The organism is Afifella aestuarii, assembly GCF_004023665.1.
Classification (GTDB): Bacteria; Pseudomonadota; Alphaproteobacteria; order Rhizobiales; family Afifellaceae; genus Afifella; species Afifella aestuarii.
Window position 1 is genome coordinate 792,501 of the sequence record NZ_SAUF01000001.1, and the last position, 54,709, is coordinate 847,209.

Annotated in this window: 58 protein-coding genes and 1 riboswitch (2 of these 59 only partly in view); of the genes, 32 read left to right on the forward strand and 26 right to left on the reverse strand. The window is 64.9% G+C overall.

Annotation, left to right across the window (positions count from 1 at the left end; all coding sequences use genetic code 11):
- A protein-coding gene (locus EO094_RS03585; RefSeq protein WP_128290930.1) for a YiiX/YebB-like N1pC/P60 family cysteine hydrolase crosses the window boundary here: on the forward strand, positions 1-489 show its 3' portion. 243 nt of this gene lie to the left of the window's left edge; only the last 489 of its 732 coding nucleotides appear in the window; the start codon falls outside the window, past its left edge; its stop codon occupies positions 487-489.
- A 297-nt stretch (positions 490-786) separates the two neighbouring features.
- On the opposite strand, the gene EO094_RS03590 is transcribed toward EO094_RS03585, so the two are convergent.
- A complete protein-coding gene (locus tag EO094_RS03590) occupies positions 787-1,647 on the reverse strand; it encodes a LysR family transcriptional regulator (RefSeq protein ID WP_128290931.1) in 861 nt (286 codons plus the stop codon).
- 95 nt (positions 1,648-1,742) lie between these two features.
- Here EO094_RS03590 and EO094_RS03595 point away from each other — a divergent pair, with 95 nt between their 5' ends.
- Positions 1,743-2,702 carry a quinone oxidoreductase family protein gene (locus EO094_RS03595; RefSeq protein ID WP_128291799.1) on the forward strand — a complete coding sequence of 320 codons (960 nt, stop codon included), beginning with the start codon at positions 1,743-1,745 and terminating at the stop codon, positions 2,700-2,702.
- A 58-nt stretch (positions 2,703-2,760) separates the two neighbouring features.
- Here EO094_RS03595 and EO094_RS03600 read toward each other — a convergent pair whose 3' ends face one another.
- Both EO094_RS03600 and EO094_RS03605 read right to left on the reverse strand, forming a co-directional pair.
- Complete coding sequence (locus EO094_RS03600; protein ID WP_128290932.1) at positions 2,761-3,366, reverse strand: LysE family translocator; 606 nt, start codon at positions 3,364-3,366, stop codon at positions 2,761-2,763.
- A complete protein-coding gene (locus EO094_RS03605) occupies positions 3,356-4,651 on the reverse strand; it encodes an MFS transporter (protein WP_128290933.1) in 1,296 nt (431 codons plus the stop codon). Before EO094_RS03605 ends, EO094_RS03600 begins: the two co-directional genes overlap by 11 nt.
- A 258-nt stretch (positions 4,652-4,909) precedes the next feature.
- Between EO094_RS03605 and EO094_RS03610 the strand changes: the two genes are divergently transcribed.
- Complete coding sequence (locus EO094_RS03610; RefSeq protein ID WP_128290934.1) at positions 4,910-5,494, forward strand: DUF4865 family protein; 585 nt, start codon at positions 4,910-4,912, stop codon at positions 5,492-5,494.
- Between the two features lie 36 nt (positions 5,495-5,530).
- A complete protein-coding gene (locus EO094_RS03615) occupies positions 5,531-5,932 on the forward strand; it encodes a VOC family protein (protein WP_128290935.1) in 402 nt (133 codons plus the stop codon).
- A 61-nt stretch (positions 5,933-5,993) separates the two neighbouring features.
- On the opposite strand, the gene EO094_RS03620 is transcribed toward EO094_RS03615, so the two are convergent.
- From EO094_RS03620 to EO094_RS03635, 4 genes are all read right to left on the reverse strand, one after another.
- Positions 5,994-6,644, reverse strand: coding sequence for a LysE family translocator (locus EO094_RS03620; protein ID WP_128290936.1), 651 nt, complete (start codon positions 6,642-6,644; stop codon positions 5,994-5,996).
- Positions 6,641-7,528: a LysR family transcriptional regulator gene (locus EO094_RS03625; RefSeq protein WP_205649809.1), complete on the reverse strand. Its 888-nt coding sequence runs from the start codon at positions 7,526-7,528 to the stop codon at positions 6,641-6,643. Before EO094_RS03625 ends, EO094_RS03620 begins: the two co-directional genes overlap by 4 nt.
- Before the next feature lie 116 nt (positions 7,529-7,644).
- Complete coding sequence (locus EO094_RS03630; protein ID WP_246008351.1) at positions 7,645-8,787, reverse strand: YbfB/YjiJ family MFS transporter; 1,143 nt, start codon at positions 8,785-8,787, stop codon at positions 7,645-7,647.
- Positions 8,774-9,673, reverse strand: coding sequence for a LysR family transcriptional regulator (locus tag EO094_RS03635; RefSeq protein WP_128290937.1), 900 nt, complete (start codon positions 9,671-9,673; stop codon positions 8,774-8,776). The genes EO094_RS03630 and EO094_RS03635 overlap by 14 nt, the downstream gene beginning before the upstream one ends.
- 157 nt (positions 9,674-9,830) lie before the next feature.
- On the opposite strand from EO094_RS03635, the gene EO094_RS03640 reads away from it, so the two are divergent.
- Positions 9,831-11,006, forward strand: coding sequence for a winged helix-turn-helix domain-containing protein (locus EO094_RS03640; protein WP_128290938.1), 1,176 nt, complete (start codon positions 9,831-9,833; stop codon positions 11,004-11,006).
- A gap of 42 nt (positions 11,007-11,048) precedes the next feature.
- Here EO094_RS03640 and EO094_RS03645 read toward each other — a convergent pair whose 3' ends face one another.
- A complete protein-coding gene (locus tag EO094_RS03645) occupies positions 11,049-11,591 on the reverse strand; it encodes a GNAT family N-acetyltransferase (RefSeq protein ID WP_128290939.1) in 543 nt (180 codons plus the stop codon).
- A gap of 82 nt (positions 11,592-11,673) precedes the next feature.
- Complete coding sequence (locus EO094_RS03650; protein WP_128290940.1) at positions 11,674-12,771, reverse strand: N-acetylglucosamine-6-phosphate deacetylase; 1,098 nt, start codon at positions 12,769-12,771, stop codon at positions 11,674-11,676.
- 420 nt (positions 12,772-13,191) lie between these two features.
- Between EO094_RS03650 and EO094_RS03655 the strand changes: the two genes are divergently transcribed.
- The 11 genes from EO094_RS03655 to EO094_RS03710 all read left to right on the forward strand — a co-directional run bounded on the left by EO094_RS03655 (position 13,192) and on the right by EO094_RS03710 (position 23,494).
- Entirely contained in the window at positions 13,192-14,799 is a 1,608-nt protein-coding gene (locus tag EO094_RS03655) for a DEAD/DEAH box helicase (RefSeq protein ID WP_128290941.1), read from the forward strand.
- Between the two features lie 163 nt (positions 14,800-14,962).
- A riboswitch (cobalamin riboswitch) is annotated at positions 14,963-15,175 on the forward strand.
- A 159-nt stretch (positions 15,176-15,334) separates the two neighbouring features.
- Positions 15,335-16,132: a DUF4198 domain-containing protein gene (locus EO094_RS03660; protein ID WP_128290942.1), complete on the forward strand. Its 798-nt coding sequence runs from the start codon at positions 15,335-15,337 to the stop codon at positions 16,130-16,132.
- Between the two features lie 15 nt (positions 16,133-16,147).
- The gene (cbiM, locus tag EO094_RS03665) at positions 16,148-16,780 is read left to right on the forward strand and encodes a cobalt transporter CbiM (protein WP_128290943.1); all 633 of its coding nucleotides are present in this window, start codon (positions 16,148-16,150) and stop codon (positions 16,778-16,780) included.
- On the forward strand, positions 16,777-17,415 hold the full coding sequence (locus EO094_RS03670; RefSeq protein ID WP_128290944.1) for a cobalt ABC transporter permease: 639 nt from the start codon (positions 16,777-16,779) through the stop codon (positions 17,413-17,415). Before cbiM ends, EO094_RS03670 begins: the two co-directional genes overlap by 4 nt.
- A gap of 2 nt (positions 17,416-17,417) precedes the next feature.
- A complete protein-coding gene (cbiQ, locus tag EO094_RS03675; RefSeq protein WP_128290945.1) occupies positions 17,418-18,200 on the forward strand; it encodes a cobalt ECF transporter T component CbiQ in 783 nt (260 codons plus the stop codon).
- 11 nt (positions 18,201-18,211) lie between these two features.
- Positions 18,212-18,898 (forward strand): energy-coupling factor ABC transporter ATP-binding protein, encoded by a 687-nt coding sequence (locus EO094_RS03680; RefSeq protein ID WP_128290946.1) that lies wholly within the window; start codon positions 18,212-18,214, stop codon positions 18,896-18,898.
- Between the two features lie 168 nt (positions 18,899-19,066).
- Positions 19,067-19,330, forward strand: a complete 264-nt coding sequence (locus tag EO094_RS03685; RefSeq protein ID WP_092816389.1) for a metal-sensing transcriptional repressor — start codon at positions 19,067-19,069, stop codon at positions 19,328-19,330.
- A 10-nt stretch (positions 19,331-19,340) separates the two neighbouring features.
- Entirely contained in the window at positions 19,341-20,222 is an 882-nt protein-coding gene (locus EO094_RS03690; protein WP_164879549.1) for a nickel/cobalt efflux transporter, read from the forward strand.
- Between the two features lie 162 nt (positions 20,223-20,384).
- On the forward strand, positions 20,385-21,704 hold the full coding sequence (locus EO094_RS18525; RefSeq protein ID WP_205649810.1) for a threonine/serine exporter family protein: 1,320 nt from the start codon (positions 20,385-20,387) through the stop codon (positions 21,702-21,704).
- A 157-nt stretch (positions 21,705-21,861) separates the two neighbouring features.
- Entirely contained in the window at positions 21,862-23,097 is a 1,236-nt protein-coding gene (locus EO094_RS03705) for an MFS transporter (protein WP_128290948.1), read from the forward strand.
- A gap of 40 nt (positions 23,098-23,137) precedes the next feature.
- Positions 23,138-23,494 (forward strand): TraR/DksA family transcriptional regulator, encoded by a 357-nt coding sequence (locus EO094_RS03710; protein ID WP_128290949.1) that lies wholly within the window; start codon positions 23,138-23,140, stop codon positions 23,492-23,494.
- A 57-nt stretch (positions 23,495-23,551) separates the two neighbouring features.
- On the opposite strand, the gene EO094_RS03715 is transcribed toward EO094_RS03710, so the two are convergent.
- Positions 23,552-24,094 (reverse strand): cytochrome b/b6 domain-containing protein, encoded by a 543-nt coding sequence (locus EO094_RS03715; protein WP_128290950.1) that lies wholly within the window; start codon positions 24,092-24,094, stop codon positions 23,552-23,554.
- 1 nt (position 24,095) lies between these two features.
- Positions 24,096-24,380: a PepSY domain-containing protein gene (locus tag EO094_RS03720; RefSeq protein ID WP_128290951.1), complete on the reverse strand. Its 285-nt coding sequence runs from the start codon at positions 24,378-24,380 to the stop codon at positions 24,096-24,098.
- 158 nt (positions 24,381-24,538) lie between these two features.
- Between EO094_RS03720 and EO094_RS03725 the strand changes: the two genes are divergently transcribed.
- Together EO094_RS03725 and EO094_RS03730 are read left to right on the forward strand one after the other, a co-directional pair.
- Positions 24,539-25,195, forward strand: a complete 657-nt coding sequence (locus EO094_RS03725) for a response regulator (RefSeq protein ID WP_128290952.1) — start codon at positions 24,539-24,541, stop codon at positions 25,193-25,195.
- Positions 25,192-26,532 carry a sensor histidine kinase gene (locus EO094_RS03730; protein WP_205649811.1) on the forward strand — a complete coding sequence of 447 codons (1,341 nt, stop codon included), beginning with the start codon at positions 25,192-25,194 and terminating at the stop codon, positions 26,530-26,532. The genes EO094_RS03725 and EO094_RS03730 overlap by 4 nt, the downstream gene beginning before the upstream one ends.
- Positions 26,533-26,547: 15 nt before the next feature.
- Here the strand turns inward: EO094_RS03730 and EO094_RS03735 are convergent, their stop codons facing one another.
- Positions 26,548-28,074, reverse strand: a complete 1,527-nt coding sequence (locus EO094_RS03735; protein WP_128290953.1) for a UbiD family decarboxylase — start codon at positions 28,072-28,074, stop codon at positions 26,548-26,550.
- A gap of 97 nt (positions 28,075-28,171) precedes the next feature.
- Between EO094_RS03735 and ubiT the strand changes: the two genes are divergently transcribed.
- Genes ubiT through ubiV form a run of 3 tightly spaced genes read left to right on the forward strand, consistent with a single transcriptional unit; the run spans position 28,172 to position 30,679 of the window.
- A complete protein-coding gene (gene ubiT, locus EO094_RS03740; protein ID WP_246008421.1) occupies positions 28,172-28,732 on the forward strand; it encodes a ubiquinone anaerobic biosynthesis accessory factor UbiT in 561 nt (186 codons plus the stop codon).
- Complete coding sequence (ubiU, locus tag EO094_RS03745; protein WP_092816403.1) at positions 28,729-29,715, forward strand: ubiquinone anaerobic biosynthesis protein UbiU; 987 nt, start codon at positions 28,729-28,731, stop codon at positions 29,713-29,715. The genes ubiT and ubiU overlap by 4 nt, the downstream gene beginning before the upstream one ends.
- A 34-nt stretch (positions 29,716-29,749) precedes the next feature.
- A complete protein-coding gene (ubiV, locus tag EO094_RS03750) occupies positions 29,750-30,679 on the forward strand; it encodes a ubiquinone anaerobic biosynthesis protein UbiV (RefSeq protein ID WP_234629087.1) in 930 nt (309 codons plus the stop codon).
- A gap of 32 nt (positions 30,680-30,711) precedes the next feature.
- Here ubiV and EO094_RS03755 read toward each other — a convergent pair whose 3' ends face one another.
- Both EO094_RS03755 and EO094_RS03760 read right to left on the reverse strand, forming a co-directional pair.
- Complete coding sequence (locus tag EO094_RS03755) at positions 30,712-31,086, reverse strand: HigA family addiction module antitoxin (RefSeq protein WP_128290954.1); 375 nt, start codon at positions 31,084-31,086, stop codon at positions 30,712-30,714.
- A gap of 71 nt (positions 31,087-31,157) precedes the next feature.
- Positions 31,158-32,042, reverse strand: coding sequence for an HTD2 family dehydratase (locus EO094_RS03760; protein WP_128290955.1), 885 nt, complete (start codon positions 32,040-32,042; stop codon positions 31,158-31,160).
- 426 nt (positions 32,043-32,468) lie between these two features.
- Here EO094_RS03760 and EO094_RS03765 point away from each other — a divergent pair, with 426 nt between their 5' ends.
- Complete coding sequence (locus tag EO094_RS03765) at positions 32,469-33,272, forward strand: GntR family transcriptional regulator (RefSeq protein ID WP_128290956.1); 804 nt, start codon at positions 32,469-32,471, stop codon at positions 33,270-33,272.
- Between the two features lie 36 nt (positions 33,273-33,308).
- Here the strand turns inward: EO094_RS03765 and EO094_RS03770 are convergent, their stop codons facing one another.
- The 10 genes from EO094_RS03770 to tkt all read right to left on the reverse strand — a co-directional run bounded on the left by EO094_RS03770 (position 33,309) and on the right by tkt (position 44,668).
- Positions 33,309-34,139, reverse strand: a complete 831-nt coding sequence (locus EO094_RS03770; protein ID WP_128290957.1) for a tetratricopeptide repeat protein — start codon at positions 34,137-34,139, stop codon at positions 33,309-33,311.
- A gap of 62 nt (positions 34,140-34,201) precedes the next feature.
- The gene (rpsU, locus tag EO094_RS03775) at positions 34,202-34,486 is read right to left on the reverse strand and encodes a 30S ribosomal protein S21 (RefSeq protein WP_370642386.1); all 285 of its coding nucleotides are present in this window, start codon (positions 34,484-34,486) and stop codon (positions 34,202-34,204) included.
- A 98-nt stretch (positions 34,487-34,584) separates the two neighbouring features.
- On the reverse strand, positions 34,585-35,946 hold the full coding sequence (locus EO094_RS03780) for a tetratricopeptide repeat protein (RefSeq protein WP_164879550.1): 1,362 nt from the start codon (positions 35,944-35,946) through the stop codon (positions 34,585-34,587).
- On the reverse strand, positions 35,943-36,629 hold the full coding sequence (locus tag EO094_RS03785; RefSeq protein WP_128290959.1) for a thiamine phosphate synthase: 687 nt from the start codon (positions 36,627-36,629) through the stop codon (positions 35,943-35,945). Before EO094_RS03785 ends, EO094_RS03780 begins: the two co-directional genes overlap by 4 nt.
- Before the next feature lie 76 nt (positions 36,630-36,705).
- Positions 36,706-37,734: a class I fructose-bisphosphate aldolase gene (locus tag EO094_RS03790; RefSeq protein ID WP_128290960.1), complete on the reverse strand. Its 1,029-nt coding sequence runs from the start codon at positions 37,732-37,734 to the stop codon at positions 36,706-36,708.
- Between the two features lie 59 nt (positions 37,735-37,793).
- Positions 37,794-38,993: a phosphoglycerate kinase gene (locus EO094_RS03795; protein WP_128290961.1), complete on the reverse strand. Its 1,200-nt coding sequence runs from the start codon at positions 38,991-38,993 to the stop codon at positions 37,794-37,796.
- A gap of 69 nt (positions 38,994-39,062) precedes the next feature.
- Complete coding sequence (locus tag EO094_RS03800; RefSeq protein ID WP_246008352.1) at positions 39,063-41,000, reverse strand: potassium/proton antiporter; 1,938 nt, start codon at positions 40,998-41,000, stop codon at positions 39,063-39,065.
- Between the two features lie 56 nt (positions 41,001-41,056).
- Entirely contained in the window at positions 41,057-41,641 is a 585-nt protein-coding gene (locus EO094_RS03805) for a putative glycolipid-binding domain-containing protein (RefSeq protein WP_128290962.1), read from the reverse strand.
- A 12-nt stretch (positions 41,642-41,653) separates the two neighbouring features.
- Positions 41,654-42,658: a type I glyceraldehyde-3-phosphate dehydrogenase gene (gap, locus tag EO094_RS03810; RefSeq protein WP_128290963.1), complete on the reverse strand. Its 1,005-nt coding sequence runs from the start codon at positions 42,656-42,658 to the stop codon at positions 41,654-41,656.
- A gap of 9 nt (positions 42,659-42,667) precedes the next feature.
- Positions 42,668-44,668, reverse strand: a complete 2,001-nt coding sequence (tkt, locus tag EO094_RS03815) for a transketolase (protein ID WP_128290964.1) — start codon at positions 44,666-44,668, stop codon at positions 42,668-42,670.
- A 255-nt stretch (positions 44,669-44,923) separates the two neighbouring features.
- On the opposite strand from tkt, the gene EO094_RS03820 reads away from it, so the two are divergent.
- From EO094_RS03820 to EO094_RS03830, 3 genes are read left to right on the forward strand one after another with little or no spacing between them, the layout of a single operon-like run.
- Positions 44,924-45,235: a DUF4164 family protein gene (locus EO094_RS03820; RefSeq protein WP_128290965.1), complete on the forward strand. Its 312-nt coding sequence runs from the start codon at positions 44,924-44,926 to the stop codon at positions 45,233-45,235.
- 4 nt (positions 45,236-45,239) lie between these two features.
- Positions 45,240-45,635, forward strand: a complete 396-nt coding sequence (locus EO094_RS03825; protein ID WP_128290966.1) for a cell division protein ZapA — start codon at positions 45,240-45,242, stop codon at positions 45,633-45,635.
- Positions 45,636-45,671: 36 nt separating this feature from the next.
- Complete coding sequence (locus EO094_RS03830) at positions 45,672-46,442, forward strand: sulfite exporter TauE/SafE family protein (RefSeq protein ID WP_246008353.1); 771 nt, start codon at positions 45,672-45,674, stop codon at positions 46,440-46,442.
- Positions 46,443-46,465: 23 nt separating this feature from the next.
- On the opposite strand, the gene EO094_RS03835 is transcribed toward EO094_RS03830, so the two are convergent.
- Complete coding sequence (locus tag EO094_RS03835; protein ID WP_128290967.1) at positions 46,466-47,200, reverse strand: sulfite exporter TauE/SafE family protein; 735 nt, start codon at positions 47,198-47,200, stop codon at positions 46,466-46,468.
- 208 nt (positions 47,201-47,408) lie between these two features.
- Here EO094_RS03835 and EO094_RS03840 point away from each other — a divergent pair, with 208 nt between their 5' ends.
- From EO094_RS03840 to EO094_RS03850, 3 genes are all read left to right on the forward strand, one after another.
- On the forward strand, positions 47,409-49,697 hold the full coding sequence (locus EO094_RS03840; protein ID WP_128290968.1) for a putative bifunctional diguanylate cyclase/phosphodiesterase: 2,289 nt from the start codon (positions 47,409-47,411) through the stop codon (positions 49,695-49,697).
- A 189-nt stretch (positions 49,698-49,886) separates the two neighbouring features.
- Entirely contained in the window at positions 49,887-50,885 is a 999-nt protein-coding gene (locus EO094_RS03845; protein WP_128290969.1) for a crotonase/enoyl-CoA hydratase family protein, read from the forward strand.
- 9 nt (positions 50,886-50,894) lie between these two features.
- A complete protein-coding gene (locus EO094_RS03850) occupies positions 50,895-51,419 on the forward strand; it encodes a tautomerase family protein (protein ID WP_128290970.1) in 525 nt (174 codons plus the stop codon).
- Positions 51,420-51,856: 437 nt separating this feature from the next.
- Here EO094_RS03850 and EO094_RS03855 read toward each other — a convergent pair whose 3' ends face one another.
- Positions 51,857-52,039, reverse strand: coding sequence for a YdcH family protein (locus tag EO094_RS03855; RefSeq protein ID WP_128290971.1), 183 nt, complete (start codon positions 52,037-52,039; stop codon positions 51,857-51,859).
- Between the two features lie 213 nt (positions 52,040-52,252).
- Between EO094_RS03855 and EO094_RS03860 the strand changes: the two genes are divergently transcribed.
- From EO094_RS03860 to efp, 4 genes are all read left to right on the forward strand, one after another.
- Complete coding sequence (locus tag EO094_RS03860) at positions 52,253-52,480, forward strand: YdcH family protein (protein ID WP_092816487.1); 228 nt, start codon at positions 52,253-52,255, stop codon at positions 52,478-52,480.
- A 212-nt stretch (positions 52,481-52,692) separates the two neighbouring features.
- Positions 52,693-53,157 (forward strand): 5-(carboxyamino)imidazole ribonucleotide mutase, encoded by a 465-nt coding sequence (gene purE / locus EO094_RS03865; RefSeq protein WP_092816491.1) that lies wholly within the window; start codon positions 52,693-52,695, stop codon positions 53,155-53,157.
- Entirely contained in the window at positions 53,147-54,256 is a 1,110-nt protein-coding gene (locus EO094_RS03870) for a 5-(carboxyamino)imidazole ribonucleotide synthase (RefSeq protein ID WP_128290972.1), read from the forward strand. Before purE ends, EO094_RS03870 begins: the two co-directional genes overlap by 11 nt.
- 49 nt (positions 54,257-54,305) lie before the next feature.
- On the forward strand, positions 54,306-54,709 hold the 5' portion of the coding sequence (efp, locus tag EO094_RS03875) for an elongation factor P (RefSeq protein ID WP_128290973.1). Its footprint extends 160 nt past the window's final position; 404 of the gene's 564 nt are visible here — the first part of the coding sequence; its start codon is at positions 54,306-54,308; its stop codon lies beyond the right edge, outside the window.

A 54,709-nucleotide genomic window follows, 5' to 3' on the forward strand; every position in this document is an offset into this window, starting at 1 on the left:
ATTACCGGTGGAGGCCCTTATGTCATGCAATCCTCGCCGGAGACGCTGGGCGTCGACGAAATGCCTCTGGAGGACTTCATAGAGGCAGGAGTCGATCAGAAATTCGCGATCTATGTGACGAAGAAGGATTACCGTCCGGCCGGGCAGCTGAACAGTCCCGCCTCGCTCGCAGCCTATGACTATTACTACTTCCCCTACGATCATTTCTATCGGGCGGATTCGGAAGCGATTTACAGCGCGGAGCTGATTTTCAAGATCTTCAGGGATATCGGTCATCCGATCGGACATATGCGCAAGATCGCGGATCTGAACTTCGACACGGAGGCGGGTCGCCGATTTCTCCTGAACGACTGGCGTGCGCGCCCCGAGTGCCAATCGGGAGGCATGTCTCGGCAAGCGTGCTGGGAACGTATCCAAGCGGAGGCGATCGTCACGCCGAAGGATCTGGCCGAAGACGGGAAGCTGAAACTCTATCTGACGACTTTCTAGACGCCCGAGGAACGGGGGGAGAACCCGGGGGCGAGAAACGGGGCGCGGTCTCCGATCCGAACGCGGGGAGACACGCGACGGGCATGAGAGGTTTCTGCGGCGGCGCGACCGGTGGCGTTTCATGGGCCGGAGGAGCTTTCCGGCTGTGCGATGTGGCCGTCGGCAGACGCAAAACGCCCGGGCGTCCATTCCGATTGCGCCCAATGACGGGTCGTCGAGGGCCGACATGGGATCGGAGTTTCGCTTTCAAGCGTCAGTGGCGAAGGCCCCCGGAGGCGATTCTGAGAGCCTGCGACCTCAGCTGGTTCCATGCTCTTGAGTAAGCGCGGCCTTTAAAGCCTCGATCGTGACGCGGATCGTTTCCGCGGCCTTCATGTCGGAGTGAACCACCAGCCAGATGTCGCGCTGGAAGACGGGTCCATCGTCGCTCACGGCGACAAGCATCCCGTCCTCGTCAGCCATGAAATCCGGCAAGATCGCGATGCCGGCGCCGGACTTTGCTGCCGCAAGCTGGATTTCCGCGGTGCTGGCGGTGAAGGCGATGGGTCTGCCTGCGGCGATTTCGCGAAGTCTCACCTCTTGCGGCGCGGTCGCCATGGACCCGTCATAGCCAATGAACGTCCAGTCTGGCTCCGGCGTCTCCTCCAGATAGGCCGGGCTCGCATAGAGACGAAATGCCATCACGCCGAGTTTCGTGATCGTAAAATCCCCCGTCTCAGGGCGGCTCAGGCGGACGGCGATATCGGCCTCGCGTCTTTCCAGGGCGGAACTGCGGAATTCGCCGAGGAGACGGATCTCCAGTTTGGGATGGCGTTGTCGCAAAGCTGCGAGCGGCGCGGCAAGTCGGGCGGCCGCGTATGCCGGCGGGGCGCTGATGGCGACGTCTCCGCTCAATTCGGCGCGCGCTCCGGCCGCCGCGCGTGCGACCGCTTCGGCGCCCGATTCCATGGTCCGGGCGAGGGCCGCGATCCGCTCTCCGTCCGGCGTCAGTGTCAGACGCCGACCGCGCCGGTCGACCAGCTTGACGTGAAGATGCGCCTCGAGCGCGGCGATCCGGCGGGCGACCGTTGCATGCTCCACCCCGAGGATGCGCGCAGCGCCTGCGAGACTGCCATGGGTGGCAAAAACCGAATAATGGCGGAGGTTCTCCCAATCCATATGTCAATATATTCACAAGGCGAGTGCGGAAAAAGGGAATTTTCTCACGTCCTGTGAACCGCCATCATCGTGCCGAACAGATGGAGGCCCAGATGGTGGAGTTTGAGGTTCGGATTGCAGCGCCCGGCGGGCCGGAGGTGCTCGAGGTCGTAAAGGCGGAGCCCAGGGAGCCGGGTCCCGGCGGGATTTGCCTGCGCCAGCACGCCATTGGCGTCAGTTTCATCGACATCTATCACCGACGGGGGCTTTATCCGTTGCCGGCGCCAGGGATTCCCGGTGTCGAGGGCGCGGGGATCGTCGAGGCCATCGGGCCGGATGTCGAGGGACTTCGGGTCGGGGATCGTGTCGTCTATGCCGGCGCCCCCGGCGGCTACGCTTCAATGCGGCTCGTGCCCGCCTGGCGGGCCGTCCGGCTGCCGCCGGAGATCCCTTTCGAGGTTGCCGCGGCGTCGATGCTGCGGGGTCTGACCGCGCATATGTTGGTCACGGTCAGCCATCCCGTGCGGGACGGATCCGTCCTTCTCGTTCATGCCGCCGCCGGCGGCCTCGGCGTGATGCTGACCCGCTGGGCCAAAACGCTCGGGGCCGTGGTGATCGGAACCGTCAGTACGCCGGAGAAGGCGGCTTTCGCCACGGCCAATGGTGTCGATCACGTCATCGTCGGGCGCACCGCCGATGTGGTGCGCGAGGTTTCGGATCTGACGGGCGGACGGGGCGCCGATTTTGCAATCGATGGCATCGGCGGGGACATGCTGCGACAATCGCTGCGGAGCGTCCGCCCTTTTGGCGCCGTCGCCAGCATCGGTTGGGTCGCGGGCCCGGTCTCGCCGATCGGGGTCGATGAACTGGGAACGGCGACATTGGCGAAACCCAGCGTCATGGCCTATGCGGCCGATCAGGCGCGCTATCCGGAAGCCGCGAATGCGGTCATCGCGGCGTTCGGATCTGGGATCACCGCAGAGATCGGCGGGCGTTACCGACTGAACGAGGCGGCGAAAGCGCAGGCCGAGCTCGAGGCCGGGCACACGACCGGCAGCCTGGTTCTTCTGCCGTGAGGTGCGCTCCATCGGGCATGACGCGACGGCGCGACGTTGCCGGGCGCAGCGCCGGATATCATCCCTCCGAGGAAAGGAGGGCAAAACCGACGGATGCCACCAGCATGACCGCACAGACCACATTCACGGCGCGTCCGATCGCGGGGTCCGTCAAAATTCGTGAAAAGACCGCGCCAAAGGCGAGCCATGCCGTGTTGACGATGACGATGACGAGCGCGAGTGCGGCGAGCTTGTAGACGGCATCGGCCGTGAGATCGTCCGCGACGACGGTGTGGCCGGCATAGACCGCCCCGATCGCGGCAAAGGCCTTCGGATTTGCAATCGCCAGACTGAAGCCCGGCACGAAGGCCGGCGCCTCTTGCGCGCGCGGAGCGAGGGGCCCGGCGGGCGCGGTGGCGATTTTCCAGGCGAGATAGAGGATGTAGATCCCGGCGAGGATCGTCAGCGCCGTGAGCAAGACCGGCTGGGCCAGGATCAGCGTGGTCACGCCGGTTGCGATCATCAAGAGGACGCCGGCTGTACCCGTGATGATGCCGACGAGGTAGCCGAGGCTGGAGCGAAAGCCGAAGGCCATGCCGAGACCGGCAAGGCTCATCGTGGCGGGGCCGGGACTTCCCATGAGCGGAAGCGCCGCGAGCCAGAGCAGAAGAATTTCATTCGCCATAGGCGAGGCCCATGCGGGGAGCCGCGCGCTCCTGAACGAGAAGATGCGCGACGGCCGAGAGGATGCCAAGGCCGATCGCGAGATACCAGATCTGATCGTAACTTCCGTAGCGATCGAAGAACACGCCGCCGAGCCAGACCCCGGCGAAGCCGCCGAGCTGGTGGCTCAGGAACACGAAGCCGAACAGGGTTCCCATCGCGCGGGGGCCGAACATCGTTAAAACCAGCGCGCTCGTCAGCGGCACGGTCGACAGCCAGAGGCCGCCCATGACGAGTGCGAAGACCATGACCGAAGCGGGCGTCACCGGAAGCGAGATGAAGATGAGGATCGCGAGCGCCCGCAGCGCATAAATCGCGGCAAGCACATAGGGCTTCGGAAATCGCGTCCCGAGATGCGAGGCAAAGAGCGTGCCGAAGATGTTGGCGAAGCCGGCCAGGGCGAGCGCCTGGAGGCCGAGCGCCCGCAGCTCCGCCGCAGAGGCCGTCGAGACGCAGAAATTCTGCACGTAGTTCGGAAGGTGCGCGGTGATGAAGGCGAGATGGAAGCCGCAGACGAAGAACCCGGCACTGAGCAACGTATAGCTCGAATGTCCGAAGGCCTTTCGGACGGTTTGAGCGATCGACGCGCTGTCGGCATCGCCGATCCTCGGGCTGCCGTCGGTGACGTGTGCATGCAGAAACGGAATGCACAGGGCCATGGGGGCAAGCGCGAAGGTGACGACGACCAGCGTCATCCGCCAGTCGAGCCATTCGATCAACCAGGAGACGAGAAGCGGCAGGACGACCTGTCCCGTCGACCCCATGGCGGAGGTGATGCCGAGATAACGAGCGCGTTTCTCCACGGGCGCCGCCCGTCCGACCACCGCCAGGACGACGCCGAACGCCGTGCCGGAAATCCCCATACCGACGAGGAGGCCGGCGCCCAGATGCTGCGCCAGCGGCGTGGTGCCGACGACGGTCACCAGCATGCCGGCGACATAGCAGAGAAAGCCGAGCCACAGGGCGCGCCGGTCCCCGAACTTGTCGGCGATGATCCCGAAGCCCGGCTGCGCCAGGCCCCAGACGAGGTTCTGGATTGCGATCGACAGCGAGAAGACTTCGATACTGCCGCCAAAAAGGTCGCGCGACAGGGGCTCGATGATGCCGCCGAAGACCGATCGGACGCCGAAGGCCAAGGCGAGCACGACGCTGCCGGCGAGCACGATGATCAGGCTGCCGTGATCCTCAAGCCCGCGATTGTCGGTGCCGCGATTGTCATTGCCGATGGTCGGTCTGTTCGCGGTCATCTCGCGTCCGCCTTCTCACATCACCTGTCTGAACCGTGCGCGGGCAGATTGATCCCAATATCGGGATTGACCGGGAGGCTAGCAGCGCTCTAGACTTTTTAATAACGAATATTGATGAAGTGTGAATTTTGATTTCGTGAAGTATGTTCGGTCTTCCAGGTCGGCGCCAGGCGGTTGGGAAAAGCGACGTCCTGAGGGGGAGCTCCTTCACCGGAAAGCGATGCGGCAGAGGCTTCACCCGATACTAAAGACCCAGTCATGATGATCGCCCACTACTCCCACCGTTTGCCCGCCAGCTACGACATGGGCCTTATCCGCTCGCGGGTGAATGACCGCAGCGGCCAGTGGTCGGCGGTGCCGGATTTGTATTTCAAGGCTTTTCTCGTGCGGGAAATCGGCCGTCTCGGCGCCGTCGCAAACGACTATTCTTCCCTCTATCTCTGGCGCCAGGAGGACGCCTTTCGGACGTTTCTGAGCGATGGTGGGTTCGACGTCGTGACCCGTTCGTTCGGTCGTCCGTCCATAGCGACCTATGTCTCCTTGGAGGCCCGGCGCGGCGCCGGTGGGGACGCCAAGTTCCTTGCGATGAGCGAGAGCGACATTCCGGTCGATGCCGATTTGACGGCGGCTCTGGCGGGCGAAGGGGCGTGGTGCCGCGAGGCCGCTTCGGCCAGCGGCACCGTGGTGGCGACGGTGGGCGTGGACACGCGTTCGTGGCGGACCGTGCGGGTTTTGATCACGGAGGGGGAGAGTGCAGACCCGAAGGCGACGCGCTACGAGATCTGTCACCTGGCCCGCCCCCAGTTCGACACGCTGCCGCTCAGCGAAGCCGTCGGCGGGTGAGCGCCCGGTCTCGTCCGGAGCCGTGAGGATTGGTGCATGTTCAGCCACGTCACGCTCGGAACGAACGACATGGAACGGGCGGCAGCTTTTTACGACGCCTTGCTTGCGCCGCTCGGGCTGCGGCAGCGCGTTGTCGAGCCGGATGGGGGGCCTGAGGCACGTTGCTGGATTGCCGAAGGTCAGCAATTGCCGCGCTTTTATGTCTATGCCCCGTTCGACGGAGCGCCGGCGAGCGTGGGCAATGGCACGATGGTGGCTTTTGAAGCGCCATCCCACGCGGCGGTCGACAGTGCCTATGACGCGGGACTGGCTTCGGGGGGAGCGGATGCCGGGCGCCCCGGCCCGCGGCTGCATTATGGTGATGGATATTACGGCGCCTATCTCCGCGATCCGGACGGCAACAAAGTCCACGTCGTTCACAGGGGTGATCTGCGATGAGAGACATCTCCGGACGCCCTGGCGATGACCGAGGCGGCAGAGCATGGCGCCGGGCGGGCGCCTACCAGCTCGGCCGGTAGGTGAGGATCTTGACCGCGGCCGCGCCGAACAGAACGCCGAGCAGGGCATCGATCGGGCGCCGGATCGAGAGGTAGAACCGCGAGGCGGTTTGCGTGGAGAACAGATAGGCGTAGCCGACGAAGACCGTCATCGCGACGAACGCGCAAATGAGGATGACGGTCATCAGGAAGGCGGCGGGCGCCGTTTCGCCGACGCCCACCGACAAGGTCGCGAGCCAGACCAGAGGCGCCTTGGGATTTGTCAGGTGGAGCAGGAGCCCCTGCGCGAAGCAGCGCTTCAGGCTGCCTGTTCCTGCCGATTTGGGCGTGGCTGCGGGCCCCGCCGTGAAGGCCGAGCGCGCGGATCTCGCCGCGAGGAAGATCAGGTAGAGCCCCCCGGCCATTTTCAGCGCCAGGAAGAGCGTTGCCGAGGCTTTGAGCGCGGCGACAAATCCCAGTGCCGCGATCGAGGCCCAGACCATGGAGCCGAGAACCACGCCGCAGGACAGTGCGACGGCCGGGGCGCGGCCTCTCCCCATGGCCGTTCCCATGATCATCAACGTCGCCGGACCTGGGCTTGCGACGCCCACCGTGAAGATCGACAGGATGACGAGGAGGTTCGGCAGGTGCTGCCAGAGCGTATCCGTCGTCATGGGGTGGAATTCCGGTGCGGCGCCACGCGATCGATCGTTTCCCGGCGCAGCGCCTCGCAGAGATCATGCGCGGCGGGCGTCGCGTTTTGCGACCTGAGAAGCCTCAGCTCGATCGCAGGCAGCGTCGGCAATCCGAGACCGTCGTCGGCGCAAACGATGTCGTCGGGCAGACCATGCCCGGTTCTGACCGCGATCCCGAGCTTTGAGCGCAACGCACCCCAGATCCCGGGCAGGCTCGGTGTCGTCACCGACACGCGCCAGCGCCTGTCCGCCTTATCGAGTGCGGCAAGCGTCGCCTGCCGGAAGAGGCAGGGGTGATCGAACATCACCAGCGGAACCCTGTCCTGCATGCTCTGGCCGGCAACGGCTTTGTGCATGAGCCATCGCATCGGCAGACGGCCGAGAGGCTCTCCGTCGCCGCCGGCGCCTTCCGGGTAAAAGACGATCGCCCCATCGAGACGCCCGGCCCGGATTTCATCACTCAGAGTGTGGTTCGGACCGGCGCGGACTTCCACATGCGCCTCGGAATGGTCCGCCGCGAACGCGGTGAGCGTGGCCGGCATCACATCGTCGAAGAAATCCTGCGGCAAACCCAGACGCACGGTCTCCGAGGCGACCGCTGCACCCAATGTGCGCGCGGCTTCGTCATTGAGGGTGACGATCTGGCGGGCGTAGGCGGCCAGAGCCTCTCCGGCTTCGGTCGGAACCAGGCCTCTGCCCTTTCGGACGAAGAGCTGGGTGCCCGCCTGTTGCTCGAGCTTTTTGAGCTGCATGCTGATCGCCGACTGCGACCGCCCGAGCTCGACCGCCGCCCGCGCGAAACTGCGCAACTCGATGCCGGCCACCACGGCCCGCAAAGCCTCGATATCGAAGGCTGGATTCACTTACCGATTCCTGAAGTGGAAGTTCAAAGATATTCGCTATTCAAAAGCGTAGGGTGCTATCAGCCTCGGCGTCAATCCCGATGTGTGCGGATTGCGCCCGGCCAGCAGATCCCCCCTCAGCGCTTCCAAGAGATCAGGGCGGCGATGAAGAGCGCGGCGCTGGCGATCAGGAGCGACGTGTCGAAGGACTGGCTCTGGCGATAGAGCGCATTGGTGACGAGGGGGCCGACGATCTGGCCGACCCCGTAGGAGGCCGTCATCACCGCCAGGATGTTGACGCGGGCCTTGGCTGCGATCTTGCGGGCGGCGGGCATGGCGATGGTCACCGTCCCCATAAAAGTGCCGCCGACGAGAAGCGCGCTCGTGAGCGAGGCCGCCGGCATATGGATGACCGGCAGGCCGACGCCGACGGCCTGGACCAGCAGATTGGCGACGAGGCTCTTTGCGGTTCCGAGCTGCCGATGAAGGGCGTGCCAGAAAAAGCAGGACGGCACGGCGCCGAGCCCGAACACGGCCCAGATGTGCAGCGGATTGAGGTCCGCAAACGAGGTCCGCACGAGGAGCGGCAGGTAGGTCGCGGTGATGATGTAGCCGAAGCCCGCGAGCCCGTAGACGAGGACGAGGCGGGCTGCTCCGAACGGGACCGAGGCCTCGCCGTCGACCTCATGCGGCAAGGCCGGCGCCGGGGCACTGTCGACGCGGGCCTGCAGGATGATCGTGAGAACCGTGAGCGCCAGTGCCGCGGCCGCGAGAACGAGCCAGATGGCGGGGCTTTGCAGATCGAGGACATCGCCCGCCGCGACGAGTTCGGCGGAGACGAGGATGCCGAGGCCAACGCCGGCGAAGAGGGCCGGGGCGCCGTCGTGATGCCCGCGTTCATGGATCAGCCAATGGGAGGCGGCGACCATGGCGACGGCGCTGAAGATGCCGGCGAAGCCGCGCACGGCGACGATGAGCCATTCCGGCAGCGGCAGGCCGAGTGCCGCCAGTGAGGCGACGGTCGCGATGGCGGAAAAGGCGCAGAGCTTGCGGCCGGCTGCGCCCGTGACGAGGCCCAAAAGCAGCGCTCCGATGAGGTAACCGGCATAATTGGCGGATGCGGCGTAGGAACCGCCTTCGACGGAGATCTGGCCGCTCTTGACCATCAACGGATAGAGGCCGGTGAAGGCGAAGCGGCCGAAACCCATGCCGATGACGAGGATGAGGGCGGCGGCGATCCCCGCCAGCCGTTCATTGGGTGGCATCTTATTGCGGGGCATAGGGGCTCTCGGCGATGTCCGAGAAAGCACGAAGCGTCTCGCGGAATTGCAGGACAGCCGGGGTCTTAAAGCCCGGCCTTTCGGCGAAACAGGTGTCGATCTTCATCAACGGCTTGATCGTGAATTGATCGGCATCCGGCACGAGATCGAGAACGCTGCGCGGCAGCAGCGAGAAGCAGGTTCCTGCCGCGGTGAGGGCGACCATGGCGTGGTAGGATCTGACCTCCTGGAACTGAAGCCGTGCGGGCGTGGTGCCGCCATCCGTCACCCATTCCTCGGCAAGCCGGCGATAGGTGCAGCCGGGCGCGAATGCGGCAAGCGCGCGGGGCTTGATCTCCTCAGAGCGTTCGATTTCCGGGTGCCCGGGCGGCAGCAGGAGCACGAGCTCTTCGCGAAAGAGCGGCGTCGTCGCCACCTCGTCGGGGCCAAACCCCGCGTCGTCCGGCGGCAGGGCGATCAAGGCGCAGTCGATCCGATGCGCGAGCAGGGCGTCGACGAGCTGGCGGGTCGGCGCCGTGACGAGCTCGATCGTCACTTCCGGCCATTTTGCGTTGAACTCGGCCAAGGGCAGGGGCAGGCGGGCCGCGACGGTCGATTCCATCGAGCCGATGCGCAGAGTGCCGACGGGCTCTTTCGGATTGACGACCTGTTCTGCTTCCTCCGCGAGATTGAGGATGCGCTCGGCATAGTCGAGATAGGCCACGCCCTCGGCCGTGAGCGTCATGGCCTTTCTGTCGCGCTGAAACAGCGGCACGCCGATCTCGGCCTCGAGTTGCTGAATGCGCGTGGTGACGTTCGAAGGCACCCGCCCGAGGAGATGAGCCGTGCGGGTGATGCTCCCTTCCCTGGCCACGGTGCGGAAGATGGCGAGCGATGCCAGATCCAAAGAAATTCTCCAATTCAAAATATATCGGCCAGTTTGTTCATTTAATAAGAATAAGAGTCAACGGCTTTTTCCGTCCGAAGAACGTTTCCGGCCCGTGCCGGGTATGCGAGACGGTCTGCTAGGGTGTCAGGAAAGATAAGGGCGCCGCAGGAACGGAATGGATCATCTCGACAGGATCAGCATGGCCGAAGCGCGCCGGATCGCGCTCGGGGCACAGGGCTTTGGTGCCGCCCGTTCGGCCAATCCGACCTCTGCCAGTTTGCGCCGGGTTCTCGACCGGGTTCAGCTTCACCAGATCGACAGCGTCAACGTTCTGGCGCGGGCGCATTACCTTCCGGCCTTTTCCCGGCTCGGCGCCTATGACCGCGATCTTCTCGACAGGCTTGCTTGGGGACCAAAACGGCAGCGCAAATTGTTCGAATACTGGGCGCACGAAGCCTCGCTCGTGCCGTTCGAGGTGCAGCCTTTGCTGCGCTGGCGCATGGCGCAGGCCGATCGCGGCGAGGCGGGCTGGACCTCGATGCGCCGATTTGCGCGCGAGCATCGGGCGGAAGCCATGGCGGTGCTTCAGCGGATCCGTGAGGAGGGGCCGCTGTCCGTCTCCGACTTCGAGGCGCATAAGGGCCGTCCGGGCTGGTGGGAATGGAGCGGCACCAAGCGGGCGCTCGAATGGCTGTTCTGGGCAGGTCACCTGACGACGGCGACGCGACGCGGAAACTTCCAGCGGGTCTACGACCTTCCCGAGCGCGTCCTGCCCGCCTCTGTCCTCGATCAGCCGACGCCTTCTGAGGCGGATGCCCATCGCGCCTTGATCGAGCGTGCCGCACGGGCGCACGGCATCGCGACGGATCGCGAATTGCGGGATTATTTCCGGCAACCGCCGGGGCCGGCACAAGAGGCGATATCCTCGCTTGCCGAGGACGGGGTCCTGTTGCCCGTGAGCGTGCCGGGCTGGCGTCACGCCTGGCTCCACCGCGGTGCCCGCCGCCCGCGCCGGATCAACGCGACGGCGCTGCTTGCCCCGTTCGATCCGCTGGTCTGGGAAAGAGATCGCGCCGAGCGCCTCTTCGGCTTCCGCTACCGCATCGAGATCTATGTGCCGGCGGACAAGCGCCAGTACGGCTATTATGTGCTGCCGTTCCTGTTCGGCGACAATCTGGTGGCCCGCGTCGATCTCAAGGCAGACAGACCGAACACACGGCTTCTCGTGCAGTCGGTGCATTTCGAGGAGGATGCGCCGGACGAAAGCCGCGACGCGCTCTCCGGCGAACTCGAAAAGATGGCGGCGTGGCTCGGGCTCGACGAGGTGTCTTTCGCGCCCGGAAGGGCGTGACGGCGTGGCGCCGGAGCGCGGCCCGGGACTGTCCGCGGCGTGTCAGAGCCCGGCCCTGCTCTCCCATTCCTTGCGCAGGATTGCGTATTGCATGGTGTTTTCTAAGATCGGATTGCCGGCCTCGTCCTTCATGAACGAGACGTATTCGATGAAGAGGCCTTCGCGGCGCATGCCGAGCCGTTCGCAGAGGTGCTGCGAGGGATAATTGGTGTCCTCGACATAGGCATAGAGACGGCGCGCGCCTTTTGTCGTGAAGAGATGCGCGAAGAGGGCGCGGGCGGCCTCCGTCGCATATCCCGCGCCGGAGAAAGCCTTGTTGAAGTTCCAGCCAAGCGCATAGGTGTCGTCGCCTTCCAAAACGGCGAAGAGATCGCCGATCATCTCGCCCGTGTCGCGAAGGCAGACGGCGACATCGCTGTCGCTTTCGGCGCGCCTTTTCACCTCGTCTTCCGCCGCGGCGAGATCGGCGAGACGCATGGAGAAAAAGCAGCTGACCGCCGGCTCCTGCAAATAGGCGAAGAGGCTGGGCGCGTCGCGCTTCTCGAAACGCCTGAGGATCAGCCGGTCCGTCTCGATAGGCTGCATTTGTCCCTCTCTACGCGGTTGGCGCTGTGTCTCGATGAAAGCGAGGCCTGGCGCGCGATCGTGTCAGCGGTGCGGCGGCGCCTCAGATGCCGATGCGGGTCAGGTCCGTATCGAGGGCGAGGATTTCGCCGACGGGGCGGCCGGGCTCGAGGGTCGGAGGGACGAGCCGCATCGCCGCATTCGGGATGTCGGTCGCCATGGCGACGGCCTCTTCGAGGGGGAGGCCGACATGGAAGACGGCGTTCCTGAGGCAGGTGAGAAGGTCGACATGGGCGCCGGCAAGAGCGCCCGCCGCATTGACGAGGGCCCCATCGCGGACGCGAATTTCCTCGCCATAGAGGACGAAATGGTCGGGCCCGCCGACCGTCGCCATGGCGTCGGAGACGAGGAAGGTGCGGTTTCTGAGCGGACGGGCGCGGCAGGCGATCGCGACCATCGGCCAGGAGACATGATGGCCGTCGACGATGATGCCGGCATAGGCGTCGCTCGCGAGCGCCGTGCCGAGGAGGCCGGGCGCGCGCGAGGTCATGGGCGGCATGGCGTTGTAGAGATGCGTGAAGCAGGCAATGCCCGCGGCAAGGCCAGCCTCCGTCTCCGCGGCATCGGCGGCGCTGTGGCCGGCGGAGACGACGACGCCCATCGCCGCGATTTCACGGATGAGGTCCGGGGGGACGATTTCCGGCGCGAGCGTCAGCATGACCGGGATATCCGCGGCGCGAAGACGTTCCAAGATCGCCAGGGTGGCGCGATCCATCGGCCGCATATGGGTGGCGTCGTGGGTGCCCTTGCGCTCCGGGTTGAGGTGCGGGCCTTCCAGATGCAGGCCGAGGAGACCCGGCATGCCCCAGGCCTCGATCACCGCCTCGGCGGTCGCGCGCATGCGTTCGGCCGTCGTGGTGATGAGGGTCGGCATCAGGAAGCCGGTGCCGAGGCGCCGCTGGGCTGCGATGATCGTCTCGATCGCGGCGGGGCTCGCATCGGAATTGAGCATGACGCCGCCGCTGCCGTTGACCTGAAGGTCGGTGAGGGCGGGGATGAGGAGATGCGGGGTGAGATCGGGCGTCTCACGCGGGCCAAGCGGCCGGATGCGGTCGATCGCGCCCGCCTCGATCTCCACGGCAAGGCCGGTCTCAAAGCGGCCATCCTTCCAAAGACGGGTCGGAGCGATAAGGCGGGTCACGAGACGAGATCCTCTGAAAGGCCGGGGCGAAGCCGATGTGCAGCCGGCGCGGAGGCTGCGAAATGCCAAGGGTTCGGACGCTCTGTCCGGCCGGCGCGCGAATGGACCGGAGATACGCGCGCCGGCGGGTGCCGGCAAGAGAAGCGGCGGCTTCAAATGCCTCGCTCATGCAAGCTTCGGCGGCAGGGAACGCGATTGCGGTTGCCAATTGCCGCAAGGCGTGGTTCAAGGGCGTGATGACCCCGCGCGTAGAGGCGTTCGTCGCCGTCGGTGGTCACAAGCAACTTTCCGTATCGATCGTTGCCCCGAAGGCGCCCGTTGAGGCGTAAGCTCCCGGCAGCTGATCTACGCAGGCTTCCAAAACCAAGTGACACAGCTCGCGCCGGCCGTCTCAGGCTGGCCGCGACGAGAAAGCTCATATTGACACTTTTCAATGAACTCGGCCTCGCCGAGCCGATCCTTCGTGCCGTTGCCGCCGAAGGCTATACCAATCCGACTCCGATTCAGGAGCAGGTCATCCCGACCATGCTTGCCGGCCGCGATCTTCTCGGCACGGCGCAGACGGGAACCGGCAAGACGGCGTCCTTCGTGCTGCCGCTGCTCGACAAGCTCAGCCGCACCATGGTGCCGGCCGCGCCGCGCACATGCCATGCCCTCATCGTCGTGCCGACGCGCGAGCTTGCCCAGCAGGTCGCCGACAGCGTGCGCAATTATGGGCGCTTCGTGAACATGTCCTCGGCGGTCGTCATCGGCGGCGCCCGGCCCGGACCGCAGGTGAAGGCGCTGTCGCGCGGTGTCGATTTCATCATCGCGACGCCTGGCCGTCTTCTTGACCATATGCAGACCGGCGCCGTCCGTCTCGACCAGACCAACGTCGTCGTGCTCGACGAGGCCGATCAGATGCTCGACCTCGGCTTCATGCCGGCGATCCGCAAGATCCTGGCCAAGATGCCGCGCGAGCGCCAGACGGTTCTCCTCTCGGCGACGATGCCGCCGGCGATCCGCAAGCTCGCGGGCGATTTTCTCCACCAGCCGGCGGAAATCTCCGTCGCCCCGGTGTCGCGCCCGATCGAGCAGATCGCACAAAGCGTCATCAACGTGGCGAGTGCCGGCAAGCGCGACATGCTCGTCGATCTCCTCGGCGCTGCCGATATGGAGCGGGCGATCGTCTTCACGCGCACCAAGCGCGGTGCCGACAAGGTGAGCCAGCATCTCGACAAGGCGGGCCTGCGCTCGGCGGCGATCCACGGCAACAAGAGCCAGAATCAGCGTGAAAAGGCGCTCGGTGCCTTCCGCAACGGCCGTGTCGCCGTTCTGGTCGCCACCGATATCGCAGCGCGCGGCATCGACATCGACGACGTTTCGCATGTCGTCAATTTCGAGCTGCCGAACGTGCCGGAAGCGTATGTGCACCGCATCGGGCGGACCGCGCGCGCCGGCAAGAGTGGCATCGCGATCTCGCTGTGCGATCATTCCGAGCGGGGTCTTCTGCGCGATATCGAAAAGCTGATCGGCAAGAGGATCGACGCGCATGGCGCGGCCCCTCGGCGTGAGGCAGTCGCGAACCAGGCCGGGGCCGAGGTAGTCGGTGAAACCGATGAGGCGCCGTCTGCAGGCGTGCGCCAGCAGGCGGGCGAGCGGCGCGACGAAAGATCACGCCAGCCCGGCAAGCGCAATTCTCCCTCACGCAACCGCCGGCGTTCGGGCAACAAACCCGCGGCCTTCGAAGCTCGCTCCGATGGGCGCAACGAAGGGCGGAGCGAAGGGCGGAATGAAGGCCGCAACGGCGACGCCCCGAAAGGCGGCCGCAACCGCAGGCCGGAAGGTGCCGAAGGAGGCCGTTCGGCCAAGCGGGCCGAGGGCGGCGCGCCCAAGAGCCGCAAAGGTGGCTCGGATGGCCGGCGTGACGGGGCCCGCCGCGACGGCGGCCGCGGCAACGAGGGCGCCCAGGCCGGTCTGGAGCGGATGCTGCGCAAGAGCAGCAAGCCAAAAACCGGGGCGGGCGACAAGCAGGTCGCCGCGCGCTGAAGACAGCGACGCCACGCAAGTTTGAGAGGGCCGGCCGCCATGTGCGGTCGGCCTTTTTTGTGCCCTCGGGCACCCTTCGGCGTGGTCCGTTGCCGGCAAAGGAACGCCGTGTCGGGCATGGCTGCTCAACGTGCACGGCATTGACAATTATGGCCATTCGCCGGCAGATGGGGGCGTCAACGGTTTCCGGACGCAAAGCGACCGGATTAAAAGGGAACACGGTGAGGCGTACCCAGCAGGGACCAAAACCGTGGCTGCCCCCGCAACTGTGAGCGGCGAGCAGGGCTTCAACATGTCACTGGCGCATTGGCGCTGGGAAGACGAAGCCATGCTGTGACCCGCAAGCCAGGAGACCTGCCGCTGACGCGCGACGCCGGGCCACCGGTGCCGCACCGCAACGGACGCCGGGGTGAGCGTCTGGCGGTGGAACGGCGCCAGGAATCCGATTTGCGCCCAATCCTCGCCAAAACCCCGATCGTCCTTTCCGCATCACTGTCGCGGTTCGTCCGCTGCAGTCATTGGAGAGACGATACGAATGAACCTTCGTAAGTTTGCCTGTGCCGCCCTCACATCGGCGGCGTTTCTTCTTCCCGCCGCAGCCGAAGCGCATTTTCAGCTGATCTATACGCCCGAGGTGAATCTCGCCGAGCCGGGCGACGTGCCGCTGAAGCTCATCTTCTGGCATCCCTTCGAGAACGGCCATGTCATGGATATGGGCGCGCCGGAAGAGTTCTACGCCGTCTTCCGCGGCAAGAAGATCGATCTCAAGGACAGCCTGAAGCCGATCTCCTTCGAGGGGCTGGAAAACAGCGCGCAAGCCTTCGATGCCACGCTGCCGGCGAAGCGCGCCGGCGATTACACGCTCGTCGTCGTGCCTCAGCCCTATTACGAGGAGAGCGAGGACATCTACATCCAGCAGATCGCCAAGGCCTATCTGAACCGGGCGCAATTGCCGACCGATTGGGCCGAGCCCAAAGGGCTTGCGACGGAAATCGTGCCGCTCGATCGCCCGACCAACATTCTGGCCGGCTCCACCTTTACGGGCCGCGTCCTGTCGGAAGGCAAGCCGGTCGCGGGTGCCGAGATCGAAGTCGAATACATGGCGGCCGAGCCCTCCATGGACGAGAACAAGCCCACCGAACCCAAAGCCTCGCCGATGCCGGGCGGTGCCGTCATCGCGATGAGCGACGAGAACGGCTACTTCACCTTCGGCGTCCCCAAGGCCGGGTTCTGGGGCTTTGCCGCGCTCGGTTCGGGTCCGAAGACGGAGTTCGAGGGCAAAGAGCTCTCGCAGGACGCCGTCATCTGGGTGCGCGCCTACGACGTCGAATGACGGCAGGAGGGATCGATGCATATTGTCGACGGAGCTCTCGCCAATGACGTCGTCATCGGGGGAGCGGTGTTGGCGGCCGGGGGCATTGCGCTCGGCCTCAAATCGCTGACGGCGGAAAAGATGCCGGCCGCCGGGGTGTTGAGCGCGACGTTCTTCGTCGCCTCGCTCATCCATGTTCCGATCGGTCCCTCCAGCGTGCATCTCATCATGAACGGTCTGGCCGGGCTTGTGCTCGGCTGGGCCGCCTTTCCGGCGCTGTTCGTCGGGCTTCTTCTGCAAGCGGTGTTCTTCGGCTTCGGAGGGCTCACCGTGCTCGGGGTGAATACGCTCAACATCGCGCTGCCGGCAGTGATCGTCTATTATCTGTGCCGGCGGGGGATCGCCTCCAATTCGCTGACGGTCGCCGCGATTTCAGGCGCCATCGGCGGGGGGCTCGCGATCGCGCTGACGACTGCGTTCGTGGCGATCGCTCTGGCGCTGTCGGGCGACGAATTCATCCCGGCCGCCAAGCTCGTCTTCTTCGCCCATATCCCGATCATGATCATCGAAGCGCTGGTGACGGGGGCGGCCGTGGTTCTCGCCCGCCGTGTCAAGCCGGAGCTCTTCGCCACTTTCAATCGATCCGCTGCCGAGGAGGTCGCGCTATGAGAAAGCTCTGCGCAGCCCTCGTTTTCCTGGCTCTTCTGCCCGCGTCGCAGGCTCTCGCCCACAAGGTCATCGCATCCGTCTATGCGTCCGGCGATGTCGTGGAAGGCGAGGTCGGCTTTTCCAACGGCGACATGGCGAAAGATGCGACGGTCGAGGTGTTCGACGACAACGGCAACAAGCTCGGCGAGACGGTAACCGACGAGACCGGCGCCTTCACCTACAAGCCCGAAAAGGCGGTGCCGCTCGTCTTCAAGGCCAATCTCGGCGCAGGCCATGTGGCGCAGGTGCGGATGTCGGCCGAGGAGTTGCCGGAGATCGGCGGTGCGGAGGCCTCATCGCCGGCGCTGGTCGCTGCCGAAGCTGCGGCCGGTGCCGCCGAGCCGGCGTCTTCCGGCGACGGGACTGTGGGGGCGACCGCCCAAAGCTCCGGCGTCGATCTCGCCGCGCTTCTTGAAGCACAGCACGAGATGATCACCGAAGCGGTGCAGAAACAGGTGATCCCGCTCAGGCGCGATATCGACGCCTATAAGGAGAAGCACGACATGCAGAGCATCCTCGGTGGGATCGGCTATATCTTCGGCATCTTCGGCGTCGCGTTCTATATCGCGGCCCGGCGCAAGATGACGGCGGCCTGACGATGAGCCACGTTCTCTCAGCCGGACGGCGCGCGCTCACCGATACGGGCGAGGCCAAGGGCACGCTGATCGATGGCATCGACGTGCGCACCCGCATCGTCGTTGCTGTCGCCTTCGCCATCGTGATGGTGAGCCTGCAGGATCTCGCCGTTTTGGCGACCGGGCTTCTGGCGGCGTTCTTCCTGATGCTGTCGGCGCGGCTGCCGGTCGCCCGGACGCTCAAGCGCATGGCGATGATGGACAGCTTCATCATCTTCCTGATCGCCATGCTGCCCTTCACCGTGCCAGGTGATGCGATGTTCACCGTCTTCGGCTTTGCGGCGAGCTGGCAGGGGCTGCGGCAGGCGGCGGAGATCGCGCTGACGGCGAATGCCGTGATCCTCGCCTTGATGGCGCTCGTCGGCTCCACCGAGCCGGTGACGCTCGGCCATGCGCTGCGGCGTTTGATGGTGCCGGAAAAGCTCATCTATCTCCTGATGTTCACCGTGCGCTATGTCGACGTCCTGCAGCAGGAATATCAGCGTCTGCGCATGGCGATGAAGGCACGCGGATTTCGCCCCTCGAACAACCGGCACACCTATCGCTCCGTCGGCTATCTCGTCGGGATGATGCTGGTGCGGGCGATCGAGCGGTCGGAGCGCATTCTCGGCGCCATGAAATGCCGGGGCTTTACCGGCCGGATGCCGCTGTTCGACACGCTCGCCTTCACCTACCGCGATGTCGTGTTTGCGACGGGCGTGACGGTCTTCCTCGCCTGTCTCATCGGCGCGCAGGCGATCCGCTGAGGCCATGACGCATGTCTGAACTCATCGCCCTTTCAGATATCCATTTCGCCTATCCTTCGGGGCCGCCGGTCCTCAAGGGCGTCGATATGTGTCTGATGCCGGGCGAGAGGCTGTGCATCGGCGGGCATAACGGTGCGGGCAAGTCGACGCTTCTGCACATCATCGTCGGGCTGTTGCGGCCGTCGCGCGGCCGCATCACCGCCTTCGGGGCTCCGCGGCGCGAGGAGAAGGATTTCCACGAGGTGCGCTGTCGCGCGGGCTTCGTCTTCCAGGATCCCGACGATCAGCTCTTCTGCCCGACGGTCGCGGAAGATATCGCCTTCGGGCCGCTCAATCTCGGCAAGAGCCGCGACGAGGCGATGGCGATCGTCGATGAGGTTCTGGAGCGGCTCGATCTCGTCAGTTTCCGCGACCGCATCACCCACAAGCTCTCGGGCGGCGAGAAGCGGCTCGTCACGCTCGCCGCCGTTCTGGCGATGGAGCCGGAGGTTCTGCTTCTCGACGAGCCGACCAACGCGCTCGACGTCGACAACAAGGCGCGGCTGAAAGAGATTCTCCTGTCGCTGCCGCAGGCGATGATCCTCGTCTCGCACGACCACCGTTTCCGCGGCGATGTCTCGACCCGCACCGTCGTCATGTCGCATGGCCGGCTGGTGGAGCGGGACATGCATTGCACGGCAACGGACGAGGCCGGCTAGGGCTTCAGGACCGGCTCGCTCGACCGTTCGGTTGCCGGCGTCCAAAACTCCCCACACTTTCAGCCTCTTAAGCGGAAATTCCATTCCATTTGCCGGCTCACGAGCGCGGCAAACGGGGGTGAGCTATTTTGATTGTCGTATCCCCTCCGGGGGGATAGGATGATTTGCATGAAGCACGGTTCACACGGCGATGTCGTCAAGCGGCTGAAACGGGCCGAGGGGCATCTCAGGCATACGATCGAGATGATCGAGGAGGGGCGTCCCTGCCCGGACGTCGCGCAGCAGCTCCACGCCGTCTCCAAGGCGATCGAGCAGGCGAAGCGCCTCTATATCCACGACCACATCGACCACTGCCTCGACGGCAGCATCGAAGACGGGGCGGACCGCGCGAGCCTGGTCGAAGAGTTCAAGGAAATCTCGAAGTACCTGTGAGGGGATCGCCATGGATATGAGCGGGATGATCGCCGCGGGCGGCAGCAATCCGGTCCTGCTTGCGGCCATGGCGCTCGTTCTCGGCGCGCTGCACGGGTTGGAGCCCGGGCATTCGAAGACGATGATCGCCGCTTATATCGTCGCCATCCGCGGCACGGTGGGGCAGGCGGCCCTTCTCGGGGTTGCGGCGGCGCTGTCGCATTCGCTCATCGTCTGGGTTCTGGCGATCCTCGGCATGCGCTTCGGGTCCGAGTTGATCGGCGAGAAGGCAGAACCCTTCTTCGTGATGATTTCGGGCGCAATCATTCTGTCGATCGCGATGTGGATGCTGTGGCAGACGCAACGATCTGCCGGGACGGCCAGGACACATCCGCATGGGGCGCATGATCACGGGCATGACTACGTGCATGGACACGACCACGATCATGGGCACGCTCATCATCACCCGCATCCGCTCGACCACCTGCACGCTCATGATCACCCGCATGAGCATGATCATGCGGGGCTCGATGCGCATGCCGCCGCGCATGCGCGCGATCTCGAAGTGCGGATCGGGGCGGGCAAGACCTCGACCTGGCAGACGATCCTGTTCGGGCTTTCCGGCGGGCTCATTCCCTGCGCCGCGGCGATCACCGTGCTGCTTTTGTGCCTCCAGATCGGAAAATTCTGGCTCGGCATCACGCTGGTGGCCGCTTTCAGCACCGGTCTCGCCTTGATGCTCGTCGCCGTCGGGGCCGTCACCGCGCTCGGCATCGGCTTCATCTCCGCGCGCTCGTCGCGCTTCGACGCAGTGATGGCGAAGGCGCCTTATCTTTCTGCGATGCTGGTGGCGGCGATCGGCCTCTTCATGATCGTTTCCGGTTGGAGCCATGCAGACATGCACCTCCTCTGAGGGCGTTTCCGGCGCTGGCAAGCCTCGCTTGCGACGATTTCTCCGAGAAAATTTTCCGTCTTCGTCATCCGCGATCTCAATCGCGCACGATCTTGTGCTACGCGGCTGGCGTGGGAGGGCGCCTTCGGATCAATCCGCCTCGTGGCGGACACAGGAGACGAAATGACGGACAGAAACGATCCGGTCGTGATGCGCCACAGAAATTTGGAAAAGATCGCCATGACGGCGTTGGCTGTCGGGCGGACGCTCGTCGAAACCGGGGCGAAGACCGATGTCGTGCGCCAGGGGATGACGATGGTTGCCGAAGGGCTCGGCGCGGATCAGATCCACGCCCGCATCGGCTTTGCCTCGCTGTCCTTGACGGTGACGAGCGGCGACAACACCATCACCCGCATGCGCACGGTCGGGGCCCATGGCGTCAATCTGCGCCTGAACCACGGCGTGCGCCGGTTGTGCACCCGGGTGAAGCATCATGACATGACGGTCGCCTCGACCATCGAGGCGCTGACCCATCTCATCACCAAGACGCCGCGCCATCCCTGGTATCTGGTGGCGCTCGCCGTCGGGCTCGCCTGCGCCTCCTTCGGCCGGCTTTTGGGCATCGACTGGTCGGCCTTCATGCCGGTCCTCATCGGCGGCGCGCTGGGCCAGGCGGTGCGGCACTTCCTGCTCAAGGCGCACACCAACCCCTTCGTGGTGGCGGCGATCGTCGCCTGCGTCGCGGCCACCACCGCCGGCTTCGGCTCTGAGCTCCTGGCAAGCCCGATGCTGCAGACGGCGATGTTTTCCTCGGTGCTTCTCCTCGTGCCGGGCGTGCCGGTGCTCAACGCGCAGACGGACATCATGGAGGGCTATCCGACGATGGGCAGTGCCCGCGCCATGACGGTTCTGATGATCCTCGTCTTCATCACCGTCGGCGTGTGGGCCGCGCAGATGGCGCTCGGCGTCGGCGGACCCAAGGCGGCGCCGATCGTGCACGGGGTTCTGCATCAGGCCTTCTTCGGAGCGACGGCCGCCTTCGGCTTCGGCATTCTCTTCAATTTCGGCTGGCGCACCCTGTTCTGGGCGGCGCTTGCTGGCGGGCTGGCGCTCAGCGTGCGCACGGTCGGCCTCGAACTCGGCTGGAGCCTTGCCGCCGCCTCGTTCATGGCGGCGGCCGCCGTCGGCGTCGCCGTGCGCCTCCTCAACCTTCTGCCGGATCGCTTCGGGCCTGCGGGAAACGTTCTGGCCGTCGCCGGCTGCATCCCGATGGTGCCGGGAAGTGCCGCATCGCAGGGGATCATGGGGCTGATGGAATTGACCGCGCAGGCGCCGGTCGACGCCCATGCGACGCTGCTTTTCACTGTGGAATACACCTTGCGCGCCATCTTCACGATGGGCGCGATCGGCGCCGGGCTCACCATCGTGACTTCGGTGCTGCGACGGCCGGATTTTCCGGCCTGGACCGAGAAAGTCGGCCTCCGCGCGCAGCGAGAGGAATGAAACAAGGCGGCGCCGGGGGTGGCCGGGGGTTGGCTGCGGAGGAAATTGGTTTAGGTCGTTGAGTGGCGGTGGCCGGAAGCGGTCGCCGCCCGCTTAGCCTCATACCCTTCTCCTGGTATTTCCCGGTGCCCCGGGCCGCCCTCTCTTTCCGGACCTCATGCTTTCCAGACATCTGCAATTGTTTCGCGCCGAGCCGCGCATCCTCGCTTTCGGGGCCTCCTCGGCCTTTCTGTCGAGCCCTGGGCAGACCTTCTTCATCGCGCTCTTCGTGGCGCCGATCGCGGCGAGCCTCGGCTATTCGAGCGCCGAAATGGGCGGCATCTATCTCGCTGCGACGCTGACCTCTGCGAGCCTGTTGCCGGCGGTCGGGCATTGGATCGACCGGGTCGATCTCCGGCTTTACGTGACGATCGTGCTCGCCGGTCTCGCCGCCGCCTGCCTGTCCGCATCGATGGTCGAAAACGGCCTCATGCTCTTCGGCTCGTTCCTGTTTTTGCGGATGTGCGGGCAGGGGCTGATGACGCATATCCAGGCGACCTCGGTGGCGCGCTATTTCGTCAATCGCCGCGGATTGGCACTGTCGATCACGGCGATGGGGCTGCCGCTCGCCATCGCCGTCACGCCCAATCTCGCCGCCTTTCTGATCGGCGAGATCGGCTGGCGCGCGGCCTATGTGGTCGTCGGCGTCTTCCTCATCGCCGTCGCCCTGCCATGGCTTTTGTGGCTGACGCGCCACCAATCGCGCTTCACGACGCCGCTCGCGCGGGCGGCGGGTGCGCCGGCGCCGCGGGTTCTCGACGGGCTCAAGATCGTCGCCACGACGCGCTATTTCTGGCTGGCGCTGCCGATCCTCGTCTATATGCCGTTCACGGCGACCGCGCTCACCTTCCACATCGTGCCGATCGGCGAGGCGCAGGGATGGCCGGGCGGATTGATCGCGACCGGTTTCACGCTGATGGCGGTGGGCGATCTCTGCGGGCTCATCGTCTCCGGTTTCATCGTCGACCGGCTGACGGCGCGGCGCATGGTGCCGCTGATGAACCTGCCGCTGTTCGTCGGGATCGCGGTGATGGGCTCGTCGTCGAGCGTTTTTGCGCTCGTTACCTTCTTTGTCTGTCTCGGCTTGTCGTCAGGCTTGGTGCAGACGACCTTCGGCTCGGTCTGGGCGGAGGTCTACGGCATTGCCCGGCTCGGGACGGTGCGGAGTTTTGCGGCCATGCTGATGGTGGCGGGGACGGCTGCGGGGCCCGCCGTGCTCGGCCTTGCGCTCGACAGCGGCCTGTCGATCGGGGCGATCGCGACGGGCTTCGTCGCACTCGGCCTTGCCGCGGCCGTGCTGGCGGCTTTCGGTGTGTCGCAGAAAGTGGCGCTGCCGGCCGAAGACATCGTCTGAGGCGGGGTCGCAACACACAATCCAAAAACCGGGGGGAAACATGGACGATTTCGATCCCACACAGATCGCCGAATTGCGTCGGCGCATCGAAGACGAACTCGCCGAGCTTGAGGCGCTGTCGGAGGCGGGGTCGGAGGGAAGCCGGCCTGTCGAACTCGACCAGCAGAGCGTCGGACGGATTTCGCGCATGGATGCGATGCAGGTGCAGGCGATGGCGCTCGCCTCCCAGAAACGTAGGACGGCCCGCATCGACGGGCTGAAGGCTGCGCTCAGACGGCTGTCTGACGGGGAATACGGCTATTGCGCGAGCTGCGAGGAACCGATCGCCTTCGGCCGTCTGAAGGCCGATCCGATGGCGCGGCTCTGTCTTGCCTGTGCGCGGCTTGGAGAAACCTGAACACGGCGAGAGACATGAAAACGGCGCCCCGGCGAGGCCGGGGCGCCGCAACGCTCGTCAAGCGATGTCGGCGGGGCGGGGGGCACGTTTGCTGCCGCCGATCATAGCTTTGACGAGGTTTTCCTTGTGGCGGTAGCTCTCGAAGAGCACGCCGACGACATGTGCGAGCACCATGACGAGCATGATGTTGGCGAGGGCTTCATGGGTCTCTTCCACCCAGTCCACGCCCCAATAGGCATCGAGCGTCATCATCCAGCCGGTGACGGCCGTCGCGGCCATGGCGAGGATGAGAGCGAGGACCATCAAGGCGCCGAGCGGGTTGTGGCCGATGTAGCGGGGCTCATCGCCTCGCACCGCCGCCTTGAGGTAGCGGGTGACATTGCCGGGCGAGCGGACGAACTGGCCGAAGCGGGCATATTTGGGGCCGACGAGGCCCCAAAGGACGCGGAAGGCGACGAGGGCGCCGGCCGCATATCCCGCCCATTCATGCACCGACATCACGTCGTCGCCGGTGAGCCAGGCGATGGTGAAGCTCGCCACCAGGCTCCAGTGAAAGAGCCTGACGAGGGGGTCCCAGACCTTGATCGTCGGTGCGTCCATCTCAGTCGCGGTCCCCGCGGCCCTGGCGCACCATCTCAAGGGTCTTCGGGTCGAAATAGGCTTCGACGCGCTTGCCCTGATCGTCGATCGCATAGGCTTCGTAGCAGCCGTCTTCGGTCTTGATCTGGCGGACTTCCCAGCCCTTGCTCTCAAGCTGCTGCTGCAGCGCTTCGCGCGGCTGCCACTCGGCCATCGGGGCGTTGCAGCGCGCGTCGTCGCTTGCGAAAGCGGTGCCGGCGGTCATTGCGCCGAGCGTCAGAACGGTTGCGGTGATAAGCTTCTTCATCTTGCTCTCCAGTCGGATCGGCCTTTGCGCATCGGCCATGGGAGCAAGATGGGAGTGGTGCCTGAAGCCAGCCTGAAGCACGATTTTCTGGGCTTCAGGCTGGCTTCAGGTTCCCCCCGTATCGGGGGAAGTTTCGCGCATAAAGTTCGGGGGCGACGATGCGGGTTCTGCTCGTGGAAGACGATCGGCTTCTCGGCGATGCCGTGCATGAACACATCGCCGATGAGGGACATGCGATCGACTGGGTCGAGACAATTGCCGATGCGGAAGCGGCGATCCATTCCACGCCTTACGATCTATTGCTTCTCGATTTGATGCTGCCGGACGGGCCGGGGCTCGGATTGCTGCGCCGGCTGCGCAGCGGCGGAGACGTGACGCCCGTCATCATCCTGACGGCGCGCGACCAGATCTCCGACCGGATCGCCGGGCTCAATTCCGGGGCCGACGATTATCTCGTCAAACCGTTCAATCTGTCGGAGCTGTCGGCGCGGCTTGCCGCCGTGTCACGACGCTATGCCGGCAATCCCAATCCGCTCGTCACGCTCGGCGACATCGAATTCGATCTCGCCGGCCGCTCCGTCTATCGCCGCGGGCGTCCGGTGGAGGTGACGGCGCGCGAATGGGCGCTTCTCGAAGGCCTTCTCCAGCATCCCGGGACGCTCCTGTCGAAGACGCAGCTCGAAGAGCGGCTTTATCCCTTCGGGGCGGAGGTGGAGAGCAACACGATCGAGGTGCATATCAGCCGCCTGCGCAAAAAGCTCGGGCATGAGGCGATCGAGACCGTGCGCGGCATGGGCTACCGGCTGAAACGATGATGTGGCGGATCTGGACGGGTGCGCCGAGCCTGCAGCGCCGCCTGAGCCTCGGGCTGGCGGTCGGGGTCACGGCGATGTGGCTGGCGGCAGCGATCGCGGCCGGCCTCGTGATCCGCGAAGAGCTGGACGAGGCCTATGACAGCGCGCTGCAGGAGACCGCGCAACGGCTGTTGCCGCTCGCCGTGCTCGATATCGTGGAAAGGAGCGCGGGGGCGGGCGGACGCCGGGTCACGCCGATCGGCGAGCACAAGGAGTTTCTGACCTATCTCGTGCGCGATTCGAAGGGCCGGATTCTGATGCAATCGCACGATGCCGTCCCGGCGGATTTCCCCGACACGCCGGCGCATGGTTTTCGCACGACGAAGACGCATCGCATCTATGGCGAGAAGGCGGTGAGCGGCACGATCATCATGGAGGTCGCCGAAACGCTCGCCCATCGCCGCGAGGCGGCGATCGAGGCCGCGGGAACGCTGTTCCTGCCGCTCCTCGGGCTCGTCCCGGCAAGTCTTTTTGGCGTGTGGTGGTTCGTGCGCGTCAGCATCCGGCCGATCCGGTCGTTTCGCGGTGCCATCGAAGCGCGAGGCGAGGGCGATCTGTCGCCGATCGCGGACGGTGGATTGCCGGCGGAGATCGAACCGATCGCCGATGCCGTCAACCGGCTGATGGAGCGGCTGCGGCGGGCGCTCGAGGCGGAGCGGAGTTTCACGGCGAACAGCGCCCATGAGCTGCGCACCCCGATCGCGGCGGCACTCGCCCACACGCAGCGGCTCATCGCCGTCAGCAAGGACGAGGCGGTGCGCGAGCGTGGGCGCCATATCGAGGCGGGGCTGACGCGGCTGTCGTCGCTGTCGGAAAAGCTGATGCAGCTCGCACGCGCCGAAGGCGCCGGGCTGATCGCCGAGGCCGAGCAGGATCTGACGACGGTTCTTGAGCATCTCGTCGAAGAATTCCGCCGCGCCGAGCCGGAAAACGCGCGTCTTCGGCTCGTCACAAACGGCCGCCTCGTCTCGCATATGGATGCCGACGCGTTTGCGATCCTTCTGCGCAATCTCATCGAGAACGCGCTGAAGCACGGCGAGCCGAAGGGGATGATCGAGATCGAGGTGCCGAGCGACAATGTCGTGCGGGTCGTCAACGGCGGGGTCGTCGTCGGGCCGGACGAGCTGAAACGCCTGCGCGGGCGCTTTGAACGCGGGGCGACGCGCGCCAAGGGCGCCGGGCTCGGTCTCGCCATCGCGCAGGCGATCGCGGCGGGCTCGGGCGCGGAGCTCACGCTGTCCTCGCCGGCCGCGGGACGCGAAGACGGTTTCGAGGCGGTGCTCTGGCTGCCGGAGTAGAGAGGGATTCAGCCCTCAGCCAGTCTTGCGCAGGGAGCGGATCTGATCGAGGCCGGAGAGGCCGAGTTTCGGCCACATCTGATCGACGCGGGCCTTCACCTCCGGCGACATGTCGAGAACCGTGCCCCATTCGCGGTGCGTTTCCGCCCCGATCTTGTTGGTCGCATCGATGCCGAGCTTGCCGCCGAGGCCGAATTCCGGCGAGGCGAAATCGAGATAGTCGATGGGGGTCGATTCCAGCTGCACGAGATCGCGCGAAGGGTCCATGCGCGTCGACAGGGCCCAGAGGACGTCGGCGCCGTTGTGGACGTCGATGTCGTCGTCGACGACGACGATGCCCTTGGTGTAGCTGAACTGCGGCAGCATCCCCCACATGCCCATCATGACGCGGCGCGCCTGGCCCGGATAGCGCTTCTTGATGGAGACGATGGCGAGCCGGTAGGAGCAGGCGTCCGGCGGCAGCCAGACGTCGGAGATTTCCGGCATTTGCTGAATGATGAGCGGCTTGGCGAGATAGTTGAGCGCCTCGCCCATGACTGAGGGCTCGTCCGGCGGACGGCCGGTGAAGGTCGAAAGATACAAGGGATCGCGGCGATGGGTGATCGCCGTCACGCGCATCACCGGGAAGGGCTCGACGGCGTTGTAATAGCCGGTGTGGTCGCCGTAAGGCCCTTCGGGCGCCGTCTCTTCCGCTGAGACATAGCCTTCGATGACGATCTCCGCTTCCGACGGCACGGGGAGGGGAACGGTCAGCCCCTGCACCACCTTCGGTCGTTCGCCCCGGATGAGACCGGCGAAATCGAGCTCCGACAGGGTTTCGGGGATCGGCATCACGGCTGACAGGATGGTGGCGGGGTCAGCGCCGATGACGATCGCCACCGGCATGTCCTTGCCCTGTTTCGCCCAGGCGCGGTGATGGGCGGCGGCACCGCGATGCGCGAGCCAGCGGGTGATGAGATGCGTATCGTCGAGGACCTGCAATCGGTAGACGCCGACATTGAGCGAGCCGTTGTCCGGCGGTCGGGTGACGACCAGCGGCCAGGAGATGAGCGGTGCCGGTTCGCCCGGCCAGCAGGTCTGGATCGGCAGGCGGGAGAGTCTTGCGTCCGCGCCGCGCAGCACCTCCGCCTGGCAGGGGGCGTTGCGCACGCTGTCGGGGCGCGTGTTGAGCGCCGCCTTCAGCATGGGCAGATGCGCGATCGCATCGCGCAGGCCGCTCGGCGGCTGCGGCGAGCGCAGCGAGGCCATCATCTCGCCGAGCTCTCCGAGGCGCTCCTTCTTCACGCCGAAGCCGGCGGCGACACGCTCGACCGTGCCAAAGAGATTGACGACGACCGGCATCGAGGCCGGCTCGCCTGCCGCATCGCGCGCATTGTCGAGCTGCAGCGCCGGTCCGCCCGCCTTTAAGACGCGGCGGTGGATCTCCGTGACTTCGTGCACCATGGAAACCGGCGCCGAAATGTGCCGGAAGTCCCCCGCACCTTCGAGATGCCTCAGGAAGTCACGCAGATTGCGGAAATGTGGCAGGTCTCGAAAGGTCACCGGCGCCTCCTCTGTGGCTCGATGCGGCAGGGGCAGGGCGGCTGCTTTGAGCTAGATCAAGGACGTTCCCGTTTGTTTGTCGCTGGATTGGACGGTGATGCAAACTTCCCCCAATATCGTCGCAGTGCCGGCGCCCGTGCGCCTGCTCATGCGTCCTTTGCCGCTTCTGCCGTTGCGGCTCATGCTGGAGAGGCTGGTTTCCGGGCTGATTCGCCGTCGCCCGGGGCTGTTTCTGCGGCTCGATCATCATGCCGAGAAGGTGTTTTTGATCGATCCGACGGATCTGCCTTTCGTCTTTCGTCTGAAGCCCGATCCGGAGCATCCGACCGTGGAGCCGCTGCGGCGTGAACGGGCAGGCGCCTGGGACGGGCGAATCGCCGGTCCGCTCGGCGCGCTGATGGGCATGATCCACGGCACCTTCGATGGCGATGCGCTGTTCTTCTCGCGCGATATCATCATCGAGGGCGACACGGAGGCGGTGCTGGCGCTGCGCAACGCGCTCGACGATGCGGAAATCGATCTGATGGAGGAGGCGGCGATCGCCTTCGGGCCGTTCCGGCCGGCGATCGAGCCGTTTCTGCGCAACGTGACGCCCGTTGCCGCCCGCATCACCGGACTTCCCCTTTCCCGCAGCGATGAGAACGAGGCCTTTACGTGAAACCCCTTGAGCTCGTCTGCCCGGCCGGCACTCCGGCCGCGCTTCGCGCCGCCGTCGAGGCGGGCGCCGATACGGTTTATTGCGGCTTCCGCGACGAAACCAATGCGCGCAACTTCCCGGGCCTGAATTTCTCGCGGGCTGAGATGGAAGAATCGATCGACTACGCGCATCGGCGCGGCTCGAAGGTTCTCGTCGCCATCAACACCTTTCCCCGCGCCGGCGCGCCCGAACTCTGGCGGGCGGCCGTTGACGATGCGGCCCGGTTCGGCGCCGACGCGGTGATCCTTGCCGATGTCGGGCTGCTCGATTACGCGGCCAACCACCAGCCGGGGCTGCGCCGGCATCTCTCGGTGCAGGCGGCCGCCGCCAATCCCGACGCGATCAATTTCTATGCCGAGACTTTCGGCGTGCGGCGCGTGGTGCTGCCGCGCGTTTTGACCGTGCAGGAGATCGCCGCGATCAACCGCGAGATCGAATGCGAGACGGAGGTGTTCGTCTTCGGCGGGCTGTGCGTGATGGCGGAGGGACGCTGCGCGCTTTCCGCATACGCGACCGGGCGCTCGCCCAACATGAACGGCGCCTGTTCGCCGGCAAGCCACGTGCATTACAAGGAAGAGGGCAGCGAGCTCGTCTGCGGGCTCGGCGATTTCACCATCAACCGGGTGAAGAAGGACGCGCCGGCCCCTTATCCGACATTGTGCAAGGGCTGCTTCCAGGCCGGCGATTATCAGGGGCATGTGTTTGAGGATCCGGCAAGCCTCGACGCGGCGACGCTGATCACCGAATTCGCCTCCGCCGGCGTGACGGCGCTCAAGATCGAGGGCCGGCAGCGCAGCCGCTCCTATACGAAGACCGTGGTGCACACCTTCCGCAAGGCGGTGGAGGCACAGGCCAAGGGCCTGCCGATCATGGCGAACGAACTCCAGCGGCTGACGGAGGGACAGACGACGACCTCCGGCGCTTACAGCAAGACCTGGCGCTGAGCGCCGGTCTCACAAAACGATAAGAGGTGTAACTGTGGCCGGACAAGCATTGCTCACGCTCGGACCCGTCCTGTTCAACTGGCCGGTGGAGAAATGGGCGGATTTTTACGCCCGCATCGCCGACGAGGCGCCGGTCGACCGCGTCTGTCTCGGCGAAGTCGTCTGCTCCAAACGGCTGCCGTTCTACAACGACGTCATCAGCGAAGCGGTGGAGCGGCTGGAGGCGGCCGGCAAGGAGGTCGTGCTGTCGTCGCTGGCGCTCATCACGCTGCCGCGCGAGCGCAAGGCGGGCGCCGGGCTCGCCAAAGACGAGGAGCATGTGATCGAGGTCAACGACCTCACCATGCTGCGCTATCTGGAACCGGGGCGGAAGATCGCCGTCGGTCCGCTGGTCAACGTCTACAATGAGGGCACCCTGTCCTGGCTCGCCGGGCGCGGCGCCAAGCATGTCTGCCTGCCGCCGGAGCTGCCGATCGCCTCGGTGGAGAGCCTGGCAAAGGCGGGTTCTGCCCTCGATCTCGATACGGAAGTGTGGGCTTTCGGGCGCGTGCCGCTCGCCATTTCCGGGCGCTGCTATCACGCGCGCATCCACAAAGTCTCGAAGGATTCCTGCCAGTTCGTCTGTGGCCTCGATGCCGACGGGTTGCCGGTGAAGACGCTCGACGGCGGGGATTTTCTGGCCATCAACGGCGTGCAGACGCTGTCGTTCGCTTATGGCAGCGCCCTCGGCGAGCTCGACATCCTGATGCAGGCCGGCGTCAATTCCTTCCGCCTGTCGCCGCATGATTGCGACATGGTGGCGGTGGCGGAGCTCTATCGCCAGCGCCTCGACCGCAAGATCTCGGGAGACGAGGCGCAGGCGAAGCTCGCCGCGCTGTTGCCGGAAGCGGAATTCGCCAACGGCTTCCTCTTCGGCGATTACGGCGCGGAAATGGTGAAAAAGGCCGAGCGCCAGGTCGCCTGACGCATCAAAGAGCTTTTTCGGTCGGCCGCCTTTTATGCGCAGGCGGTCGATTTCGCGCGGCGTCTCTCGCGCTCGTGCCAGAGATCGTAGACCATCTGGGCGCGCAGCCAGAACTCCGGCTCATTCTTTGCCGCTTCCGCAAGCCCGAGCGCTGTGCGCGCCGTGATCGGCGCGTCGCCACGCAGGATCCGGTGCAGCATCTCGCGGGAGATGCCGGCAAGACGGGCAACGTCGACGACCTTAAGATTGCGCCGCTCCATCACCCAAATGCGGTAAAGTTCGCCCGGATGCATCGGGGTGACGTCGTCTGCCGAGCGGTAATCGGCAAGAATGTCCTCGACGTCCTGCGCCGAGATCTCTTTCAGATCGGCCTCTCGGGCAGGGCTGATGTCTGCCTCGGCCTTCATTTGATGGACACCTCCCGCAGTTGAATATTTGAGTTTACTGCGGGAGGGCGCGGTTCGGCAAACGATATTGCCTACCAGGCGGCAGTGGCCTGCATGGTGGGGGCGCCGTCTGCGGCGACCCAGAGGGAAAGGCCGTCGTCCTTCTCCGTGGCGTTGAGCGTGGCCGGAGCGCCGTCGAAGAACGGTTTGACGCCGCGGAAATCGAAGGTTTTCGGAAGCTCTCCTTTGAGCTCGGCGGCGTAATGCAGAAGCCAGGTCGCCTGCATGGGGCCGTGCACGACGAGGCCCGGATAGCCTTCCTCTTCGATGCAATAGCGGCGATCGTAATGGATGCGGTGGCCGTTGAAGGTGAGCGCCGAATAGCGGAAGAGACGCACCGCATCGGCGGTGACTGGCTTTTGCTGTTCCGCCTGCGGAGCCTCCGGCGACGGTTTTGCCGCGGCCTGCTGAGAGCGCGGTGACGCGGCCGGGCTTGTCGGGGCTGCCTCGCGATAAACGAGATCCTGGCGCTCGCGGATGGCGAGGCCGCGGCTCGTGGAGATCTCGTGGTCGACGGTCACGAAGCAGAGCTCGCCAGTGCGGCCTTCCTTGCGCACGACGTCGCGCACCACCGAGCGGCGCTCGACCTCGTCTCCGACGAGGATCGGACCTTCCAATTCGAGGCGACCGCCGGCCCACATGCGGCGCGGCAGCGGCACGGGCGGCAGAAAGCCTCCGCGGCTTGGATGTCCGTCCGGACCAAGTCCGGACATCGGCACGGTGGCTGGCGCAAGGCACCAGTGAATTGCGGCGGGGGCCTCCTCGCCCGGTTTCGGCGTGCCGGGCTCCACATCCATCGTGGCGCGGAAGGCGGCGACGAGATGCGGTGTGACGACGTCGCGCACCGTCTCGCTGCGGCCAATCCATTCGCGAAGGTGCTCAAGATCGAGCGTTCCTGCGGCAGTCGATGGGGGCATGAGAGGACCTTTCGGGCGTTTCCTTTTTATGATGAGCGCTGTCTAGCCGAAAGGGGAGACCAGATGAACGGCCTTGGCGAGTTATTCTGCGTGTGCCCGTCAGCTTAAGATTCAATCCGCCAATGGTCGCAGGCGGCAATCACTCAGGAATATTGATCCAGTCATTCAGCGGCAGTAAAAGGCTTATTGCGGCGGGACACAGCAATACAAAACGCTCCAGGGGGATATGACCTTCCTTCCAAAGAGCCGGCGCGCGTCAGCGGCTCCCGCATTCGATGGCGCGGGGCGCGTGCAGGCCTGCTTCACCGCGACATTTCATCACCTCGGACGGTGCACGGTTTTTCCTGCCGGAGTTGTCTTAAAGCAATCTGAAGAGTCGGTTGCACGACCGTGGCGGCATTTCCGTCGTGACGCGGGGGCTGCGCCATGCTGACGAAGATCGTCTCGGACGTGGCGTCTGCGACGCCGTTGCGCGCACGGCTGACGGAGCGGTTGCGCGAGGCCATTGCCTCGGGCGAGCTCCCGCCGGGTACGCCTTTGCGCGAGCGCCATCTCTGCCAGGCTCTCGGGATCAGCCGGACTTCGCTGCGCGAGGCGCTGCGCGCCCTCGAGAGCGAGGGGCTTGCCGTCTCCGTGCCGCACAAGGGCGCGATCGTGGCGCCCTGCGGTAAAAAGGAAGCTGACGACATCTACGCCACCCGGGCGGTCCTCGAAGGGCTGGTCGCCGCGCAATTCGCCGACAAGGCGAGCAAAAAGAGCCGCGCCGAGCTCCGCCACATCGCCGACGAGCTCGCCGAGATCGAGCCGCCGCTCGACGGGCCCGGCTTCTTCGAAATCGCCGGCCGTTTCAGTGCGACCATCATGGAGGGGGCGGGCAACCGGCTTGCCGCCAGCGCGCTGAGTTCAATCTATCTGCGGCAGCGGCAATTGCGCGCCGCCGGCGTCGGCGGCGAACGCTATATGGAAGAATGTCTGAGGGGGATGCGGGAAATCGCGTCCGCGATCGACCGGCACGATGCGATTGCCACGGAGGCCGCCTGCCACCGCCATTGCGCCAATCTTCTGAAGATTGCTCTTTCCTGCCTTGACGAGAAGAGCGGTAGCCGCACCGCCACGCCCCACAAGGCACGGAGGCTTTCCTCAGGGGCGCGCGACGACGCGCCAGACGGCGCCGATGTGCGCAGGGAAAAGCTGCCTGCCGGTCATTCCGATATTGATGAAGTCGCCTGAGCTCTGATCACGCAGGCGGCGGAAGGTCCCTGCGGCTCAGGTGGAGCTGGTGCGGTGCATGCCTTCTTTGGCCGGCTGATAGCGCGGGTTGAGGGTCGAGGCGCGGGCGAAGGAGTTGAACGCCTTCTTGCGGTCGCCGAGGGCTTCCAAAGCCAGACCCTGATTCGTCCAGGCGATGTAGGAATTGCGATCGCGCTTCACGGCTTCATCGAAATCGTCGAGTGCCGTCTTGAAATCGCCGATGGCCATGTAGCTCTGGCCGCGGCCATTGAAGGGCTCGGAGGCCAGCGGAGAGAGGCCGATCGCCTTGGTGAAGGATTCGATCGCGGCCGTATGGTTCCCCGACGCCTGGTAGGCGAGGCCCTGATTGTGGAAGGCCTGCGGGTCCGTGGGATCGAGGCGCACGGCCGAGCTGTAATCCGACAGAGCTTCGTTGAGGCGGCCCTGCTGGCGATAGATCGTCCCGCGCCCGACATAGGCCGTGGCGTAGTTCGGGTCGGCCTGGATCGCCCGGCTGTAATCGTTGAACGCCTCCTGGGTATCCCCGCGCAGGCGGTGGATGAGACCCCGATTGGCATAGGCCGGCGCAAAATTCGGGTCGAGCTGCAAAGCGGTGTTGAAGTCATCCAACGCCCGCTTGTATTCGCCCGCCTTGCCGTACGCTGCGCCGCGCACATTGTAAGCCGCCGGATCGCGCGGATTGCGCTCGATGACCGAAGTCAAAGATCCGATATTGGCTTCCGACCCCGTATCGGGATCGACCGAGATGTTCGACAGCCCGTTATTGCCGAGCGACTGACAGCCGGCCACGGCCAGTGCAAGAGCACCGGCGGCCAGCCAAGAACGCAAAGAGGATGCTTTCGCCATAGAAGCGGTGTTCCTCAAGTCGCGAGCCCAATGCGAATAAGGGCGGATGTGTCGAGGGAAGCTTACCGGCCGCGCCGCTTGCCGGGGATGAGGCCTTCGCGCTGCGCCCGCTTGCGGGCCAGCTTGCGCGCCCGACGGATCGCCTCAGCCTTCTCGCGCGCCTTCTTTTCAGACGGCTTTTCGTAGAAGTTACGCAGCTTCATTTCACGGAAGATGCCTTCACGCTGCATCTTCTTCTTCAGCGCTTTCAGCGCCTGATCGACATTGTTGTCTCTGACGACGACTTGCACGTTGATCCCGTTCCTTTCGTCTCTTTCACTTGCCACAGAAACCCGCGGCGGAAGTATCGGGCAGGTGGCAGACCGCGTCCGCCGCCGCATACGCCCAAAGAATAACAGTTGGAGTGCCCGCTGCCGCCGTACGACCGGGCGGAGGCGATATAGCCCTATTCGCCTGGCTTGTCCACAGCAGCTCCTGTTTCCCCAGGAGAGTGCGTCACTTTCGGCGAAGGCCCCGTCGGCAGCCGGTCGGGCTCTTTGGGCCGAGGCCCATCACTCCCATTCGCAGAACCGGCGGCGGCTGCCTCGGGTTCCATTTTTCTTTGCGGGGCTGGGTCTTGAGGGGCTTGGGCGCCCTGGCGGCCTGTGGCGCCTGTTCCTGAGCTGGCAGCGGCGGGTTGCGGCGTCGGCACGCCCGGCCATGAGGCGACCCTGGCGTCGGCTTCCTTGCGGATGCCGGAGGGAAGCCCCATCAGCCAACCTTCCATGAACGGCTCCTTGAGGCCGTGGGAGCGGGCGATGAGATACCAGCGTGCGGCTTCGACCTCGTCCTTTTCCACGCCGAGCCCGTCCTTCAGGAGCTTGGCGTAGCGCAATTCGCCCACGGGATTGTCGGCAAGAGCGGCCTGGCGAAACCATTGCGCGGCCGTCTTTTCGTCTTTTCTCAGACCTTCGCCGTTGAACAGCATGATGGCGTATTCGATCTGCGAGGCGATATGGCCGTTGCGGGCCGCGGTCGCATACCAGCGGGCGGCTTCGGCGGGATTGGCAACGACGCCGACGCCCTCGCGGTAAAGGCCGGCCAAGGCGTATTGCGCATCGCTGTCTCCGGCGCGCGCGGCATTGCGCAAATGCGCAGCGGCCAGCATGGCGTTCTTCTCGACGCCCTTGCCCTGCAAGAGGAGATAGGCGAGTTCGCGCTCGGCGACCGGCTGTCCGAGATCGGCCGCGCGCTGAAAATAGGTGGCCGCCTTGGCGTCGTCCTGCTCGACGCCGCGGCCGTCGAGATAGAGCCGGCCGAGCGCGTAGAGCGCTTCGCGGTCGCCGGCCTTGGCGGCGAGCTCGTACCAGCCTGCCGCTTCCTTGTAGTCCGTCTTGACGCCGAGACCGCGGGACAGGAGTTCGCCGAGAAGTGTCTGGGCGGCCGTTCTGCCGGCTTCCGCCTGCTGCAGTGCGATCGCGAAGGCGGTCAGAAAATGCCCGCGCTGGAACGCGCCATAGGCCCGGTCGACATTGCTGTCCGGGACGAGGCCGGCATCCTTCAGAGACTGATCGATGCGGTTTTCGAGCTGCCGGCTGTCGATCTCTTCCGACGGTGTCGACGCGCCGAGGCCATCGACCGCCGGGGTTCCGGGCGCTTTCGGTGGAATGGGCGAGGGCAGCGTTGCTTTGGGGCTTCCAGGGGCCTGCCCGCCGGCCGCATCGGGCGGTGTCAGAGGCGTTCCGCTTTGGGCGGACGCAGACGATGCAAGGCCCGTCGAGATGAGCGTCGCGGCAACGACAAGGGCAGGGGCGGAGAGAAGCTTCATGCCGCCACCGGACGCTGCAGGATGATCTCGGAGACGCGCCGCATGGCTTCCGCCGGGCCGTCCGGCGCTTCCCAGACGGCGCGGCGGAGAGCCACGAATTCGGCCCCCGTCGCCACGGCCTGCGGCAGGGTCTCTAGGCTCGCGCCGGCCATGATCACGGCCGGAACCTCCATCATGCTCGCCCACCATTCGGCAAGAGCGAGTGCCTTCGGATGCGGCTCGTCGTGGCTGTCGCCGTCGGGTTCGCCGAAGAAGAGATAATCGATGTCGAGTTCGCCGGCGAGCATGGCGATGTCGCGCGTCTTGAGCTTGCCCGCCCCGACGATGCGCTGCGGGCGAAAGCTCTCCGCGGCGATGACGAGGTTCTGGTGACCGTTGGCCATATGCACGCCGTCGGCGCCGACATGGCCCGCGGCACGGGTGAAATTCTCAAGGAGCGCTGCAGCGCCGGCCGCCTGGATTACCGGGACGAGGCGGCGGGCGCGTGCCTCTGTCTCGGTCTCGCTCGGCGAGGCGGTGATGAGGACGGCCGCCACGGGGGCGGCGGCAAGGGCGGTCTCGAGGGCCTCGACGTCCTTCGTCTCGTCCCCGGAGGATGGCGCGATCAAAAAGATCTGCGGGGGGAGGGCTTCGTCTTCCGCCGGCCGGGGCGTCATCTGATCGGCATCGGTTTTCTGGGTCATCGTCCTGGCACATAAACGAAAGGAGGCGTCTCCGCCTCCTCAACGTCGCAAATTCGGCGATTGTTTGAGAGAGGCCTCAGGCGGCCTTCTTCTCCTCCGTTTCGCTCCACCGGCCCGTCGCCGCAAGCGAATTCATGCGCGCACGGTGGTTGAAGGCGCGCTGACCGGCGGCCTCGTTCTCCATCTTGCCGCCCCAGGCGTTGAGAGCAGCCGTCTGCAGAGCGCGGCCATAGGAATAGGTGAGCTTCCAGGGAAGCTGGCCCATGGCGTTCATGGCGGAGAGATGCGCCGTCGCCTGTTCGTCCGACTGACCGCCGGAGAGGAAGGCGATGCCCGGAACGGCCGGCGGCACGCAGGATTTGAGGCAACGCAGCGTCTTCTCCGCGACCTCTTCGACGCTCGCCTTCTGGCCGGAATGGTCGCCCGGGACGATCATGTTCGGCTTCAAGATCATGCCTTCCAGCATGACATTGGCGTCGTAGAGCTCGGTGAAGACCGTCTTCAAGGTCCACTCCGTGACCTCGTAGCAGCGGTCGATGTCGTGTTTGGCGCGCTCGCCATCCATCAGCACTTCCGGCTCGACGATCGGGACGATGCCGTTTTCCTGGCAGAGCGCGGCATAACGGGCGAGCGCATGGGCGTTCGCCTTGACGCAGTTCCACGACGGCAGCGGACCGTCGATGGTGATGACGGCGCGCCATTTGGCGAAACGCGCGCCGAGTTCGTAATATTCCTTGAGGCGGCCGCGCAGCCCCGTGAGGCCTTCCGTGACCTTCTCACCCGGGGCGAGCGCCATGTCCTTGGCGCCCTGATCGACCTTGATGCCGGGCACCGCGCCCGCATCCTGAATGATCTTGGAAAACGGCGTGCCGTCGCGCGCCGCCTGGCGGAGGGTTTCGTCGAAGAGAATGACGCCGGAAATGTAGTCCTTCATCGCGTCGGCGCGGAACAGCATTTCGCGGTAGTCGCGGCGCGATTCCTCCGTCGAGGTGAGGCTGATCGTATCGAAGCGCTTCTTGATGGTGCCGGTGCTTTCGTCGGCCGCAAGGATGCCCTTGCCTTCCGCCACCATCTTGTTGGCGATGTCTTCGAGGCGTTCCGTCATTCAATCCTCCGTTCCAAGTGCCCGCAGGATGCAGGCCGGTGTGGCCAATGTTGGGCCGATCAGGCCTTCTTCAAGGCCGTAACACCCGGCAGCTCCTTGCCTTCCATCCATTCCAGGAAGGCCCCGCCGGCGGTGGAGACGTAGGAAAAATCGTCCGCGACACCCGCCTGATGCAGGGCGGAGACGGTGTCGCCGCCGCCGGCGACCGAGATGAGCGAACCGGCCTTGGTGGCCTCCGCGGCATGACGGGCGCAGGCGACCGTCGCCTTGTCGAAGGGTTTTGTCTCGAAAGCGCCGAGCGGGCCGTTCCAGACGAGAGTTTCGGCCTTGTCGATCCATTCGTTGACGGCGGCGATGCTCTCAGGCCCGACGTCGAGGATCATGCCGTCGTCGGGCACCTTGTCGAGGGGAAGCGTTTCGCAGGGCGCGTTCTCCTTGAATTCCTTGGCGACTACGACGTCCTGCGGCAGCACGATGGCACAGGCGGAGGAGGCCGCCTCCGTCATGATGCGGCGGGCGGTTTCGGCAAGATCCGCCTCGCACAGCGACTTGCCGATGGCGACGCCCTTGGCATGCAGAAACGTATTCGCCATGCCGCCACCGATGACGAGCGCGTCCACCTTCTTCACGAGATTGGCGAGAAGGTCGATCTTGGTCGACACCTTGGCGCCGCCGACGATGGCGAGGACGGGACGCTTCGGGCGGCCGAGCGCCTTCTCAAGAGCCTCCAGCTCCTCCTGCATGGCACGGCCCGCATAGGCCGGCATGTGGTGGGCGAGGCCCTCGGTGGAGGCGTGGGCGCGGTGCGCGGCCGAAAAGGCGTCGTTGACGTAGATGTCGCCGTTCTTGGCGAGCTCGGCGGTGAAGTCCGCGTCGTTCTTTTCCTCGCCCGCATAGAAGCGGGTGTTCTCCAGAAGCACGATGCCGCCATTGCCGAGGCTGTCGATGGCGTGGGCCGCCTTGTCGCCGATGCAATCTTCGCAGAATTCCACGGGCTTGCCGATCACCTCGGCCACATCGCCGGCGATCTGGCCGAGCGACATCTCCGGCACGGGCTTGCCTTTCGGGCGGCCGAAATGGGCGAGGAGGGCAACGCGCGCGCCCTTGTCGGAGAGCTCGCGAATGGTGCCTGCCACCCGCTCGATGCGGGTGCGGTCGGTGACGCGCCCGTCATGGACCGGCACGTTGAGATCGACACGCAGCAGGACGCGCTTGCCGGTGATGTCACCCGCATCGTCAAGTGTGCGGAAACTGGCCATGAGTTTTCCCCCATCGTATGAATATTCGCCCGGGAACATACAGGCAGAACGGGCGAAGGCAAGCGGCGCTCAAGCTTCCTCGGCGGGGGCTGCGCGCGCCCCTCCCACATCCTCTGGCAGGCCGTCCAGGAGGACTTTCTTGCGCTTCTCCCTGGTGGGCTTTCGGCGCCGGAAGGGGGTGGTGAGCCAGTGCCAGATCCCGCCCACGCTCAACATCGTCACGATGCTTTCTGAGGGTTTCGGCGGGTCGAGGGATACGCCGACAGAAGCGATGCGGCCCTCCGGATCGGCGTCGCGGACGATGAGTTCGATATCTCCGAGAACGACGCGGTCGCCATATTCCGGGGTGCCGCCGACGCGCGCCGCGATGAGTTCTGCGATCGTCCAATCGGTCTCTTCAGCGGCAAGCTCCAGCTCATAGGCCTCCGCCAATTCGCGCGCCGGACGCTGTGGATCGACGGTGAAATCGCCGAAGAATTCGACATCCTGCGGATCGAGCTCGGCGCGGCTTGCGAAAAGCCGGTCGAGAAGATGCGGAAAGGCGCCGGGAATGACGATGTAGACGTAATCGCCCGGTTGGAGGCGTCCCGCATCCTGGAAGGAGAGTGAGCTGCCGTTGCGCAGCACGAGCGAGGGCCGCGCCCAGCGCGGAATGCGCTCGCCGCGCGCCACCGGACTGTCGGCGATGACGCGGTAGGTCAGGAGCTCGTGATGGCGTGTGCCGGGAAGGTCTAGCGTGACCTTCTCCAGCGGTCCGAGCCGCGGCGGCAGAACGAGACCGAGGCGGCGCGCGACCGTGCCGACCGTCCAGCCCTGCACGATGAGCGAGACGAGCACGATGATGAAGGCGAAGTTGAAGAGGGCGCGGCCATTCGGGATCTCCGAGATGAGGGGCGTGATGGCAAGCAGGATGGAAACGGCGCCGCGCAGGCCGACCCAGGAGACGAACGCGGTCTCTGCACGCGGAAAGCGAAAGGGAATGAGACAAACTGAGACGGCGAGGGGACGGCCGATGAAGATCAGGAAGAGCCCGATGGCGATCGCGTCGCCGACGATGATCGGAAATTGCGACGGCGTGGCGAAGAGCCCGAGCACCAGAAACATGATGATCTGGGCAAGCCAGGTCATGCCATCCTGGAAGCGCAGGAGGCTTGCGGCGGCACGCAGCCGTGCATTGCCGGCGATCAGCCCGGCGATATAGACGGCAAGAAAGCCGGAGCCGCCGATCGCGCCGGCGGCCGCGAAGACCATCAGAGACAGCGCCAGAACGAAGATCGGCATCAGGCCGCGGTCGAGTTCGAGCTTTTCGACGAGCCACAGGATGAGCCGCCCGCCGACGAGGCCGCCGGCGACGCCGAGCCCCATCTGTACGAGAAAGCCGGTGAGGACGTCGCCTGCGAGCTGTTGCGGCTTGATCGCCTCGCCGGTGGCGAGAACCGAGACGAGCGTCAGGGTGAGAAAGATGGCGATCGGATCGTTGGAGCCGGACTCGACTTCAAGCGTGGAGCGCACGCGGTCGCGGATCGAGATGTTGCCGACGCGCAGCAGAAAGAAGACGGCCGCCGCATCGGTGGAGGCGACGATGGAGCCGAGAAGGAAGGATTCGAGCCAGGAAAAGTCGGTCAGGTAATGCGTGCACAGCCCGACGAGGCCTGCAGTCAGCACGACGCCGAAAGTGGCGAGCGACAAGGCGGGCAGTGCCGCCTGTTTGAAGGCGGCGACGGGCGTGCGGAAACCTGAATCGAACAAGACGACGGCAAGCGCGAGCGAGCCGACGAAATAGGCGACGGGTGCATTGTCGAAATCGAGGCCGAGCCCGTCCGTGCCGGCGGCGAGGCCGATCAGGAGAAAGATGAGCAGGAGAGGGGCGCCGAAGCGGAAGGCGATGAGGCTCGAAAAAGCCGCGACCAGCACGAGCGCCGTGCCGATCAGGATGGCGAGATAGATACCCTGCTCGTAGATGCCGCCCTCCCTGCCATTGCGCGCCGTGAACCACGGCCGATGCACCCTATCCCTTGTTGCGAGAGGGTGTGGCAAAGGCAAGGCCTTGTGGTGTTCACACTTTACGGAATGTCGACAGGAATTCGTCGGAACAAGGTCGGGTAGTCGCGCACGAGGCCGTCCTCATCGACGGGAAGTTCGGCCGTGAAGGAGCGATCTGCGGCTTCGTAGCGATAGAGCGATCCCCGCTCGAGGCAGGTGTAGATCTGATGGTCGCGGGCGGGCTTGAACGTGTCGAAGGGCACGTAGGCCATGGTGAGCTCGCCCGAGCATTCGCCTTCGGCGAGCTTCAGACGGCGGATCGGCAAGGTGTTGGTGAAGGCGGAGCCGGCGAGATCGATGTCGATGGCACCGTCGAGATTGTCGAGCGGGCGTCCGTCGGCTTCGTGCCAATGGCCTTGGCCATCGGAATGGATGTCGATGCTGCGTCCGGACGTGGCCTTAAGGATCAGCGATCGCGTGCGCCAGGCCTCATCGCAGCTGAGGCGGTAGAAAACGCCGTAAGGAATTCCGCCACGCTCGCCGATGACGGTGCCGCGGATGAGGAATCCGGTCGGGCCCGGCCCCAGGCTGACATGCTCGAGGCCGATCCCTTCTTCGGGTTGCCAGCGCGCGGCGCGCGCCGGCAGAGAGCGGAAGCCGCCCATCGCAGGTTTGGCTTAGATGGTCTTCGCCATGGCAACCGCCGTGTCGTTCATGCGGTTGGAGAAGCCCCATTCGTTGTCGTACCAGGACATGACACGGCACAGCGAGCCTTCCATGACCTTCGTCTGATCCATGTGGAAGACGGAGGAATGGCTGTCATGGTTGAAGTCGGAGGAGACGAGCTTCTCGTCCGTGTAGCCGAGGATGCCCTTGAGGTCGCCATTGGCGGCGGTGCGGATCGCTTCCTGGATCTCTTCGACCGAAGTGGAGCGCGACGGCACGAACTTGAAGTCGACGACCGAGACGTTCGGGGTCGGCACGCGGATCGCGACGCCGTCGAGCTTGCCGTTGAGCTCCGGCAGGACGAGGCCGACGGCCTTCGCTGCGCCCGTCGAGGTCGGGATCATGGACAGCGCTGCGGCGCGAGCCCGGTAGAGATCCTTGTGCAGCGTGTCGAGAGTCGGCTGATCACCCGTGTAGGAGTGGATCGTCGTCATGAAGCCCTTGTCGATGCCGATGGCGTTGTTGAGCACATAGGCGACCGGGGCGAGGCAGTTCGTCGTGCACGAGGCGTTGGAGACGACGACGTGGTCGGAGGTGAGCTTGTCGTCGTTGACGCCGTAGACCACGGTCAGATCGGCTCCGGCGGACGGCGCGGAGACGAGGACGCGCTTGGCGCCGCCCTCAAGATGCAGCGCCGCCTTGTCGCGGGCGGTGAAGATGCCGGTGCATTCCATGACGATATCGACGCCGAGCTCGCCATGCGGGAGCTTCGTCGGATCGCGCTCGGCCGTCACTTTGATCGGGCCGCGGCCGACATCGATCGTGTCGCCGGAGACCTTCACTTCGCCCGGGAAGCGGCCATGGACGCTGTCGTAGCGCATCAGATGGGCGTTGGTTTCGACCGGGCCAAGGTCGTTGATGGCCACGACCTCGATGTCGGTGCGGCCCGATTCGATGATGGAGCGCAGAACATTGCGCCCGATGCGGCCAAATCCGTTGATGGCAACCTTAACCATTTGCGTCTCCTAGTCCGTGTCTTTTGGTTCAAGCCGGGCAATTGCCTTCTCGCAGATCGCCTCAGCGGTAATCCCGAAATGCCGATATAGCTCCTCGTAGGGTCCGCTCGCGCCGAAGCCCGTCATGCCGACGAAAAGGCCATGTTCCCCGATGATCGCGTCCCATCCCTGGCGAATGGCGGCCTCGACGCCGATGCGCAAGGGGGCGGTCCCGATTATTTCCTGACGATAGACATCGCTTTGCTGCGCGAAGACATCGAAGGAGGGGATCGAGACGACACGGGCGGGATGGCCCCGCTCGTCAAGCAGATCCTTGGCCGCGACGGCGATTGCCACTTCCGAACCTGTGGCGAAAAGGCTCACCTCGGCGTCACCGCTGCAATCTGCAATGACATAGGCGCCGCGCCGGCAGAGATTGTCTTCCTCGTACTCACCGCGCAAGGGCGTAAGATCCTGTCGCGTCAAAACGATGACGCTCGGTCCGGTCGAGGTGGCGAGCGCAAGCTGCCAGCATTCGGCTGTCTCAACGGCATCGGCCGGACGCCAAACGGAAAGGTTCGGGATCGCCCGCAGCGCCGCCAGATGTTCGACCGGCTGATGGGTGGGGCCATCTTCGCCGAGACCGATGGAATCGTGCGTCATGACGAAGATGACGCGCTGACGCATCAAGGCGGCGAGGCGGATGGCCGGCCGGCAGTAATCGGAGAAGGTCAGGAAGGTCCCGGAGAAGGGGATCAGCCCCTTGTGCAGCGCCATGCCGTTCATGGCCGCCGCCATCCCGTGCTCGCGGATACCCCAATGAATGAAGCGGCCGGAGTATTCGCCGGGCGCCACCGCCTTCATCTCGCTGGTGCGGGTGTTGTTGGAGCCGGTCAGATCGCCCGAACCGCCGATCATTTCGGGAACGACGGGGGCGATGCATTCCAGCACGGCTTGCGAGGCCTTGCGGCTTGCGAGCGTCGGCGGCTCGGCGGAATATTCCCGCTTCAGCTCGGCAATGGCACGATCGAGGCGCGGCGGAAGGTCGCCGGCCATGGTGCGGGCGAACTCGCCGCGCAATTCCGCGTCGAGCCCTTCAAAGCGCTCCTGCCAGGCCTTGCGGCGCGGGCGCGCCCTGAGGCCGGCGATGCGCCAGGCGTCGAGGATGTCGGCGGGGATGTGGAAGGGCTCATAGGGCCAGTCGAGGCGCTCGCGCGCCTCCTGCACTTCCTTCTCGCCGAGCGGGCTGCCATGGGCCGACGATTTGCCGGCCTTGTTGGGGGCGCCGAAGCCGATGGTCGTGCGTGCCGCAATCAGGGTCGGGCGATCCGATTGCCGCGCATCCGTCAGAGCCCGGTCGATTTGTTCTGGGTCGTGGCCGTCGATGCGCACCGCATTCCAGCCGGAAGCCTCCACACGCGCCACCTGATCGGTGGAATCCGACAGCGAGATGTCGCCGTCGATGGTGATGTGGTTGTCGTCGAAGATGACGATCAGGCGGCTGAGCTTCAGATGCCCGGCGAGTGCGATGGCCTCCTGGCTGATGCCTTCCATGAGGTCGCCATCGGAGCACAGGACGTAGGTGTAGTGATCGACGACGCCGTCGCCGAAGCGGGCATTCAGCATGCGCTCGGCGAGGGCCATGCCGACGGCATTGGCAATGCCCTGACCGAGCGGGCCGGTGGTCGTCTCGATGCCCGGCGCCTCGCCGACTTCCGGATGCCCGGCCGTCTTGGAGCCGAGCTGACGGAAGTTCTTCAGCTCCTCGATCGTCATCTCGTCGTAGCCGAGAAGATAGAGGAGCGAATAAAGCAGCATCGATCCGTGCCCGGCCGACAACACGAAACGGTCGCGGTCGGGCCAGTTCGGATCGGTGGGATCGAACTTCAAATGTCGGGTAAACAGGACGGTGGCAATGTCGGCCGCGCCCATTGGCAGGCCGGGATGCCCCGATTTTGCAGCCTCCACCGCGTCCATGGCGAGCGCCCGGATCGCATTGGCCATGGATGCGTGCTTTTCGGCCTCTGGCATGGAAAACTTCCGAGATGGTGCCGGACATCAGGCCGTTCAGGCGCTGACCCGCGCTTCTTATCGTCCGGCGGGCGCCGCGAGACATACACGGCTCTCAATGCGAGTCAACGTCACAGCCATGAAGCAGCTGCGTAGCAAGCATCTTGGGCAGTTGACTGCTCTTTCAAGCGCTGCATAACCTCTTCGCCCCAATCCGTTGATTTTTGACGGCTCGGGGGTGAACCTTTGGCTCAAAGACGTGCATAGTGTGCTGCCATGGATCCTGCTTCCCCAGCCAATTCGACGCCCGGTCATGCGCCGAGCCGTTTCGCGCAAGCGACAGAGCTTCTCGAGAAAGCTCTGAGCGAGCTCGAGCTTGCGGTGGAACGCAGCGAATCGCGCGGCGGCCATCACGAAACGCTCGTGCAGCAGCTTCACGATTCCGAACAGGACAGGGCGCGACTTGCCGAGGCGCTGGATGCGGCCGGCGACCGCTCGTCCAAGTTGGAACGGGCCAATCACGACGTGGGCCAGCGTCTCGACCGCGCCATCGCTCAGCTGAAATCGGCTCTCGGAGAGGATTTCTGACATCATGGCGACCGTAACGGTCAGCATCGGCGGGCGACGTTTCCGGCTCGCATGCGAGGACGGCGAGGAAGAGCATGTCGTGGAGCTCGGCGAGCGGTTGGATCAGACCGTCACCGAGTTGCGCGCCAATGTCGGCGAGATCGGCGATCAGCGCCTGACCGTCATGGCGGCGATGCTGATGACCGACCGTCTGAGCGAGGCGGAAGGCCGCATCGCCGGGCTTGAAGGCGAAATCTCCGAACTGCGCGAAAGCCGCAACGAGGCCCTCGATCGCTTCGAAGCCCTGGAGAGCCAGGCAAGCGACGCGATGGAGCGGGCTGGCCGGCGCATTGCGCGGCTTGCACGGGCGCTGCGTGGTGGTTCTGCGAGCAACGGCTCATCCGGCAGCGACGAGGAGTGACGTGGCGCAGGCGAGCCTGATGCTGCGCGTTCCTGCGTGATCGAAGATCCGTTCTTTTATCTGGTGGCGGTCCCGGCCGTCATCATGATCGGGCTTTCCAAGGGCGGCATCGGCGGTGCCGGGGCGATGCTCGGTGTGCCGCTCGTCACGCTTGCCATCGATCCGGTGCGCGCGGCGGCGATCCTCTTGCCGATCCTCGTCGCCATGGATCTCGTCAGTCTCTACGCCTGGCGCGGGGTCTATCAGGCGAAGAGCCTCGCCATTCTGCTGCCCGGCGCCGCCCTCGGTGTCGGCATCGGCTGGGTGCTCGCGGGCTCGATCGGCGAAGAGGAGATCCGCCTCATCGTCGGTGGGATCGGGCTCGTTTTCTCTCTCGATCATTATCTCGGGCACTATTTCGGCGGGGAGGCGAAGCGGGCGCCGCGGTCGCATCAGCCGGCGAAGGGGATGATCTGGGGCACCGTCGCGGGCTTCACGAGCTTCGTCGCGCATGCCGGCGGGCCGCCATTTCAGATGTATATGCTGCCGCTGCGGCTGCCGCCGCCGGTCTATGCGGGCACGTCCGTGATCTTCTTTGCGGTCGTCAACGCGCTCAAGCTGTTGCCGTATTTCATGCTCGGACAGTTCTCGGCGGCGAACCTTGAAACCTCCCTCGTTTTGATGCCGCTGGTGCCGGTTGCGACGTTGACCGGGGTCTGGCTGGTCAAGACGGTGTCGCCGAAGTTCTTCTATGCGCTGAGTTATGCACTCGTGCTTCTGGTCTCCCTCAAGCTCATCTTCGATGCCGGCGTGGCGTTGATGGCCTGAGGTGGCGCCCCGGAACGACGACCTCAAAACAGCGCGTCGGCGAAGAGTTTGACGGTGATGATGGTGAGGATCGCCAGGATGAGGCGGTCGAAGCTGCCGGGCTTCATGTCGCGGCCGAGCCATTGGCCGAGGCGCATGCCGAGAAACACCGGCACGAGGGCTGCGATGCTGAGCATGAGGCGCTGCCAGGTGAGAATGCCGGCGAGGGCGAGCGATGGCAGCTGGGCGACGGCAAAGCTCGTGAAAAGAACGGAGACGGCGAAAACGAATTTCGGACGCTCCAGACGCAGGGCGTTCATGAAGGTGACGCTGACCGGGGCGGAGATGCCGGTCGCGCCTTGCAGGGTTCCGGCGAGGAAGCCGATGGCCGGGGCGATCTGTGTGGCGCGGGCCATTGCGAGCTTCACCTGGGGGTGCAGGAGGCGGAGCGCGATATAGGCGAGCATGACGAGCGCGAGCCCGAGCGAGAGGAAGCGGGCGGGCAGGCTCGTCAGGAGAAAGGTGCCCGCGGCAATGCCGATCAGGCTCATCACTACGAGCCGCGGGAGAAAGGGGAGGTCGGCGCTATGGGCGCGGAACCTCCAAACCTGCGAAAGGTTGGCTGTCAGGATCGGGATGGTCAGGATGGCGATCGCGTAAGGAACGTCGAGAAAAGCCGCAATGCCCGGTATCGCCACGAGCGGCAGTCCCATGCCGGCGACGCCTTTGATGGTGCCGCCCGCAGCGAGACAAAAGAAGATGACAAGAAGTTCGTTCAACGTGGATCGCCCTTGGTGAGTTGTCTCTGGCCTGTCGAATAGGCCGAAGGCGTTGGCGCTGTCGTCCCACTTGTCTCACGGGCTGCTGGCATGGCGGAAAATCTTGGAAGTGTTGCCGACCGGGATATGGTCTGACAAAATGGAGCGAGCTTAGCGGTTTTTTCATCCTCCCGTCCGATCGTCAGCATGAGAGCGTCCGACAGCCAGGATGATGGAGCACGGTTCACACATATATATCGACCGCCGGGCCGAGCCGGATATCTATGTCTCGCTGGTCAATTCCCTCTACAGCTCGATGCGATCGCTGGTCGCAGGAGCGATCGGCGGAACGGCGGCCGTCCTTGTCACGGCGATCCAGATCGGTGGGTTGCCTCTCTATGTGTGTGCCGCAATCATTGCCGTCGTCGGCTTCCTCCGCGTGGCGGTCGCCTATGCCTTTCGCCAGCGTGGCGGCGAGACGCTGCCGGTGGAGCGGCCGGTTTTGTGGGACGTCCTCTATGGCATCGGGGCGTGCGCGTTCTCCTTTCTCCTCGGCGTCTGGTGCTACATCTGTCTGGCGTATTATGACGATGTGACCGCACAACTCGTCGCCGTGTCGGTGACGATCGGCTATTCCGCCGGCATTGCCGGGCGCAATGCGGGCCGCCCGCAGCTCGTTTCTCTGCAAATCCTTTTCGCCTGTCTGCCGCTCGTCACCGGTTTCGTGGTGGAGGGCGAGCCGCCTTATCTGGCGCTCGGCATGCTTCTCGCCTTCTTCTTCTGGAGCATGCGAGGCGTTTCGATCTCCATCAGCGAGACGCTGCTTGCGGCCCTGCGTGCGGAAAAAGTGATGACGCTGCTTGCGGGGCGCCTCGAAGCGGCGCTCTCGAGCATGTCGCATGGTGTGCTGATGGTCGATGCCGATCAAAAGCTGCGGGTCCACAATCAAAGGGCGCTCAGTCTTCTCGGTCTTTCACCTGAATCGATCCGGCATGGCATGCCGATCGGCGAGCTCGTCCAGGCCTGCGTGCGCGAGGGCGTCTTTTCGCGTTCGGAGCTGAAGCGTTTGCAGGAGCAGTTCACGGTCGGGCGAACGCTGCAGATCGTTACCAACGACCGGCGCACGATTTCACTCACCAGCGAGCCGGCGAAGGACGGCGGTTTCGTCATCGTCGCGGAGGATGTGACGGAGCGCAAACGCACCGAAGCGCGCATCTCCTATATGGCCCATCACGACGAGGTCACGGGGCTGCCCAATCGCGTGCGCCTGAAAGAGGAGCTGGAGCAGTTCCTGCGCAAGAGCGCCGAGGAAAACTCGGCCTTTGCCGTCTTCTGCGTCGATCTCGATCACTTCAAGAGCGTCAACGACACGCTCGGTCATCCGGTCGGCGACAGCCTGCTTCGCGCAACAGCGCGGCGGCTCGCCTCCATGACCCGCAAGAGCGATCTTCTCGCCCGCTTCGGCGGTGACGAGTTCGTGCTTCTCGCCTCCGGCGTCACCGACGCCGAACAGGCGGAGCAATTCGCGACGCGGGTCATCACGGCCTTGTCGCGTCCTTACGCGCTCAACGGCCACAGCATCGTCGCGGGTGCGAGTGTCGGGGTGGCCTTTGCGCCCAAGGACGGCTCGAATGCGGATGCGCTCATCAAGAATGCCGATATGGCGCTCTACCGGGCCAAGGCGAACGGGCGCGGGACGTTCTGCGTCTTCCAGCCGGAAATGGATGTGCGCGCGCAGGAGCGCCGCTCGCTCGAGATGGAATTGCGCAGCGCCTTCGCCAACGAAGAGCTGGAGCTCTACTACCAACCGCTCCTCAACGTGCGCAGCCGCACGATTTCCACCTGCGAGGCGCTGTTGCGCTGGCCGCGGGCGGGGCGGGGAATCGTGTCGCCCGGCGAGTTCATTCCGCTCGCCGAGGAGATGGGGCTGATCGTGGAGATCGGCGATTGGACGCTGGTGCAGGCCTGCCGTCAGGCCGTGCAATGGCCGGAGGAGATCCGCGTCGCCGTCAACGTCTCGCCCATGCATTTTCGCCGCGGCGACATCGTCCGCTCCGTCGAGGCGGCGCTCAAGGATTCCGGGCTGCCGGCCGACCGGCTGGAGATCGAGGTCACCGAATCGGTGCTGCTCGAACAGACCGAGCGCACGCGTCAGGCCCTCGGGGAGCTCGCCGAGATGGGGATCCGCATCTCGCTCGACGATTTCGGCACCGGCTATTCGAGCCTCGCCTATCTGCAGAACTACCCGTTCCACAAGGTCAAGATCGACCGCTCCTTCCTCTCCGGCCTCGATGCCGATCCGCAACGTCTCATCATGCTGCGCGGCGTGGCGCGACTTTCCGCCGAGCTCGGGCTGTCCGTGACGCTCGAAGGCGTCGAGCGTGACGATCAGCTCGCCATCGTCATGGCGGACGGCTACGTCGACGAGGTGCAGGGCTTCCTGATCAGCTGCCCGGTGCCGGCGGAGAAGCTTGGCAGGCTTTTTGCATCGCGGAAAGAAAAGCAGGCGGCTGCCTAGGGCGGGCCGCTCGCGCCAGGGAATCTCAGCCAAATCACGATTTTGCGGTGCAGCACGGGTTTTCATTTCACAGGTTAAATGTTAACCTTAACAAATCGTTACAGGCTTGCCGGTACCCTAAAGTTTATATTAACGTCATGAAGTGTTTTGTAATAAGTGTCAGTGTTCCTTCGCGGCGGGGGGTGGAATATGGCCAGACTTGAAGCAGCAGCGTTGGAAGTGCGCGGCGAAGATATTATCGGCGGTGAGGAGGCGGCGCGTATATCTGGCGCGATCGCTGCCGGGATGCCGGCGAAAGGTTCGGTAGAAAGTGTTCGAGCCGCGGTTTCCGAGATTGCGGAGGACGTGCGGGAAGTCGTTCTTTCTTTCGAGCCTGAGAGCGCGACTTTGTGGTCGACCATGGTGCCGCCGGGTCGGCCGTGCTTTACGCGCCGGCTGGTGAGCGAATACATTCACCTGTTCCAGTCGTTGAATGCGCGCTTCGCAGATGCCGAATCGCTCGCTCTCAAATACATCGTCTACCAATCCGGAACGCCGTCGATCTTCAGCCTCGGCGGCGATCTCGACCTCTTCTCGCGGTTGATCCGGGCGCGGGACGAGGAGGGGCTGCGCGATTATGCGCATGCCTGCGCCAAGATGACCTACCTCAATTCCATCAGCGCCGATCTGCCGATCGTGACGATCGCGCTGGTGCAGGGGCAGGCGCTCGGGGGTGGGCTGGAATCGGCGCTGTCCTGCAATCTCATCGTTGCGGAAAAAAGCGCGACCTTCGGGCTGCCCGAGGTCCTCTTCAATCTCTTCCCCGGCATGGGCGCCTATTCGTATCTGAGCCGCAAGGTCTCGAGCCGGATCGCGGAGAAGCTGATGCTGTCCGGGCGCACCTATTCGGCGGACGAGATGCTGGAAGCCGGCGTCATCGACGAGGTGGTGGCGGACGGCACCGGTGAAGAGGCCGTGCGCGACCTGATCGAGCGCTCGCAGCGACGCCACAACGCGCAGGTCGGCGTCTATCGCACGCGCCGCCGCGTCATGCCGCTCAGCTACGAGGAATTGCGCGACGTCACCGATATCTGGGTCGAATGCGCGCTCGGCATTACCGATCTCGATCTGCGCAAGATGGAGAAGCTGGTGAAAGCCCAGGACCGGCTCAAAGGCGCCGTGGCCATGCCGGCCGCCGCGCATTCATGAGGATGATCCATGCCTCTTGCTGAACTGAGACTGACGCGCGGGGCGCTGTCGGACGCGAAGCTCGATATTCTGGCGCGCGATCTGACGGCGATTCTTCTGGAGCATCAGGGGGCGCGGCCGGGCAGTGCCGTGGCGCGTTCGATCACGCGCCTGGAAGTGACGGAGTTCGAGCCGCGGCGCACCTATGTCGGCGGCAATCTCTCCAATGCGCCCTGTTACCGGCTCTCCTACACGGTGCCGCTCGGCGCCTTGAACGAGGATAAAAAGCGCTCACTCGTGGAAAAATCGACGAACGCGATCCTGGCCGCGGAAGGCACCCCTTTCACCGAGGACGACGCCTACCGGGTCTGGTGTCTGATCGACGAGGTTCCCGACGGGAATTGGGCGAGCGCCGGCAAGGTCTGGCGCTGGCGCGACATCATGCGCTGGGTTGCCCGACGCGAGATCGCGGCGCGGCGACAGGAGCGCGATGCGGGCGACGGGAAGCTTCCAGAGCGGGAGCGCAAGACGGGCAGAACCGGGATCGCCGCCTGAATCTCCAGCAAGCTCAAATCTGCTGAAGTCCGGCCGGCGCGCACGAAAGGTGTGACGAGGCCCAAGACGCTAAGCCTGCGTCGCCTGAAGGCGATGCAGATCGAAACGAATGCCACGGTGCTCATGCGCCGCTTCGGGTGGAATGGCGTGGTGAGGCCGCGGGCGGTGTAGGCGGCCGTGCATTGCTCCGTTTGACTGCTGTCGTGGTCGAGACCACTGGTCGTGCTGCGAGATCGTCCCGCTGTCAGATGGATAGCGAGCGTGACAGGTCAGAGAACGAAAACGGGATGCGGGCGGGCCGTAGAGGTTTGCAGCGTCGCGGCAGGATGGGCGCTGGAAGGACCGGCACGGCCCTGCGCCCCGCCGGCTGTTTTCTGTCCTTCCGGCTGGCCCTCAGACCGAGAGCCGGAAGGACCGGATGAGCGTTCGAAAAGGCTCTAGAGAGCGCCTTCCTGCTGGCCTTTCAGGCGCGAAATCTCGTCCTTGAGTTGCAGCTTGCGCCGCTTCAGCTCCGCGACTTCAAGATCGTCGCTGGCCGGGTGGGCCATGGCTTCCTCGATCTCTTTTTCGAGTGCCTCATGGCGCCGCTCAAGCTCGGCAAGGCGCGCTTCAAGGGGCATTTGCGTCTCCATCTATGGTGGGGGAGTTAAAGTGTGACATAGCTTCACCGCTCTGTCTAACGGAGCGGCAGGGTCCGTTAATATCTGCTGATCATTTGATCACGCATTTTTTTCGCTTCTCGCTGCGGCTTTTCGAACCGTACGCTGGCATCCGCGGCCGATACGCTGCATGAGACAATTCCTCGTGATAGATTGCCGCCCCTGGAGGTGATGATGGATGGTAGCGACAACGTCGTGGAGCTGACGCAGAAGGAGATCAGGGCGGAGCTTGCTCTCTTGCGTCAGGAACACCGCGATCTCGATCATGCCATCGAAGCCCTTCATACGGCCTCGCCGCAGCCCGATTACCTGCAATTGCAGCGCCTGAAGCGCAAAAAGCTCTCCTTGAAGGACCGTATCCTGGCGCTCGAAGACAGGCTTCTGCCGGATATCATCGCGTAAGGCCTGCTGGGCGTAAGACCTGGTTGAGGGCGCGGTGTTTGCGGCGGGTACATCCGCAGGGCGCGCTCACGCTTTGCCTGATATTTGGGCCGATCCGTCGTCTTGCGAGAGGCTTCCGCATTCGTTAATCCGGCGTCTTTCCGGTTTCTTTCCCTGACAACGCGGACATTGTCGCCTTGACCGCATCATCTTCCGTTCCTGTCGCGCTCGTCATGGGCAGTCGCTCCGACTGGGCCACCATGCAGCGCGCGGCCGAAAAGCTCGACGAGCTGGCCATCGGCTACGAGGCGCGCATCGTCTCAGCGCACCGCACCCCGGAGCGGCTTTACGACTTCGCCAAAGGGGCCGAAATGAACGGCTTCAAGGTGATCATCGCGGGGGCCGGCGGGGCGGCGCATCTGCCCGGCATGGTCGCTTCCCTGACGCGCCTGCCGGTGCTCGGTGTGCCCGTGCAATCGCGCGCCCTGTCGGGGCAGGATTCGCTTTATTCGATCGTGCAGATGCCGGCCGGCATTCCGGTGGCGACGTTTGCGATCGGCGAGGCCGGCGCGGCCAATGCGGCGCTCTTCGCCGCCTCCATCCTGTCGCTCGGCGATGCGGCTCTGGCGGAGCGGCTCGCAACCTTCAGGCTGCGGCAGAGCGATGCCGTCGGCGAGGATCCGCGCGATGACAGCTGACCACACAGGGGCGCTCGCGCCGGGCGCTACCATCGGCATTCTGGGCGGGGGCCAACTCGGCCGCATGCTGGCGGTCGCCGCCGCGCAGCTGGGCCTGTCCACGCATGTCTTCTGCCCGGATCCCGACAGTCCGGCCTTCGATGTTTCTGCGCATTACACGGTCGCCCCTTATGACGATCCGCGCGCTCTCGAAGCCTTTGCGGCCGACGTCGACGTCGTCACCTATGAGTTCGAGAACATCGCCGTCGATGCGGCGGAGCTGCTTGCGGCGACCTGCCCGGTGCGGCCCGGACCACGCGCGCTCGAAGTGGCGCAGGACCGGCTCAACGAGAAGAGTTTTCTGACCGGCGCCGGCGTGCCGGTCGGCCCTTATGCGGCGATCGACGATCTCGACGGGCTCAAGGCCGCGCTTCAAAACCTGAAGACGCCGGCGATCTTGAAGACGCGCCGCTTCGGCTATGACGGCAAGGGGCAGGTGCGCATCGACGACGCCAAAGATGCCGAGGCGGCCTATGAGGCGATCGCACGCGCGCCGGCGGTTCTGGAAGCCTTCGTGCCGTTTTCGCGCGAAGTGTCCGTGATCGCGGTGCGCGGGGTGAACGGTGAGACGGCGGTTTACGACGTGCCGGAAAACGTCCACCGCAACCATATCCTCCATACCTCCACCGTGCCGGCCAATATCTCGCTCGCGACGCGGCAGAAGGCGGCGGAAATCGCCGCCACCATCGTGAGCGAACTCGATTATAGCGGTGTCATTGGCGTCGAGCTCTTCGTCATCGAGGTGAAGGGCAGCGAGCTGCTCCTCGTCAACGAGATCGCGCCGCGGGTGCACAATTCCGGCCATTGGACGCGCGATGCCTGCGTCTGCTCGCAGTTTGAAAATCATATCCGGGCGATCGCCGGCTGGCCGCTCGGTTCCGTCTCCCGCCACAGCGACGCGGTGATGACCAATCTCATCGGCGAAGAGGCCGAGGATTGGCAGGCACTTGCGGGCGAGAACAATTGTTGCCTGACGCTCTACGGCAAGCGCGAAATCCGGCCGGGCCGTAAGATGGGGCATGTGACGCGGCTTCAGCCGCTTACCAAGGCGCCTTGCTAAGCCCCGCAAAGTGTGGTGCAAGGCCGCCGATCTCTCGACAGGATTAGCGATGAAAATCAGCGGTAACGACATCCGCCCGGGCAATGTCATCGAATATGACGGCACGCTCTGGGTGGCGGTGAAAACCAATAAGGTGAAACCCGGCAAGGGTCCGGCCTACAACCAGGTCGAACTCAAGAACCTGATCGACGGGCGCAAGCTCAACAATCGCTTCGGTTCCGACGAAAAGGTCGAGCGCGTCCGCATCGAAACCAAGGACTTCCAGTTTCTCTACAAGGATGGAGACGTGCTGGTTTTCATGGATTCCGAGAGCTACGAGCAGATCAATCTCGCCGAGGAATTCGTCGGCGAGCGCGCCGCCTTTCTGCAGGACGGCATGACCGTGACCCTCGAAATGCATGAGGAGAAGCCGATCGGCATCGCGCTTCCGGACCAGGTGGTGCTCGCCATCAC

Excerpts from the sequence above, each read along its gene's own strand:
- EO094_RS03600 (WP_128290932.1), bottom strand. The coding sequence starts at position 3,366 with ATGGCGAATGAAATTCTTCTGCTCTGGCTCGCGGCGCTTCCGCTCATG.
- cbiM (WP_128290943.1), top strand. The coding sequence starts at position 16,148 with ATGCATATTGTCGACGGAGCTCTCGCCAATGACGTCGTCATCGGGGGA.
- EO094_RS03630 (WP_246008351.1), bottom strand. The coding sequence starts at position 8,787 with ATGCCCCGCAATAAGATGCCACCCAATGAACGGCTGGCGGGGATCGCC.
- EO094_RS03640 (WP_128290938.1), top strand. The coding sequence starts at position 9,831 with ATGGATCATCTCGACAGGATCAGCATGGCCGAAGCGCGCCGGATCGCG.
- EO094_RS03795 (WP_128290961.1), bottom strand. The coding sequence starts at position 38,993 with ATGGCCAGTTTCCGCACACTTGACGATGCGGGTGACATCACCGGCAAG.
- EO094_RS03805 (WP_128290962.1), bottom strand. The coding sequence starts at position 41,641 with ATGGGCGGCTTCCGCTCTCTGCCGGCGCGCGCCGCGCGCTGGCAACCC.
- EO094_RS03870 (WP_128290972.1), top strand. The coding sequence starts at position 53,147 with ATGACAGCTGACCACACAGGGGCGCTCGCGCCGGGCGCTACCATCGGC.
- EO094_RS03820 (WP_128290965.1), top strand. The coding sequence starts at position 44,924 with ATGGATCCTGCTTCCCCAGCCAATTCGACGCCCGGTCATGCGCCGAGC.
- EO094_RS03780 (WP_164879550.1), bottom strand. The coding sequence starts at position 35,946 with ATGAAGCTTCTCTCCGCCCCTGCCCTTGTCGTTGCCGCGACGCTCATC.
- EO094_RS03790 (WP_128290960.1), bottom strand. The coding sequence starts at position 37,734 with ATGACGGAACGCCTCGAAGACATCGCCAACAAGATGGTGGCGGAAGGC.
- EO094_RS03770 (WP_128290957.1), bottom strand. The coding sequence starts at position 34,139 with ATGGCGAAAGCATCCTCTTTGCGTTCTTGGCTGGCCGCCGGTGCTCTT.
- EO094_RS03845 (WP_128290969.1), top strand. The coding sequence starts at position 49,887 with ATGGCCAGACTTGAAGCAGCAGCGTTGGAAGTGCGCGGCGAAGATATT.
- EO094_RS03855 (WP_128290971.1), bottom strand. The coding sequence starts at position 52,039 with ATGCCCCTTGAAGCGCGCCTTGCCGAGCTTGAGCGGCGCCATGAGGCA.
- EO094_RS03590 (WP_128290931.1), bottom strand. The coding sequence starts at position 1,647 with ATGGATTGGGAGAACCTCCGCCATTATTCGGTTTTTGCCACCCATGGC.
- EO094_RS03645 (WP_128290939.1), bottom strand. The coding sequence starts at position 11,591 with ATGCAGCCTATCGAGACGGACCGGCTGATCCTCAGGCGTTTCGAGAAG.
- cbiQ (WP_128290945.1), top strand. The coding sequence starts at position 17,418 with ATGAGCCACGTTCTCTCAGCCGGACGGCGCGCGCTCACCGATACGGGC.
- EO094_RS03690 (WP_164879549.1), top strand. The coding sequence starts at position 19,341 with ATGGATATGAGCGGGATGATCGCCGCGGGCGGCAGCAATCCGGTCCTG.
- EO094_RS03705 (WP_128290948.1), top strand. The coding sequence starts at position 21,862 with ATGCTTTCCAGACATCTGCAATTGTTTCGCGCCGAGCCGCGCATCCTC.
- EO094_RS03760 (WP_128290955.1), bottom strand. The coding sequence starts at position 32,042 with ATGCCCCCATCGACTGCCGCAGGAACGCTCGATCTTGAGCACCTTCGC.
- EO094_RS03670 (WP_128290944.1), top strand. The coding sequence starts at position 16,777 with ATGAGAAAGCTCTGCGCAGCCCTCGTTTTCCTGGCTCTTCTGCCCGCG.
- EO094_RS03755 (WP_128290954.1), bottom strand. The coding sequence starts at position 31,086 with ATGAAGGCCGAGGCAGACATCAGCCCTGCCCGAGAGGCCGATCTGAAA.
- EO094_RS03730 (WP_205649811.1), top strand. The coding sequence starts at position 25,192 with ATGATGTGGCGGATCTGGACGGGTGCGCCGAGCCTGCAGCGCCGCCTG.
- tkt (WP_128290964.1), bottom strand. The coding sequence starts at position 44,668 with ATGCCAGAGGCCGAAAAGCACGCATCCATGGCCAATGCGATCCGGGCG.
- EO094_RS03710 (WP_128290949.1), top strand. The coding sequence starts at position 23,138 with ATGGACGATTTCGATCCCACACAGATCGCCGAATTGCGTCGGCGCATC.
- EO094_RS03685 (WP_092816389.1), top strand. The coding sequence starts at position 19,067 with ATGAAGCACGGTTCACACGGCGATGTCGTCAAGCGGCTGAAACGGGCC.
- EO094_RS03615 (WP_128290935.1), top strand. The coding sequence starts at position 5,531 with ATGTTCAGCCACGTCACGCTCGGAACGAACGACATGGAACGGGCGGCA.
- ubiT (WP_246008421.1), top strand. The coding sequence starts at position 28,172 with ATGCAAACTTCCCCCAATATCGTCGCAGTGCCGGCGCCCGTGCGCCTG.
- EO094_RS03610 (WP_128290934.1), top strand. The coding sequence starts at position 4,910 with ATGATGATCGCCCACTACTCCCACCGTTTGCCCGCCAGCTACGACATG.
- EO094_RS18525 (WP_205649810.1), top strand. The coding sequence starts at position 20,385 with ATGACGGACAGAAACGATCCGGTCGTGATGCGCCACAGAAATTTGGAA.
- EO094_RS03765 (WP_128290956.1), top strand. The coding sequence starts at position 32,469 with ATGCTGACGAAGATCGTCTCGGACGTGGCGTCTGCGACGCCGTTGCGC.
- EO094_RS03825 (WP_128290966.1), top strand. The coding sequence starts at position 45,240 with ATGGCGACCGTAACGGTCAGCATCGGCGGGCGACGTTTCCGGCTCGCA.
- EO094_RS03850 (WP_128290970.1), top strand. The coding sequence starts at position 50,895 with ATGCCTCTTGCTGAACTGAGACTGACGCGCGGGGCGCTGTCGGACGCG.
- gap (WP_128290963.1), bottom strand. The coding sequence starts at position 42,658 with ATGGTTAAGGTTGCCATCAACGGATTTGGCCGCATCGGGCGCAATGTT.
- purE (WP_092816491.1), top strand. The coding sequence starts at position 52,693 with ATGGGCAGTCGCTCCGACTGGGCCACCATGCAGCGCGCGGCCGAAAAG.
- EO094_RS03840 (WP_128290968.1), top strand. The coding sequence starts at position 47,409 with ATGATGGAGCACGGTTCACACATATATATCGACCGCCGGGCCGAGCCG.
- EO094_RS03860 (WP_092816487.1), top strand. The coding sequence starts at position 52,253 with ATGGATGGTAGCGACAACGTCGTGGAGCTGACGCAGAAGGAGATCAGG.
- EO094_RS03720 (WP_128290951.1), bottom strand. The coding sequence starts at position 24,380 with ATGAAGAAGCTTATCACCGCAACCGTTCTGACGCTCGGCGCAATGACC.
- EO094_RS03785 (WP_128290959.1), bottom strand. The coding sequence starts at position 36,629 with ATGACCCAGAAAACCGATGCCGATCAGATGACGCCCCGGCCGGCGGAA.
- EO094_RS03660 (WP_128290942.1), top strand. The coding sequence starts at position 15,335 with ATGAACCTTCGTAAGTTTGCCTGTGCCGCCCTCACATCGGCGGCGTTT.
- EO094_RS03620 (WP_128290936.1), bottom strand. The coding sequence starts at position 6,644 with ATGACGACGGATACGCTCTGGCAGCACCTGCCGAACCTCCTCGTCATC.
- EO094_RS03680 (WP_128290946.1), top strand. The coding sequence starts at position 18,212 with ATGTCTGAACTCATCGCCCTTTCAGATATCCATTTCGCCTATCCTTCG.
- EO094_RS03725 (WP_128290952.1), top strand. The coding sequence starts at position 24,539 with ATGCGGGTTCTGCTCGTGGAAGACGATCGGCTTCTCGGCGATGCCGTG.
- EO094_RS03715 (WP_128290950.1), bottom strand. The coding sequence starts at position 24,094 with ATGGACGCACCGACGATCAAGGTCTGGGACCCCCTCGTCAGGCTCTTT.
- EO094_RS03605 (WP_128290933.1), bottom strand. The coding sequence starts at position 4,651 with ATGACCGCGAACAGACCGACCATCGGCAATGACAATCGCGGCACCGAC.